This window comes from Sphingobium sp. KCTC 72723 (assembly GCF_014280435.1).
Lineage (GTDB): Bacteria > Pseudomonadota > Alphaproteobacteria > Sphingomonadales > Sphingomonadaceae > Sphingobium.
On the sequence record NZ_CP060388.1, the window covers coordinates 1134007 to 1190135 of the forward strand.

The following is a 56129-nucleotide window of genomic DNA, read 5'->3' on the forward strand; positions in this document are numbered from 1 at the left end:
TCTCCGGTTGTACATAGGCTCCAAGACTGACCTTCATTGCGGTCACGCGACCCGAGATCGGACTGGCGAGGACAACGCCGCGACCATCGGACGTGATGTTGGCGGCACCCGCTGCAACCGCCGCTCGCCGCGCTTCCGCAGCGGCCGAGGCCGCTTCTGCCTGTGCGGTCTCCAGATCGACCCGGGCGGATACCTTCTGGTCATAGAGATAGCGTTCGCGGGCCAGCGCCTTCTGAGCCAGCGTTGCCTTGGCGCCCGCGGCCGTGCGGTCCGCCGCAATCTGTGCCGCATCGCGGCTTTCTACCACCGCCAGCGCCTCACCGGCACGAACCGGATCGCCCAGCCTCTTCAGGACACGCGTTACGGCGCCACCCGCCCTTGCGGTCACGATCGCCTCACCGGTCGGCGACGGCGTGACGACGGCCTGGGAGATAATCTCTGCCCCAAGCCCGCCTGCGGCGATCGTCTCGGTGACAACGCCGGCATCCTTGATCGCGGCCGCAGTCATCGTGATCGTATCGGCGGGTGCATCGGCCTGAGCCTCGTCGCTCTTTGCCGCAGTTTCGGTCGTGGCCGCGGGGGTGTCGCTCGTGCAGCGCGCGACGGTAAAACCGCCGACGGCAGCGAACAACACGGCACCCGCCACGCCGCCCAGAAGGCGCTTGTCTTGGATCATACGATATCTCCGGAATGGGGCTGGCCTGGGCACGATAGCCCGGCGATCGACGGCGCATGTGCCGTCATGATGGGAAAGTGCGCGGCGAACCGCAGCTTGAAGGAGGATAGCTGCATCGCTCAGCGCTCCCGCAATTCAGGCGCGGGCGCGGTCAGTCGCTCAAGGCGAGCCTCGGCATCGTGATAGGCTGCCAGGGCATCGGTGAAGGCAGCGCGTGTCTCGGCAAGCGTTCTTTCCGCCTCCAGCAGGTCGAGCTGACTGAACTTGCCCTGGGCATAACCGACACGGGCAATCCGCGCGGCCTCCAATGCCGCGGCAAGGCCAGGGCCGCCCATGGATCTGGCCGATGCCGCCGCATTGGCGAGTTGGGCCTGCGCGCCTGCAATGGCCTGCTCGGCCTCGATGATCGCCAGCCTGCGATTGGCGTCGGCGCGATCCTGCTCCGCCCGGGCCTGGCTGACAGCTGCGGAACCGTTGTTGAAGACGGGAAAGGGAATGGCGATCCCCACCACGGCCGCCATGTCGTTGGTCTGCGCGAGACGACGTGCGCCAGCGCTGATCGTGATGTCGGGAATGCGCTGGGATCGTGCGAGCCGAACCTGGGCGCTGGCCGTATTCACGTCCGCTTGGGCGGCGGCAAGCGCCAGCGTTCCGTCGGGCGCGATCGTCATCACCGGCCCGTAGCCGCCGATACGGTCGAACCAGGCCAGATCAAGCGCACCATCGATGGGCTGACCGATCAGGCGCGCGAGATTGCCGCGTGCCACTTGGGCCTCGCGGGTCGCCCGTTCCAACCCAAGCTCGGCGTTGACACGCAGCACGTCGGCACGCTGCTGGTCGATCGGTGCCCCCGCGCCGGCAGTCACGCGAACGCGCGCCGCCCTGAAGGCATTGCCTGCGATCTCTGCTTGCTGGCGTGCGACGTCCACCCGCCGTTCGGCGGCGGCCGCCTCGATATAGGTTTGCGATATTCGCAGATTGAGGTCTGCAAGCGCGATAGCTGCGTCGATGCGAACGCGATTGCTGCGGGAATCGGCGACCGCGATGCGGGCCGAACGCTTGCCGCCCAGCTCGATCGGCAAGGCAAGACTCGCGGTCGTTTCGGCGCTTCGGACGCCGCGATAATCACCCGACCCCGCGACATTCTCCGTCTGCACCTGAATCTCAGGATTGGGCCGAAGGCCAGCGATGGTGCGGGCAGCGCCAGCCGCACGCAGGTCGGCGCTCGCAGCATCGATACTGGGGGAGCTGCCCCCCGCGATGGTACGGGCACGGTCCAGCGTGAAGACAGGTTGATTGGCAGACGGCGGCGATGTGGCCGTCTGCGCCTGCGCGATCGACGCGCAGGACGTTACGGCCAGTAAGGCCGCGATGACACGATGCATGGATAAAGAACTCCTGACGAACCTTGAGAGCCCACCGGTCGATGCCGGAGGGAGCTAGGGAATCGTCAGGCTTGTGGAGGTCGTAGCGCCGCGTCAGCGGCCGCGGTTGCCATGGCTATCGCCTGGCCGGGCCGCATGATGGATCCAGCTGAATCCTGTCCAAAGGGTTCGGCCTTCGCCAATGGTGCTGCGACATGATGGCCATGGCAACTGCCATGATGGTGCGGATAGCCCTTGTCGCTATCGGCGGGTACCTGGTCGCCATCGCCATCGGCATGACCAATCTCGGCGGCGCTATTGGCATCGATACAGACGATCGGCTCCATTGCATGCGTGACCGACCCCATCCCCAGGGACAGGAACACGGCCAGGCAAGCAAAAAGGATCGTCAATCGATGCATCTACGCTCCTTCTAGCAACTATCGGCTCGTAGAGGCCAGAGAATGTTGTGCCGAACCTTCACTTGCCGGATTCGGGCGCAGTTCTGCGCGAGCCTGGCTGATGATTTGCAGACCGCCCCAGATACCCAGGGCCGCCATGATCAGGGCGACAGCGAGATCCGGCCAGGCCGTGCCCGTCCCGACGACACCGGCTGCCGCTAGCAGGACCGCAAGATTGCCGATCGCGTCGTTGCGCGAGCAGATCCAGACCGAGCGCATATTGGCGTCGCCACTCCGGTAGCGATAGAGCATGAGCGCAACGCTGCCGTTGGCGATCAGGGCGATGACCCCGACGATCCCCATCGTCTCGGCCTGCGGCACGCCACGGCCCAACGCCGCAAGGACCGTGGTGACGAGCACATAAAGGCCGAAGGCGAGGATCGTGCCGCCCTTGAGCAGCGCGGCGCGCGACCTCCAGCCCAGCGCCATGCCGGCGACCCCGAGACTGATTGCATAATTGGCGGAATCGCCCAGGAAATCGAGTGCGTCCGCCTGCAGGGATCGCGATCCCGAAGCGATACCCGCGACGATCTCGCCCAGAAACATTGCCAGATTGATCGCGAGCGCGATCCACAACATGCGGCGCCAGCGCGGATCGGGCGCTTGCGGCGCGTCCGACTGGCAGCTGCTACAGACCATGGATCGGGACTCGGACAGACATCATGAACATCTCTATGCACCCTCTAGTTGCTAGAGGGTCAAGGCAAATAATGTTCGCTCGCGCCGCCCGCATCAGCCGGTTGCCGCAGCGGCGCGGCGCCGGTTGAGAATGAAGCCGCCGAGCACCGCGATGAGCATCAGGAGTTGGGCGGCCATCGATTGCATGGTCGGGAAGATGCCGAGCATGGAAATGCGGATTCCGCCGCCAAGCGGGGCGATGTCGATGATGCCGGCTTCCTGCAGCGCCGACACGCCCTTGCCGGCGAGCACGATGGTGAGGATTGCCATCAACCACGCGCTATAGGCGAAGAATTTCGCGATCGGCAGGTCGCGGCTATAACGCAGCATGGCCCAGGCAATGAGCCCGAGCAGCAGGACCGCCGAGCCGGCGCCGACCAGCATCATGCTGCCATTGCCCTGGGTCCAGAGCGCGGCATAGAACAGGATCGTCTCGAAGACCTCGCGATAAACGACGATGAAGGCCAGGCCGAACAGGAACCAGGCCGACTGCTTCGACAGCGCGCGCGACATCTTCTCCCTGATGTAGCGTTGCCATTGGTCCGCCTGTGCCTTTCCGTGCATCCAGATCCCCACGGAGAGCAGGACGACGGCCGCGAACAGCGATCCGAACCCTTCGGTAAGCTCCCGGCTCGCGCCGCTGATGCCGATCGCATAGGTCGCGATTCCCCAGGTCAGGGCGCCCGCCGCCAGCGCCCCGATCCAGCCGCCATGGACGTAGGGCAGCACTTCAGGCCGCTCCGCCTTGCGCAGGAAAGCGACCATCGCAACGACGATCAGCAGGGCTTCGAGCCCCTCGCGCAGCAAGATGGTAAAGGCGCCCAGGAAGGTCGATGCGCTGCTCGCTGCGTCGGGGGACAATGCCGCATCGGCGTCGTCGAACAGACCGTCGAGCACCTGGACGCGGGTGGCGATCTCGTCCGCGGGGCGCCCCTGCTGGAGCCCCGCCCGGAATTCGCCCATGGTGCTTTCGATATGCCCCATGAGCGTTGCATCGCGCGCGGTCAGCATCGGCTCGAGTGGCTCGAAGCCATCGAGATAGGCGGAGAGCGCGAGTTCCTGGGCGGCGTGGCGGTCGCCACCACGATAGGCGGCAAGGCTCTGTGCCAGCTTTTCGCGCGCGATGGTCAGCGAACCGGGGGCCTGCCGGATCACCGCGTCCGGGTGGCGGCGCAGATAGGCGATCACCGCGTCCGCCTTGGCAGGTCCGAGCGTTTTCGCAAGCGACTCGGGTGTCAGCCCCGCCAGCGTCGTCAGGTCAGGGATCATGTGCCGCAGGTCGGGATCGGATTTCCACAGCCGCTCGCCCTGACTGGCAAGAGCATCGGGAAATGCGAAGCGACCGGCATAGAAGGCCAGCGCCCAGCGATCTTCGCTCGGCAAGGTCGCAAAGCTTTGCATCGCGGTGCCGTCAATGCCCTGACCGATCACTTGGTAGAGCGCGAAGGGACTGCGCTGCCGCGCGCGCTTCACCTCGCTAAAGGCGATCGGCGGCGTCGTGAGCTTTGCAGCATCGGGGCCATGCCCATCTCCGGTCATGCCATGGCAGCTCGCGCAATTCTGCGCGAACAAGGAGGCGCCCCGGGCCAGGTCGGGCGCCTTGCTCGGCGCGAGGGGCACCGGATAGGCCTTGAGTAGATCGGCGGCGAGGCCGTGGGCGATGCGGGCGACTTCCTCGGGCGTGCCTTTCGCGGCAATCAAACCCTGGAGACGGGTTGCGCCGGCGATCAGCGGTCCGCGCGCCGGTGTGGGCGGCAGAGCCGCGAGGCGGCTTGATACCGACGCCGCGAATTCGGTCATCTCGGCATATTCGGAAGGACTCTTCACCCGCCCGCCGCTGACAGCACCGCCATAATCGACCGCCATATAGTCGAGCAGCCGCCATGCCGTCTGCACGTCAGCAGTATCGGCGTGGGCAATGGTGCTGACACCGGCCATACAGAGAAATGCTGCCAGGACGGCCAGGGCGCGCCGAAACAACGGCTTTGGTCCCGGTGTGACGGGAGGACTCGGGCGGCGAGATTCGGCAGGGTGGAAGCGAGGCATCCCGGCCTCATAAACCCTCTAGCAGCTAGAGGGTCAAGCAGTTCTGCAACTTAGTTGCAATAGCGGGTCATCCCGAGCGCTCGATATCCGGCGCCAAAGTCTCGATGATCCGACATTGCGAGATAGTCCCCTGCCCGCATTGGACGATGAGATTGCCCAGCTCCGAACGCAAGGTCGCCAGATCCTTCAACTTGCGATCGATCTCGGCGAGATGTTCTCGCGCGATGAGATCCACCGCCGAGCAGGAAATGTCCTTCTGGTCCGCCAGGCCGAGCAGCGCCTGGACTTGGTCGAGGGAAAAACCGAGAGCCCGCGCGCGACGGATGAAGCTGAGCCGCGCAAGGTGCTGGGGCAAGTAGGCACGATAATTGTTCTTCGTGCGTTCAGGCGCCTCCAGCAAGCCGGCGCTTTCATAATAGCGGATCGTCTCCACCTTCGTTCCCGTGGCGGCGGCGAGCTTGCCGATGCTGAGCGACCCTGACGCCATCGACCATGACCCTATAGTGACTTTAGGCTTCTATAGAGACCGTTGGCACAAAGAGTCGAGCAGGCTGTGGCGCCGGAGAAGGCCGGCGCCATCGAACCTGGTCAGGGCTGCTTGTGGATCGCGGTCACCTCGCCCGCGCTGCCGGTCAACGTAAGGTCAAAATCGACCTTGTCGCCGACCTTGGCAGCATCGGTGATCGCCGGTGCAGCCTTGAACGCCATCGTCATCGCCGGCCATTTGGCTTCGGGGATCGGGCCATGATCGAGCGTGATCGTGCCCGCGGTCTTGTCGATGGCGGTGACCGTACCATGACCCTTGGCCATGATCGGCGCAGTGGCCGCCGGTGCCATCGCCATGTTGCCCATGTCGCTGTTCATGGTTGCGGCAGCAGGCGCCGCCTGGTTGGTCTCGGCCGCAACGGGAGTCTCCGCTTTCTTGCCGCACGCGGCAGTCATGGCGGCGAGGCCGAGGGCAATCGTCAGTCGTACATAGGTCATGGTCTTCTCCTTGCAGGTTAAACAGGTTGGCGGATGGACTTTGCCCGTCGCCGCCGGAGCAAAAGATAGGCGGCGGGAAGGACGAACATCGACAGCAGTGGCGCGGTGAGCATGCCGCCGATCATCGGGGCGGCGATCCGGCTCATCACTTCGGAGCCTGCGCCCGATCCGAGCAGGATCGGCAGCAGACCGGCGAGGATGACCGCGACCGTCATCGCCTTGGGCCGGACGCGAAGCAACGCGCCCTCGCGCACCGCCGCCTCGACCTGACCGGCATCAAGGTCGTCACCGCGCTCCTCCAGCGCATTTTTCAGGTAGATCAGCATCACCACGCCGAACTCGGCCGAGACGCCGGCGAGTGCGATGAACCCGACCCCGGTTGCGACCGACTGGTTGAATCCGAGCAGATAGAGGATCCAGATCCCGCCGGTGAGCGCGAACGGCAGCGTGCCCATGATCAAGGCCGCTTCGTCGAACCGGCCGAAGATCATGTAGAGCAGCACGAAGATGATCAGCAGCGTCGCAGGCACGACCAGCTTGAGCTTGTCGACCGCGCGCTGGAGATATTCGAACTGGCCTGAGTAAGCGATGCTGACGCCCGGCGAGAGCCTGACCTGCTTCGCCACCGCGCGTTGCAGATCGCCAACCACCGAGGCGAGGTCGCGCCCGCGCACATCGACATAGACCCAGGTCGAGGGCCGCGCATTCTCGGTCTTGAGCATCGGCGGTCCTTCGGCAATCGATACATTGGCCACGGTGCCGAGCGTGATCTGCTGGCCCGACGGGGTGAGGACCGGCAATGTCCGCAGCCCTTCGAGGCTGTCGCGCAGCTCGCGCGGATAGCGCACGCTGATCGGATAGCGGGCCAGCCCCTCGACTGTCTCGCCGATCGTCTCGCCGCCGATCGCGCCCGAGACGATCGCCTGCACATCGGTGATGTTGAGCCCGAACCGTGCGGCGGCGGCCCGGTCGATATCGACATCGACATAGCGCCCGCCGGTCAGCCGTTCGGCGAGGGCGGAGGAAACGCCCGGCACGGTCTTGGCGACCGTCTCGACATCATGCGCGATGCGATCGAGCTGGACGAGATCGGCGCCGGAGACCTTGACCCCGATCGGGCTCTTGATGCCGGTCGCCAGCATGTCGATGCGGTTCCTGATCGGCGGCACCCAGACATTGGCGAGGCCGGGCAGCTTCACCGTCCGGTCGAGTTCGTCGACCAGTTTCTCCGGCGTCATCCCGGGACGCCATTGGTCGCGGGGCTTGAACTGGATCGTCGTCTCGAACATCTCCAGCGGTGCCGGATCAGTCGCGGTCTCGGCGCGACCGGCCTTGCCGAACACGCTCTCGACCTCGGGCACCGTCTTGATCAGCCGGTCGGTCTGCTGGAGCAGTTGCGAGGCCTTGGCCGCAGAGAGGCCCGGCAAGGCCGAGGGCATGTAGAGTAGGTCGCCCTCATCAAGGTTGGGCATGAATTCGCCGCCAAGCCGGGTGAGTGGCCAGGCCGTTGTCGCGAAGACCAGCGCTGCGATCAGCAGCACCGCCTTGGGTTTTCGCATCGTCCAGTCGATCGCAGGCCGGTAAAGATCGGTCAGCCAGCGGTTGACTGGATTGGCCTGCTCGGCGGGGATACGGCCCCGGATCAGCCAGCCCATGAGTATCGGAACGAGGGTCACCGACAGGATCGCCGCCGACGCCATCGCATAAGTCTTGGTGAAGGCGAGTGGCGCGAACAGCCGGCCTTCCTGTGCCTCCAGCGTGAACACCGGAATGAACGACAGCGTGATGATCAGCAGGCTGAAGAACAAGGCCGGCCCGACTTCGGCCGCCGCCTCGGTGACGACGGTCCAGCGCATCTCACCCTCGAGATGCTTGCCAGGATGCTCCTGCTCCCAGCGCTCGATCTTCTTGTGGGCATTCTCGATCATCACCACGGCCGCATCGACCATCGCGCCGATGGCGATGGCGATACCGCCCAGCGACATGATATTGGCATTCACGCCCTGGAATCGCATGACGACGAACGCGGCCAGCACGCCCAATGGCAGGGTCAGGATCGCGACCAGCGCTGAGCGGACATGCCAGAGGAACAGCCCGCAGACGATCGCGACGACGATGAACTCCTCGATCAGCTTGTGGGTGAGATTCTCGACGGCACGGTCGATGAGCTGCGAGCGGTCATAGACCGTCACCACCTCGACGCCGGGCGGCAGGCTTTTCTTGAGATCGACGAGCTTGTCCTTGACCGCCGCGATCGTCTCACGCGCATTCTTGCCCGAGCGAAGGATCACCACGCCGCCGGCGACTTCGCCTTCGCCGTTCAGTTCCGCGATGCCGCGCCGCATCTCGGGGCCGATCTGGATGGTTGCGACGTCGCCGAGACGCACGGGTACGCCACCGGCCGCCGTCTTCAGTGGAATCACCCGGAAGTCGTCGAGCGTCTTCAGATAGCCCGAGGCGCGGACCATATATTCGGCCTCGGCCATTTCGAGCACCGAGCCGCCCGCTTCCTGATTGGCCTGTTGGATCGCCTGGACCGCCTGTTGGTGGGTGATCCCGTAAGCGGCGAGCTTCACCGGATCGAGCAGCACCTGGTATTGCTTGACCATGCCACCGATGCTGGCGACCTCGGCAACACCGGTCACGGTCTTCAATTCGTAGCGCAGGAACCAGTCCTGAAGCCCCCGGAGCTGCGACAGGTCATGCCGGCCGCTCCGGTCGACTAGCGCATATTCATAGACCCAGCCGACCCCGGTGGCGTCAGGGCCGAGCGCGCTGCGAGCGCTCGGCGGCAAGCGCCCCTGCACCTGATTCAAATATTCGAGCACGCGGCTGCGTGCCCAATAGAGATCGGTCCCGTCCTCGAAGATCACATAGACGAAGCTGTCGCCGAAGAAGGAATAGCCGCGCACCGTCTTCGCGCCGGGCACCGACAGCATGGTGGTGGTCAGCGGATAGGTGACCTGGTTCTCGACGATCTGCGGCGCTTGCCCCGGATAGGAGGTGCGGATCACGACCTGCACGTCGGACAGGTCGGGCAGCGCATCGATCGGGGTCGAGCGCACCGCCCACAACCCGGCGCCGACCAATGCCAGCATCGCGATCAGGACGAAGAAGCGGTTCCTGACCGACCAGCGGATGAGATGGGCGATCACTGGCCAGCGACCTTCACCATGCGCCGCACGGTCGGCCCCGCCGGTGGCCGGTCGAACCCGAAGCGGACGCGGTCGCCGGCCTTCAGGCCCCGCACGACCTTCGGATCGGGAAGCTGGAACGTCATCGTCATCGCCGGCCAGCTGATGGCGGGCACCGGCTCATGGCTGAGCGTCACCGAATTGGCGGTGATCTGCTCTATCTTGCCGACGGTCTCGTAGAGCGCGGCCGTAGCTGCTGGTTTGACGGCAGCCGTCGGCGTGCCCCCGATCGGCCGCGCCTCCACGCCCGAGAGGCTCGCCTCGGAATCAATCAGGAACTGGCCCGACGCGACGATCTTCTCGCCTTCGCCGAGGCCCGCCAGGATCTCGGTGTCGCCGCCGGATTCACGGCCGGTCTGCACTTCGGCAGGCCGGTAGCGCCCCTTGTCTAGTGCGAGCATCACCAATGTCCGCTTGCCGGTGCGGATCAACGCTTCGGATGGCACCAGCAGCGCCGGTTGTGCGCTGCCGCCGAACGACACGGTGGCGAACATGCCGGGACGCAGACGCCCGCCGCGGTTGGGAAGCTCGATCCGCACGGTCAGCGTCCGGCTATCCGCCTGTGTCTGGGGCAGGATCGCGGAAACACGGCCCGACAAGGTCTCGCCGGGAAATGCCGCGAGCGTTGCCTGCACGGTTTGCCCGGGCCTGAGCGGACCGGCGATCGCCTCGGGCACGGCGGCGTTGAGCCAGACCGTGCCGAGGCCGTTGACCTCGGCGAGTGTCTGCCCCGCCGTCATCGTCATCCCTGCCCGAACGTCCAATGTCTTGATGACCCCACCGGTCGGCGTGGAGATCGTCACCACGTTATGCGGTCGCCCCGTCCGCTCGACCGACGCGATCGTGCTAGACGGCATTCCAAGCAGCGCGAGCCGCTGGCGCGCCGCCTGGATCAACGCTGCGTTCCCGGAGCGGCGAACCGCAAGAAACTCGGCCTGTGCGCCCGCCCATTCGGGAACGAGCAGATCGGCAAGCGGGGCACCGGCGCCGATGATGTCGCCGGGCGCACGGGCATAGACACGGCTAACGAACCCGCCCGCGCGCGCCTGGACGATCGCGACATCGCGCTGATTGAAGTCGATCGTGCCGGTGGCGGTGAGGCTACTGGCGAGCTCCCCGCGGCGCGCCGCAACTGTGCGGAGCCCCAGCGTTTGCGAGGTCGCCGGATCGATCCGCACGCCGGGTGCGTCGCCCCCGCCTTCGTCGGCATATTTGGCGACAAGCTGCATATCCATGAACGGCGACTTGCCCGGCTTGTCGAAATGCTGCGACGGCACCATCGGATCGTACCAGTAGAGCGCCTTACGGCCGGAATCGGCTGTTTGCATGTGAGCTGTTTCACTCCCACCGAGATGCGCGATGCCATAGCCGCCGACACCGGCGACGAGGGCGAGCGCTGCGGCAGCCAGTCCGAGCCGGGCGCGCGGTGAGATCTCGAGGCTCATTGGTCGGCGCTCCGATAGGTGAGGGTCAGCCGCGCGCCGTCGGCGGCGACCAGGGCTTCGCGGTCGAGGGCAGTGAGGGTCGCGTCGGCGAGCGCGGCATAGGCGTCGGCGACATCGACGAGACTGGCGCGTCCAGCGCCGTAGCTGGCAGTCTCCAATTTGACGCGCTGGTCGGCAAGCGGCTGCAGCGTGTCCCGCGCGCGCATCCACTGCTCATGATGCATGACATGATCGGCGAGATCGGCGTCGAGGTCGGCGGCGAGCGCGCGGCGGGTGGCCTCGCGTTCGGCCAGGACCCGCCCCGCATTCGCCTGGGCCACGGCGATCCCGGCATTCTGGCGATTGCGGGTGAAGAACGGCAGGCTGACGGTTACACCGGCAGAAACATAATCGCCGAACCGGGGATCGCGCCGTTGATAGGCCAGGTTGACACCGAAATCGGAGCGCCGCCCGGCGTCGGCCAGGCGAACATCGGCATCCACTTGCCCCGCCTGGGCATCGATCATTCGGACGGTGGGGTTGCGATCGAGGCCCGCTCGCAGGGTTGCCGCATTGACCGCAAAATCGGGGATCGGTCCGGCGATCTCGGGCGCGGGATCGCCGGTCCAGCGGGTCAGCGTCGCGCGTGCCCGCGCCACATTCGACACCAGTTCGCTGCGGCGATCCTGCATGGCGGCGACAGCCTGCTGCCCGGCGAGGGTCTGCGCCGGCCGCGCATTGCCCGAGGCGACAGCGCCTGGCGTCGTTCCCACCACGCGCTCGAGGCGGGACAGGACATCGTCGAGTGCAGCAAGTCTGCGTTCGGCATAGGCCAGGTTGATCCAGGCGAGCGCGGTGCCGACCTCGACCGTGCGCGCCTCGACGGCGGTATCGGCCTCGGCCGCCTTGATGTCACTATCGGCGCGCGCCTGCTGCGCGTGCCGCTTGGCGAGGTTGGGGATCTCCTGGGACACACCGACCCGCGCCATGGTGAAATCGTCGCGCTGCGGTTCGAACGCGAGCGGTCCCGAGATCGGGAAGCTCTCGACGCTCACGCCAAGCGTCGGATCGGGCAGTGCCCCGGCCGCGCCACGCGCGGACCGCGCGGCATCGGCGCCGAGCGTCTTGGCCTTGATCGACGGCGCTTCCTGCCGAGCGCGCTGGAGCGCGGTCTCGAAGGTGAGCGGATCGGCGAATGCAATGCCGGGAATTGCCGCGAGCAACGGCGCGCAAAGAAACAATCGCATGGGAAACTCCTGATCGGAGGATCAGGCCGACATCGCGCACTATGACAGGCATGTCAGTGGCGGCAGGATGGGGGCATCCCGTCGCCACTGCTGGTCTAGCTGTCTATGCGACCTGAAGCGGCCAGAACCTGCTCCTAGCCAACCGAAGGGGTCGAGGGTGATGCCATGCTGTGCATCTGCTTCATGCAATCAGCAGCACCGGTGCTGCTCATCTTCATCATGTCGCAGTCGCAAGCCGCCACTTGCGTGGCATCAGGCACCCATACACGCCGCTGGGCCGGCCCCGTGGCACGCGGGCCATATTGCGGAACCGACTTCCACTCATAGTGGCCGGACTGTTGACTGTGGTCGGGTTGGCCGGCGAACGCAGCGACGGGTGCGGCAAGGGCGAGCCCCAGCAGGGCATAGAAAACACGGTTTTTCATGACTGTAATCCTTTGGCAAAACATCGTGGTAGCAGCAGGTTGAGCAGGATGTTTGGTGCGCGACAGGCGCAACGACCCTGTCAGCCTGACGGCCGGTTTCGATCAGCCAAGGAGAGTCGGTGGTTCCGGTTCAGGAGTAAGATCACTGCCGCGCAGGACCGTGGTGGTTGTCCAGAAAGCCAGGATTGAACCGGCTTCGCGGCTGCCAAGCACCGGTGCGTCATTGCGCACGGCCATGGGAATAACGCAGCCCATCGCGGCGATGCAGGCCAAGGTCATGCCCTTGCACGGTTTCTGCGCAGGCTGCTGTTGCTGCGCCATCATCTTCATGCAGTCTTCGGACATCCCGGAAGCGGCCATACTCGACATCGCCATCGGCGCGGACGCCGCAGGCGGGCCGGACGCAAAGGCGGCTTCCTGGCCGAGCAGACCGATCAGGGCTCCAAGCAGGAGAAAGAGATGAAGCGCACGTTTCACAGCCGTAACCGAATACACCACTCATGATCCAGGGACAACGCCATACTCATCCGCCGTGGCGGGCGAAGATGGTTTCGCGGCCCGCACCAAAGGCAATGACATTGAAAGATTGGACCGCCTGCCCTGGGACTTCCATGCCCGGTGATCCGACAGGCATGCCCGTTACGGCGAGACCGCTCACACCACGCGGACGCTGCGCGAGAACGCGCTTCATGTCCGCGATGGGGACATGTCCCTCGAAAACCATGCCATCGACGATCGCTGTATGACACGATGATAGCCGAGCCGGTACGCCGTGCGCGCGCTGAAAGGAGGATCGCTGCTGATCGTCGACGATGGATAAGCGCCGGCCGAATTGCTGACGGACCTGGGCAGCCCATTGCTCGCAGCAACCACAGCCGGGATCCCGGTGAACGACGATGTCCGCAGCCGCTATCGCAAGCGAAGGAACGCCGAGGGCGAGGCACGCTGCAAAGAGGGAGGCAGACTTCATGTCGTCATTCCTGTTCGTACGTTCGATAACCACCGCCGGCTGCGGCCAATCACGCACTTGACCCTATTATACAGCTGCGATGCCCTTATCGTTACATACGCAGCGGAAAGATCCATCCCTCAGAAAAACACATTGCACCGGCGACCGACGTCAAAACCAGCTTCTCAAGCCGATCACAAAGCTCGTCGTTCCGACATTCTTGCCGTCGACCCGCGCATAGCGAGCCGTATCGCCAACTTTCCGATCATAGGACACACCGATATAGGGCGCGAACTCCCGCCTGATCTCATAGCGAAGCCGCAGACCCAGTTCGGCGTTCGATAGGCCCGAACCAATCCGGTTCTCGGGTACATCCTGCGCCGCGAAATTCAGCTCGACGCGCGGCTGGAGGATCAGGCGTTGGGTGATCCGCTGATCATAGTAGCCCTCGGCGCGAGCGAGAACATCGCCCTTGTCAGACAGGAACAGCGCGCCTTCGATCTCAAACCAGTTGGGCGCCAGTCCTTCGATACCGATGGTCGCATAAGTACGCGAGGGGTTCGGCTTGAAATCGTACCTGACACCCGCCTGCAGGTTCCAGTAGGGATCCATCGCACGGCTATAGAGCGCCTGCACTTCGGCGCTATCGACGCCGCCGCCCTTGAACGCCCCTTCGCCCTCGCTCTTGACGACCAACCGGTTGATGTCCCCGCCGAGCCATGCCTCTCCGTCCCAGCGAAAGCCGTCGCCACCCTTGCGCGCCTGATACTCGGCCAGATTGAACATGACCTGGTGGAAGCTGCCGCCACCATGCTCCCTGTAGAGATCGGTCCGCACGCGCGCCATTTCCGCAGCCGGAAAGGCGCGATCGGCATAATGGTCGGTCGGCGGCGCAGGCGCCGGGGCGTTGCCGGGCGCCAGGGCGGTGCCGCCCGTTCCATGGTCAGCCGTGCCTGGTCCCATATCCATGCCGGGCATGGTGGCCATGTCGTGCTTTCCCGCGCCCGCCGCCGCCGGAGCGCCGGGCATGGCCATCCCGGGCATCGTCGTCATGTCATGGTCCGCATGCGGATCCGCTCCCCCAGCGACTGCCGGAGCGGGCCTTGCGACGGCCGGACGCGCTGGCGTGGATGCCGACGCGCGCGGAACAGCGGGCCGCGGTCGTTGCGTCGGCGGCTTTCGCACTGTCGGCTTTGCCGCAGGCTTCTTCGGCGCCGGCATCTGCATGCCAGGCATGTTCGAATGATCCATCGCCTGCGCCGCGACCGGGGCGGGGATCGCGAGCGGCGCGAGCGCAAGGAGAAGGATGCGGTTCATGCCGCGTCTCCTCGCGGACGGACCGAGACAACCTGCATCATTCCGGCGTGCATGTGGTAGAGCATGTGGCAGTGGAACGCCCAGTCGCCGACCGCGTCAGTGGTGACATCGAAGGTCGCCTTGCCGCCCGGCAGCACGTTGACCGTGTGCTTGCGCGGCGCATATTCGCCATGGCCCGTCACCAGCTCGAAGAAATGGCCGTGGAGATGGATCGGATGCGACATCATCGTGTCGTTGACGAGCGTCACCCGCACCCGCTCGTCCTTCAGGAACGGGATCGGCGCCTTGACCTCGCTCATCTTCACCCCGTCGAACGACCACATGTACCGCTCCATGTTGGCGGTCAGGTGAATCTCCATGGCGCGATCGGGCGCGCGTATATCGGGATTGCGCGTCAACGCCATCAGGTCGCGATAGACCAGTACCTTGTGACCGACATTTTCGAGGCCCTGGCCCGGGTCGCCGGTCCGGTCCATCGCCATCGGCGCGATCGTCTGCACCCCCGGCCCCATGCGAACCTGCGGCGCATTCTTCGGGTCGCGCATGTTCATCCCGCCCATCGCGGAATGATCCATTCCGGACATTTCGGCGCCGGCTTGCGGCGCCATGCCTGCCATCGCGCCAGCGGCTCCAGCCGCCATGTCGTGGCCCATGGCCGCATGGTCCATGCCGACCATGCCGCCGTCGGGCTTGCTCAGGTCGATCGTGCCGCCGCCCGATCCCGACATATCCATGCCAGACATGTCCATCCCCATGTCCTTCATCGTTGCGACCGGCCTCGACCGGAGCGGCGGCACTTCGGCTGCCATGCCTTCGCGCGGCGCCAGCGTTGCGCGCGCCAGGCCGGAGCGATCCACCGCCTCGCCGACGATCGTGTAGGCCCGTTCGTCGGTCGGCGTGACGATCACGTCGAAGGTCTCGGCGACCGTGATCTGGAATTCGTCGACGGTGACTGGTCTGACATTCTGCCCGTCAGCCTGGACGATGGTCAGCGCGAGACCCGGAATCCGGACATTGAAGATCGTCATCGCCGAGGCGTTGATGAAGCGCAGGCGCACTCGCTCGCCCGGCCGGAAAAGCGCGGTCCAGTTGTCGCGCGGGCCATGGCCGTTGACGAGATAGGTGTAGGTCGAACCCGTCACGTCCGACACATCGGTCGGGTCCATCCGCATCTTGCCCCAGTCCATCCGCTCTTTTAGCGACTGGTCTCGCCCCGCGAGCAGCCCGGCCAACGTCTGCTTCTGGTAGTTGAAGTAGCCAGCCTGCTGCTTGAGCTTCAGGAAGATCGCATGCGGATGCATCGCGCTGTGGTCCGAAAGGACGATCACATGTTCGCGGTCGTAGCGAACAGGATCCTCGCCCTCGGGGTCGATGACGATCGGGCCGTAATGGCCCATCTGCTCCTGCAGGCCCGAATGGCTATGATACCAGTAGGTGCCCGCCTGGATGATCGGGAATTCATAGACGAAGATCGATCGTGGGCGGATACCTGGGAAGCTGATGCCGGGCACACCGTCGAACTGCGCCGGCACGAGCAGTCCATGCCAATGGATCGAGCTGTCCTCGTCGAGATCGTTGGTTACCGAAAGCCGGACTCTCGTCCCCTGTTTCAGCCGGATGAGTGGCGCCGGAATGGTCCCGTTGACTCCGATCGCATGAGTTTCGCGGCCATCGACCGTCATCATCTGGTGGGCAATTTTCAGTGCTATATCGGTACCGCTTACCGATGGTAGCGGGCGGACGATTCCGGCTGACACCGGCTGCGCCCACGCCGGAAACCAGTTCGCGAGGGACAGCCCCGCACCGCCAAGCGCGGCGCCACGCAACAGCGACCGTCTATCGAGGTGGGAGATACGCATGGCAGGAAGGCCCCTGAATGAAAAAGCTATCGATCAGGATACGCATCCAGAGCATCAGTCCCTCAAACTTTCCTGCAATTTGGAACGCGCGCGATAAAGCCGCGTCTCGACCGCCTTTTCGCTGATCCCCAGAACCTCGGCCGTCTCGATCTGCGACAGCCCCTCGATAGTTCGCAGCACGAGGGTATCGCGCAGCGCTACGGGCAAAGCCCCGATCGCAGCCATCGTGCGCTTCAACTCCTGGCGGTCAGAAAGAAGTGCTTCCGGCGTCGCAGCATCGTCCGCGACCTGGCTCGCTTCGTCGATCGGGAGTGCAAACGACAACAGCCTACGAACTGCGCGGCGACGCGCCCAGTCATGGCACTTGTTGATAGCGATGCGCGCGATCCACAGACGAAACGGTCGCGCGCCGTCATAACGGCCAAGCGCGGAAAAGGCGGACAGGAAGCTTTGCTGGGTGACATCGAGCGCCGCATCCGCGTCTCCGATATGCCCACGGATCAGGCGATATACGCCGTCGCGATGGCGGCGCATAAGTTCGCCATAGGCGGTCTGCCGGCCAGCCAGAGCCAGCGCGGCCAGTTCGCCGTCCGTACAGCCGGCAAGGTCGACCGTCACCGATCCTTGGCCGTGAGCGCCTTGACCACCGCGGAATCGAATTTGGCCGCCTGATCGGCGCGCAGCACGCTACGCATGGCGAAGACATGTTCGAGCGTCTCTTTTTGAAGCTGACCCATCGCCTGATGCGAGCGATCGACCGCCGCACTCACCTGCGGACCATAGCCATGCTCCGCCTCGATCGCGTCGGCGAGGCGCGCATTGTCGGCGCGAAGCTCGAGTTCGAGCGCCTGCTTGCGCACCGCGAACCGTCGCTCGATCTCCTCGATCCTGGCATGCTGGCCGGCATCCAATTCCAGTTGGCTGTGAAGGAGCGAGTGCAGCTCGGTTTCGACGGGCATCTGTCGTGCCACATAAGCCCGCCCCACGAATACGCCGACAACCGCCGCGACAAACGCGATCAGCGCGATGAGCAGCAGGCGACGACGGTCGTTCATTCGCTACCGCCCAGAAGGGTCGAGGGAACGAGCGCGGACGGCGCACCAAATGGCGTAATCGAGGCAGCACGGACCGGCGTACCGGGAATGACCGAACCGGCAATCCCGATCGAAAGCGCCGCCAGCGCCGCCAGGCCGAAAACGCTTCCTGAAAGCGGCCGGGAGCCAAGCGCGCGAGACGTTAGCCCTTCCAGCACCGCGCCGTCGATCGCCCCCAATCCAGGATGGACGGGCAGTTCGCGCAGCCGCGCCAGCGCTCTATCAATATCGGTCATGCGTCAATCTCCACGCTCTCTACCGATACTACGCATCGGTGCCGGCGATCCCTCATAGCATATCGTCACAGCGCTATGAGGGGTGAGGCCCTACCCTGCGTATTCAGCAGGGAAACCAAGAGGAGTCCCCCATGAAGTCCGTTCGCGTCATCGGTGCGGCCATTGCCGCCGCCCTCGTCACCATCACCGCTCCGGCCATCGCGCATCCGAAACTGATATCATCGACCCCGGCGGCGCAGGCGACCGTCACCAACGCAACGCAGGTATCGCTGACTTTCAGCGAAACGCTGATGGCGCCCGTGTCCGGGATCGACCTTGCCATGACCGGCATGCCCGGCATGGCGAACCACGCCCCGATGAAGATAGCCGGCTTCAAGACTTCGGTCGCCGCAGACGGCAAGACGTTGGTTGCGGTCTTTCCGCGCCCGCTGCCCGCCGGCACCTATAAGCTCGACTGGCATGCAGTATCGACCGACACGCACAGGATCACCGGAACGCTCGCCTTCACCGTCCGATAGGTCATGCTGGGCTGGCTTCTGATCGCAACGCGGCTCGCGCTCTACCTCGATCTCGGCCTGCTGTTCGGCGCGCCCTTGTTCGGCCTCTATGCGCTGCGTGGCGATGAGCGAATCCATATGATCCGGTTCAGGTCGCTGATCGCAGGATTGGCGGCAGTCGGGATCATCGCGACCCTGTTGGGTTTCGGTCTGATATCTGCCGCCATGAGTGGAACCGATCTCTGGAGCATCGACAGGAACGTCTTGACGATGCTCCTGACCGAAACTGCGGTCGGCCGGGCATTTGGCGTCCGTGAGGTCTCTCTCATCTTGATCCTGGCGTGGGTAATGTTGGTGCAGCGTCCGTCAGCCAGATCCCTGACGGTCGTTTCGGCTCTGGCGGCGATCGCGGTCGGGACGCTTGCCTGGTCGGGTCATGGCGCCGGGACCGAAGGGACCAGCGGTTTGCTCCACCTCACGGGCGATATCGCGCACCTCCTTGCCGCATCTGCGTGGCTTGGTGCGCTCATGATGCTCATCGTGCTGACGCTTCCTACGCGGGTGACCGACGTCTCGTGGATCGAGGCCGCGCACCGCGCACTGAACGGGTTTGCAACAGTCGGGTCGATCATTGTCGGGCTGATCGTCATCACCGGAATCACGAACGGCCTTTACCTGATCGGCACCGACAAGATCGCAAACCTTGCGACCGACCTTTGGGGCCAGCTGCTGCTGGCGAAGATCGCCCTGTTCGTCGCCATGCTGGCGATGGCGGCGGCCAACCGCTTCCGGCTTACGCCCCGTCTTGATGAGGCAATCGCGCACGGGAGTCCTGGCCGGGCGCTTTCGAGCCTGCGGCGGAGCATAGCGCTGGAAGCCGCGATGGCGGTCACGATTCTTGCGTTGGTTGCATGGCTCGGGACGCTGGAGCCCCTCGCCGCTCGATAGATAATTTGTAGCAGCCCTTGACCCTGACACGATGTCAGACCCTAGATAGGGGGCGTCGATAAGGAGAACGGGAATGTCCGAACCAAAATCCGTGGCGCATGGCGGTCAAAATCAAGCGTGTTGCGCTGGTCACGCGAAGAGCGCGCTCGGTCCCGCAGGTTCGGAGCAGGCCCTCGATCCCGTTTGCGGGATGACAGTCGATCCGGGGGTGACACAACATCACGCCGATCATGACGGCAAGACCTGGCATTTCTGCAGTGCCGGCTGCCGCGCCAAGTTCGTTGCCGACCCAGCGCGCTATCTCGCCAAGGCAGATCGTCCGGCGCCGGACGAACCAGCCGGCGCGATCTGGACCTGTCCGATGCATCCCGAAATCCGTCGACCGGGGCCGGGAGCCTGTCCGATCTGCGGCATGGCGCTCGAACCTGAGGTCGCGACCGCCGACGCCGGTCCCAGCCCCGAACTTGTCGATATGACGCGGCGCTTCTGGATCGCTCTGGCGCTGACCGTGCCCGTTTTCCTGCTCGAAATGGGCGGCCATCTGTTCCCGGCGCTCCACCATCTCGTCCCTGAGCGGATATCGGGATGGATTCAATTCGCGCTGGCAACCCCCGTCGTGATCTGGGCGGGCTGGCCCTTCTTCGAGCGCGGTTGGGCATCGCTCCAGACGCGAAACCTCAACATGTTCACGCTCATCGCGATGGGAACCGGTGTCGCTTGGGCCTACAGCGTAGTGGCCACGCTTGCCCCCGGGATATTCCCGGCAGCGTTCCGCATGATGGACGGCACGGTCGCAATCTATTTCGAGGCCGCCGCGGTCATCACCGTCCTCGTGCTCCTTGGGCAGGTTCTCGAACTGCGTGCTCGCGAGCGCACCTCAGGCGCGATCAAGGCCCTTCTCAATCTGGCACCCAAGACTGCCCGTCGGCTCCTGCCGGACGGTAGCGACGAGGAAGTCGCGATCGACCTGATCGCCGTCGGCGACAGGTTGCGGGTCCGTCCCGGCGAGAAGGTGCCTGTGGATGCGATTGTCGAGGATGGCCGCTCTTCGATCGATGAGTCTATGGTGACCGGCGAGTCGATGCCGGTGACGAAGACGGTCGATGCCCATGTGGTAGCGGGCACTATAAACCAAACGGGATCTCTCCTCATACGCGCGGACAAGGTTGGCCGCGATACGATGCTGGCGCGGATCGTCCAGATGGTGGCGGATGCGCAACGCTCGCGCGCGCCGATCCAGCGCATGGCCGACAAGGTTGCCGGGTGGTTCGTCCCTGCGGTGCTTGGCGTCGCGCTGCTCTCCTTTGCGATATGGGCAATATGGGGCCCTGAACCGCGACTGGCGCACGGCCTCGTAGCCGCGGTCGCGGTGCTGATCATCGCTTGTCCCTGCGCGCTGGGCCTGGCGACGCCGATGTCGATCATGGTCGGGATCGGACGGGGTGCGGGCCTTGGCGTCCTGATCAAGAATGCCGAGGCGCTGGAGCGAATGGAGAAGGTCGATACGATCGTCGTCGACAAAACGGGCACGCTCACCGAAGGGCGACCTTCGGTGACGAGCATCGTGGCGATAGACGGCTTTTCGGAGCACGACCTTCTTCGCCTGGCGGCGGGCGTCGAGCGGGCGTCGGAGCATCCGCTGGCGCTCGCGATCGTCGCGGCCGCTAAGGACCGTGACATCGACGTTCCCGAGGTCTCCGACTTTGACTCGCCTACCGGCAAGGGTGCGGTCGGGACCGTGGACGGCAAGCGCATCTTTCTGGGCGGCGCGGCCTATCTCAAGGAGAATGGGATTGATGTGTCAGCCGCAGCTGCACGGGCCGATGAGCTGCGGGCGGACGGGGCGACGGCGATTTTCGCCGCCGTTGACGGCCGGGTCACCGGGATTCTCGCCATTGCCGACCCGATCAAGGCAACGACAGCGGAGGCGCTGGCCGCCTTACGAAAAGAGGGCGTGAGCGTCGTCATGCTGACGGGCGACAACCGGACGACCGCCGAGGCGGTGGCCCGGAAACTTGGCATTGATGCGGTTGAAGCCGAGGTGCTGCCCGATCAGAAGAGCGCTGTCGTCCTGCGGCTGCAACGCGAAGGCCATGTCGTCGCGATGGCAGGCGATGGGGTGAACGATGCGCCCGCTCTCGCGGCAGCGGACGTCGGCATCGCCATGGGTTCGGGCACCGATGTCGCCATCGAAAGCGCTGGAATCACGCTGCTCAAGGGCGATCTCAATGGCATCGTGCGAGCGCGGCGGCTGAGCGAGGCGACGATGGCCAACATCCGCCAGAACCTGTTCTTCGCCTTCATCTACAATGCCGCTGGCGTCCCCATCGCCGCCGGCCTGCTCTACCCGGTGTTCGGCATCCTTCTGTCGCCTGTCATCGCTGCCGCAGCAATGGCCCTGTCATCCGTCAGCGTCGTCACCAACGCGCTGCGTCTCAATCGGGTGACGCTGTGAACATCGGCGCGGCCTCCGACGCGAGCGCTGTGTCGCAGCGGATGATCCGCCATTATGAGAAGATCGGGCTTATCCCGTCGCCGCCGCGACGTGACAGCGGGTATCGTGACTACTCGCAAGCCGACGTGCATCGCCTGCGCTTCATCGCCAACGCCCGCGATCTCGGCTTTCCCATCGAGGAAATTCGCGTGCTGCTCGATCTCTGGTCCGACCGCGATCGCGCCAGCGCGGAGGTCAAGGCACTGGCGGAATCGCGCGCCGCAGATCTCGGCCGGAAGGCGGACGCGCTCAATGCGATGCGCGAAGCATTGCTCGACTTGGCGAAGGGCTGCCACGGCAACGAGCGGCCCGAATGTCCGATACTCACGCGCCTGGCTTCCTGAGCCTATCTGGCGGGGTCGGACAGGGCGCGCTAGCCGCCAGGCTAGCCGATTCACTTATGCAGGCCGCGTCCTGTCAGCTTCGCGAGCCGGCGCGGTAGGTCGGCAGCGATCTTGCGTTGTTGTTGCGGCTGCGCCTTCTTCCATGTCCTGCATTCGGGTTTGGACCTGCCGCACCCTCGGCACCAGCCGGTCGAACCGTCGAACGCGCATAAGTCTATGCACGGAGACTTCATGCGTGCGCTTTCAATGGCACTCGACCGTCAGATGCTTCAGTTCATGGACGGGAACGAGACGGTCACGGATGATAGTCGCATCAATTCCCGCGCCGCCGACAACGCCGACGATCGCGGCATGGGCTTCAGGGCCGACACGCCAGACATGGAGATCGGAAATGCGCGCATCTCCAGGGCCTTCGACGAGATCCTGTATTTCCTCGGCCACATGATTGTCGGTCGTATCGAGAAGGACTGCGGCGGTATCGCGCATCAAGCTCCAGGACCAGCGAGCGATCACCACTGCCCCGACAATTCCCATGATAGGGTCCATCCATACCCAGCCCAGATAGCGGCCTGCCAGAAGAGCCGTGATCGCCAACACAGATGTGAGAGCGTCCGCGAGGACGTGCACATAGGCTGAGCGGAGATTATTGTCGCCGCCATGGGCATCATGATCATGGGCGTGATCGTCATGACCGTGATGATGATGGTTACCCGACAGCAGGAATGCGCTGACGATGTTCACGCCGAGCCCAATGACCGCAATCACCGTTGCTTCGCCGAACGCGACCTTGATGGGTTCGAACAGCCGCAGGATCGATTCGACCCCGATTCCCAAGGCAATAAGGCCTAGAACGAGCGCCGAAGCGAAGCCTGCCAGGTCGCCGACCTTCCCGGTTCCGAAGCTGAACCGCCCATTGGATGCATGCCGCTTGGCATAGGCATAGGCAATTGCTGCAACACTGAGCGCCCCGGCGTGGGTCGCCATATGAAAACCGTCGGCAAGGAGCGCCATCGAGCCTGTGACATAGCCGGCGAAGATCTCGCCGATCATCATCAGAGCCGTCAGCACCACAACCCACAACGTCCGGCGGGCGTTCTCGTCGTGAGAGGCCCCCAGATACACATGGTCGTGCGTAAAGGCGTCAATGTCGCGGGACGTGGTCAATATCTCAGCCTCATTTTGCGTAGCGGCGTATGACCGCGATCAGTTCTTCCGCCCCTGCGGCGCGCTCTTCGGCCGGAAGATCGGGATGCGCCACATGCGCCCGGACATGCTCCTCAATAATCACGTCCATGAGGCCATTGATGGCCCCGCGTGTCGCTGCGACCAGATGCAGCGTCGTCGTGCAGTCCGTCCCTGCCGCCAGCGCTTTCTCAATCGCGGTGACCTGACCGGCGATACGGCGCACCCGCTTCAGGAGTTCATCATTGCCGTCGGTCAAATGTCCCATAGCATACCCCCCTATCCTATATACGGGGGCGCCGCCATAGCGATCAACTGGAAAACGGATACACTGAAAGGGCTGGTGTTCTCATTATATATCCATCATAGCGGATATATGGAATCAAAGACTGCCATCTCGGCGCTAGGCGCGCTTGCCCAAACCACGAGGCTCGACGCCTTTCGTCTTCTGGTTCGGCATGAGCCCGATGGTCTCGCCGCCGGCGAGATTGCGCGGGCGCTCGCCGTGCCACAGAACACCATGTCGGTGCATCTGGCGACCCTTTCTCGTGCCGGTCTAATTCGTTCCGAGCGTCGCAGCCGGATCATCAACTACCGCGCCGACCTCGACCAGTTGAAGGCGCTCACGCTCTTCCTCGTCAAGGATTGCTGCGGCGACACGGCGGAGCTGTGCGAGCCGCTGATCGCCGAACTTTTCCCCTGCTGCTGATGGAGTCCATCATGTCCGATCGCGTCTTCAACATCCTCTTCCTGTGTACAGGTAACTCGGCCCGCTCGATCCTCGCGGAGAGCGCGCTCACCAAGCTGGGTAGCGGACGCTTTCGTGCCTTCTCCGCCGGGAGCTATCCCAAGGGTGCGGTCAATCCCGACGCGATCGCCTTGCTCGAGCGGATCGAATTTCCAACCGATGGCCTGCGGTCGAAGAGCTGGGACGAGTTCTCCGGGCCTGACGCACCGGTGATGGATTTCGTGTTCACGGTCTGCGACGACGCGGCCGGCGAGACCTGCCCGATCTGGCCCGGCCATCCCGTCACCGCCCATTGGGGGATCGAAGACCCAAGCCACGTCCAGGGCACGGCTGTCGAGCGTGAGCGCGCCTTCGTCACGGCGCTTCGCTATCTCGAGAACCGCATCAAGCTTTTCATCGCGCTCCCCTTCGAGAAACTCGAGGCTCGCGCGCTGCAAGCCCAGGTTCGCGAGATCGGCCATGGCGAAGGTGCGAGCAGCCGTCGCGGGGATGCAGCCTGATGCCAATCGACATGATCATCTACCACAACCCCGAGTGCGGCACCTCGCGTAACACGCTGGCGATGATCCGTAATGCCGGGATCGAGCCGCATGTCGTGGAGTATCTGAAGACCCCGCCGTCGCGGCCAATGCTTGTGTCGCTGATCGACCGCATGGGGATCGCACCCCGCGCACTCCTGCGCGAGAAGGGCACGCCCTTCGCCGAACTCGGGCTTGGCGATGCGTCGCTCGGCGATGACCAATTGATCGATGCGATGATGGCGCATTCGATCCTCATCAACCGTCCGATCGTGGTGTCGCCGCTCGGCGTGAAACTTTGCCGGCCCTCCGAACAGGTGCTCGACCTGCTGCCGAACGCGCAGCTTGGCGCATTCGCCAAGGAAGACGGCGAACAGGTTATCGACGCGGCCGGCAACAGGGTCGGCGCATGACCGCCACGAGCGCGACGCCGGCCAAGCCGGCGATCAGCATGTTCGAGCGCTATCTCAGTGTCTGGGTCGCGCTGTGCATCGTCGTCGGCATCGCCCTTGGCTATGCATTGCCGGGGGTGTTCAGGGCGATCGCATCGGCCGAAGTCGCGCGGGTCAACCTCGTGGTCGCCGTGCTGATCTGGTTGATGATCATCCCCATGCTGCTCAAGATCGATCTCGGCGCGCTCGGATCGGTCAGGCAGCACTGGAAGGGCGTCGGCGTGACGCTGTTCATCAACTGGGCGGTGAAGCCATTCTCGATGGCGCTGCTCGGCACGGTCTTCCTTGGCTGGCTGTTTCGGCCGCTCCTGCCGGCCGCCGACATCAGTTCCTATATCGCCGGCCTGATCCTGCTGGCGGCAGCACCCTGCACTGCGATGGTGTTCGTCTGGTCAAACCTATGCGATGGCGACCCGACCTATACGCTGAGCCAGGTCGCGCTGAACGACGTCATCATGGTGTTTGCCTTCGCACCGCTGGTCGCCCTACTGCTCGGCGTCGCATCGATCACCGTCCCGTGGGACACGCTGCTGATCTCGGTGGCGCTCTACATCGTGGTGCCGGTGATCGTTGCACAACTTGTCCGTCGCGCCCTGCTATCGTCGGGCGGTCAGCCAACACTGGATCGGACGCTGGCCCGGCTGGGTCCGGTATCGCTCGTGGCACTCCTGACGACGCTCGTCCTCCTGTTCGGTTTTCAGGGCGAGGCGATCATCGCCCATCCATTGGTGATCGCCCTGATCGCGGTGCCGATCCTTATCCAGGTCTATTTCAACGCTGGCCTCGCCTACTGGCTCAGCCGCCGGTTCGGTGTCGCCTGGTGCGTGGCCGCGCCCGCCGCGCTGATCGGCGCCTCCAACTTCTTCGAGCTGGCGGTGGCGGCCGCGATCAGCCTGTTCGGGCTCAACTCGGGCGCGGCGCTGGCGACCGTGGTCGGCGTGCTGGTCGAGGTTCCGGTCATGTTGTCGGTGGTGAAGATCGTGAAGGCGACCCGGCCCTGGTACGAGGAGCGCGTGCCGGCATGATCGTGACCGCGCTCGAGTCCGCCGCCCTGTCCGAGTTAGCGACCGAACTTGCAGACGCCGGCCTTCCAACCAGCGATCTTGGCGGACCGGATCGTCGTTTCTTCCGGTTCGAGGACAACGTCGGCATCGCCGGATATGGTGGCATGGAGGGTGATGGACCTGACCGGCTGCTGCGATCCCTGGTCGTGACGGCGGGTCGGCGTAGCAGCGGCCTGGGCACTGCCATACTCGGGGCGATTGAAAAGGCGGCGACCGAGGATGGCGTTGCTTCCCTCTATCTGCTGACCACCACGGCCGAACCCTTCTTCCGGCGGCATGGCTATGTCCCGACCAACCGTGCCGATGCGCCCGATGCCATAACCGGATCGGCCGAGTTTCGGTCGCTCTGCCCGGCGAGCGCGGCCCTTCTCTCCAAGCGGATTGTCTGATGTCACGTCTTCGTATTCTTGCCGACCCTGATTTCCTACCGGCGCTCGATCGCGACGTGATTCGCCCTGATTTCGCGACGGGGCTCGGCTCGCTCGAGAGCCCACCCCGGATCCTGCTTCTATATGGTTCGCTCCGCGAGCGGTCGTTCAGCCGACTTGCCGTCGAGGAAGCGGCGCGGTTGCTGATCCTGTTCGGAGCCGAAGTCCGGATATTCGATCCAAGCGATTTGCCATTGCCCGATCAGGTGAAGGCCGATGACCACCCCGCCGTCCACGAGTTGCGCGAGCATGCCTTGTGGTCGGAAGGCCAGGTGTGGTGCAGCCCCGAGCGGCATGGCCAGATCACCGGCATCATGAAGGCCCAGATCGACCATCTTCCATTGGAGTTCGGCGGCATGCGGCCAACGCAGGGCCGAACGCTTGCTGTCATGCAGGTGTCGGGCGGATCGCAGTCGTTCAACGCGGTCAACACGCTTCGACTGCTCGGTCGCTGGATGCGGATGTTCACGATCCCCAACCAGTCGAGTGTCGCCATGGCCTTCAAGGAGTTCGACGAGGCCGGGCGCATGAGACCATCGAGCTATTATGATCGCATCGTCGATGTGATGGAAGAACTGGTGCGGTTCACCGTGCTGACGCGTGGGCACGCAGAGCAACTCGTCGATCGCTATTCCGAGCGCAAGTCGGCGGCCTCCAAACGGGATGCCGCAAAGGATCTTGCTACGCAGTCGGTCGCTTGAACGCATAGCCCATTGCAGGATCACCTAGACGACGACTTGGCCGCCCGTTTCGGCAGCAAGGCAACAAGCAGCACGATGGCGACAGCCAGTGCGACGGACGCCAGCGGCCTGCTCAGGGCGAGGCCACCGTGATCGATCGGTTTATCGAGAAAATCGCCCACCGCAGCACCAAGAGGGCGGGTCAGAATGAAGGCGGCCCAGAACAAGGTAATCCGGCTGATGTTCGTGGCAAAATAAGCAGCTGCTAGAAGCGCGAGCATAAGACCAAACACCGCAGCAGCACCGATGTAGCCAAGGCCGCCGGTGTCAGCGAGCCAGTCCCCGAGCGCGGTGCCGAGTGTCTGGGATATGGTGATCGTGATCCAGTAGAACAGCTCCGCACGCGGCTCATGGACCGTTTCGACGGAGATGGATCCCAGCGCTCGATACCAAGTGAACAGCGACACCAAAACCAGCGTCAATAATAGTGCAGAACCTCCCGGGTAGCCGATGCCGAGGGAGCGCGTGGCAAAGTCGGCCATCGTCGTGCCCGCTGTAGTCGACGCGATGATCGTCGCCCAATAGAGCGCTGGTCGATAGCGGGTCGCCGCGATCTGCCAAGCGACCAGTGCAATGAGCAATCCCAGGAAGATCGCGCTGCCGATGAGATAGCCAAGGTTCAGCGTCATGCTGATGGTGTCACCGGCCGTTTCACCGAGCGTGGTCGCCAGGATCTTGATGATCCAGAAGCCGAGTGTAACGGCGGGCACCTTGACAAGTGCAGTGCGGGTCGAGTCCGTCATCGGCATTGCTTATCCTTCAACCGTCCCCGCAATCATCTATACTCATTCACCCGCATCGAAAGCGGCGCGCCTCGACATTGGGATTTTGTATAGCGCCGCCAAGTTCGCCCCAATCTTGCTATCTTAAAGATGCGCGATGACGCGACCAGTCCACCCCGCTTTGTTGTTGCCAATCGTCTTGCTCCACGGTTGCGGCAGTGCCCCCTCGGCAAAGCCTGCGGCCCCGGCCAAGGCTGAAGCGGTGGCACATGAAGCCGACCTGCTGAAACTCACACTGACCAATCAGGCCCAGCAGCGGCTTGGAATCCGCCTCGTGCGGATCGGCGATGGCAGCGCGGCTCGGATGCGCGAGACGAGCGGCGAAGTCGTCGTCCCGCCGTCTGGTGCGGGTGGCGTGCCAACGGGGTCGACGAGCAACATTGCCCAGATCGGCGCCAGCCAGGCTATTGCCGATGGCGAAGTCGCGCGCACGCAGGCGCTGGTACGCCTGGCTCGGATTGCGCTCGGCAGAGCCGATGCGCTGGTTCGCGAGGAAGCAGGCAGCGTGCGGGCGCGCGACGAGGCCGCTGCAGGACTTGCGACGGCGCGCGCAGCGGCGGATGCCGCGCAGGCACAGCGACGATTGCTGGGGCCATCCGTGGGCGCGATGAGCAATCAGGCAACACTGTGGGTCCGTGTGCCCGTGTTCGGCACCGACATTGGCGGAGTCGATCGCGACCGCGCAGCGACAGTCCGGCCTCTGGGCGACCCAGTTGCTTCGCCGCGCAGCGCACGCGCCGTTCAGGCACCGCCATCGGCGAATGCAGCAGCGGGCACTGTCGATCTGTACTTCGCGCTCGACAATCGCGACCGAGCCTATCGTGTCGGGCAGCGGGTGGCGGTCGCGCTGCCGGTTGGTGGTGCGCAAGCGGGGCTGTCCGTGCCCACGGCCGCTATCGTCCGCGATATTTATGGTGGCGAATGGGTCTATCGACGCACTGCGCCCAACACTTATGTCCGCCAACGTATTGAGGTTGCCAGCGTCGCGGGCGATCACGCCTTGCTGTCACGCGGGCTTGAGCGCGGAGCCGAGGTCGTGACCGATGGGGCGGCCGAATTGTTCGGCACCGAGTTCGGGACGCCGCACTGATGCTTGGTCATCTGATCCGCGCCGCGCTGACCCAGCGGGTGCTCGTTATCGCCATGGCCGCGCTGCTCGTCGTCCTTGGCCTGCGCGCCACCAGCGACGTGCCCCTCGACGTGTTCCCCGAGTTCGCGCCGCCGATGGTCGAGGTCCAGACCGAAGCGCCGGGCATGTCGACCGAGGAAGTCGAAAGCCTGGTCACAGTGCCGATCGAGGTGGCGGTGAGCGGCGTTCCCGATCTGGCAACGCTGCGCTCGAAATCGGTGCTCGGGCTTTCGTCGGTCCAGATTCTGTTCAAGCGCGGCACGGATGTGATCCGGGCACGGCAACTGGTGCAGGAGCGCGTGACGCAGGCACAGGCCCGGCTGCCTACCGCAGCGCGCCCGCCTGTCATGCTGCCGCCGCTCTCATCAACCAGTCGCGCCATGAAGATCGGCATCACCTCGACCAAGCTGGACCAGATGCAGATTTCCGAGCTGGCGCGCTGGACGATCCGGCCACGGCTGATGGCCGTGCCGGGCGTCGCCAATGTGGCGATCTGGGGTCTGCGCGACAGGCAATTGCAAATTCTTGTGGATCCCGACCGGCTGCGAGCGGCGGGCGTCACGCTCGACGAATTACGGGTGGCGGCTGGCGATGCCGTGCTGGTCGGTGGCGGCGGCTTTGTCGATACACCCACCCAGCGCCTTGCCGTGCAGCAGACGAGCGCGATTCAGAGCGCTGACGATCTCGCACAGGCGATCGTCAAGCAGAGCGGCGATGCGCCGGTGCGGATCGGCGACGTTGCGCGCGTCGTCGATGGGTTCGCCGCCCCGATCGGCAACGCGATTATCGACGACGTGCCCGGTCTGATGCTGATCGTCGAAAAGCAGCCGACCGGCAACACACTGCAACTGACGCGCGATGTGGAAGCCGCATTGGCCGAACTCGCGCCCGGGCTGCGTGACGTGAAGGTCGATACGACCATCTTTCGCCCCGCGACCTTCATCGAGCGCTCGATCGACAACCTCACCCGTGCGCTGCTGATCGGCTGCGTCCTGGTGGCCATCGTGCTGTTCCTGTTCACCCGCGACTGGCGGCAGGCAACGATCAGCCTGGTGGCGATCCCGCTGTCGTTGCTCGGTGCGGGGCTGGTGCTGCTGTGGAGCGGTGCGACGATCAACACGATGGTCATCGCGGGATTGGTCATCGCGCTTGGCGAAGTGGTCGATGATGCGATCATCGATGTCGAGAACATCGCCCGGCGGCTGCGCCTTAATCGCGAGGCGGGCAATCCGCGCTCGGCGTTCGACGTGGTGCTGTCGGCTTCGCTGGAAGTGCGGTCGGCAGTCGTCTTCGCGTCGCTGATCGTGATGCTGGTCTTCCTGCCGATCTTCTTCCTCGGCGGCGTGGCCGGCACCTTCTTCCAGCCGCTCGCCATCGCTTATGTGCTGGCGATTGCCGCCTCGCTGCTGGTCGCGCTGGTCGTCACGCCCGCGATGTGCCTGTTCCTGTTGCCGAATGCGCCGTTGAAGGCCGAGCGCGACACCCGGCTCGTGGCTTTGCTCAAGCGGCGCTACGCGGGTGCGCTTCCCCGGCTGGTCGCGCGCCCGACACTCGCCATGGGGGGTGTCGCGGGCGGACTGCTGCTCGCGGGGCTGGGCTATGCCGGGTTCAAGGACCAGTTCCTGCCCGATTTCCGCGAAACCGATTTTCTGATGCACTTTGTCGAGAAGCCGGGGACGTCGATCGAGGCAATGGACCGCATCACCATCCGCGCGTCGAAGGAGCTGCGCGCAATCCCCGGCGTGCGCAATTTCGGCGCGCATATCGGCCGCGCAGAGGCTGCCGACGAGGTGGTCGGGCCGAATTTTACCGAACTGTGGATCAGCCTCGACGAAAATGCGCCCTATGACGAGAGCGTCGCGCGCATCAAGGCGGCGATCGACGGCTATCCCGGCCTTTATCGCGACGTGCTGACCTATCTGCGCGAGCGCATCAAGGAAGTGCTGACCGGGGCGGGTGCGACCGTCGTCGTCCGCATCTTCGGACCGGAGCAGGAGGAATTGCGCGCAGCGGCCGAGCGGGTGCGCGCCAAGGTGGCGGGCATCCCCGGCGTCACGGATCTGAAGGTCGAGCAACAGGTGCTGGTGCCGCAGATTCAGGTGATTCCGCGCCCGGTTGACCTCGCGACCTTCGGGCTGACCGCTGGCGAAGTGCGCCGACAGGCGCAAACGCTCGTCGCGGGGCAGAAACTGGGCGAAATCTACCGCGATCAGAAAGCGTTCGACGTTGCGCTGTGGGGCGAACCAGCGGTGCGCGGCGATCTGCACGCGCTGGCCGATCTGATGATCCTGTCACCATCAGGCGCGCCGGTGCGATTGCGCGATGTCGCCGATGTGCAGATCATGCCGGCACCGAACGAAGTGAAGCGCGAAAATGGCCAGCGCCGGATCGACGTGACGCTCAACGTCGCGGGCGCGGATCTGGGCGGCGTCGCCCGTGCGGTAGAAGCGGCAGTGGCGCAGGTGCCGTTCGCCACCGGCTACAGCCCGCGCGTGCTCGGCGAATATGCTGCGCTCCAGGAATCGCGCCAACGTCTTTGGACCACGGGGCTGCTGTGCCTGATCGGCGTCCTGCTGCTTGTCTGGCTCGAATTCCGTTCGGGACGGATTACCGCACTTGTCGCCTTGAGCCTGCCCTTCGCGCTCGTCGGCGGGGTGGCCGGGGTGGCGTTGACCGGTGGCGTGCTGTCGCTCGGTTCGTTGGTCGGTTTCGTCACTGTGATCGGCATTTCAGCGCGAAACGGCATCATGCTGCTGTCGCACTATGATCATCTCCGCAGGGTGGAAGGAGAGGCGTTTGGCCCCGAGCTGATCCTGCGCGGCGCTGAAGAGCGGCTGGTGCCAATCCTGATGACTGCCCTGTGCGCGGGTCTTGCGCTCCTGCCGCTGGTGGTCGCGGGCGACAAGCCCGGGCACGAGATCGAACATCCGATGGCGATCGTCATCCTTGGCGGGCTGGTGTCGTCGACCCTGCTCAACCTGTTCCTGATGCCCGCGCTTTATGCGCGCTTTGGTGAGGAGGAGCACAGGCCCCAAGCCGTGCGTGCGGGGCAGCCGGCATGAAGCGCCTCGCCCCTCTCGCTGCGCTGATCCTCACAGCTTGCATGGCCGCGCCTGCGCCGCCCCTGACGATAGCGTCGCCTGCCGCCATGGGGCCGTTCGCGGACCTGCCCATCGCATCCATCGCTCCCGTCCCTGAGAATTGGTGGCACCTCTATAACGATCCCGTGCTCGACCGCCTGGTTCAGGCGAGCCTCGCCGCCAACGCCGACTTGCGCGTCGCCTACGCCAATCTTGACGGCGCGCGCGCGGCGCTGCGACAGGCGCGTGCGGCGCGGTTGCCGCAGACCACGATCGAAAGTGCAGCCACGGTCGATGGCAGCGCCAGCCAGCCCAGCGCTTCGTCAAACGTGCCCACTACCGACTATGACCTTGCCCTGACCGCAAGCTGGGACGCCGATCTGTTCGGCCGCCTGCGCTCGGGCGCGCTGGCCGCCGCTGCGGATGCAGAGGCGCAGGCCGCCGCGCTCGATGGGCTTCGCGTCGCCGTCGCGGCCGACACGGTGCTGGCCTATATCGAGCTATGTGGCGCGACGCAGGCGCTGGGCGTCGCAAGCGCACAGGTGCGGGTGCAGGAACGATCGGTCGCCGCGGTGACCAGTCAGCTCCGCGAGGGCGAGGTTTCGCCGCTTGAGGTGTCGCAGGCAGCAAATCTGCTCGAAACCACCCGCGCGACGGTTGCGCCCTATGAAGCATTGCAGGCGAACGCCCGCTATCGGCTCACCACATTACAAGGCCGCCCACCGGCTGATGCGCGGACCGATCCGCTCATGTGTAGCGCCCCGCCGACGCTTATCGCTGCCGTCCCGGTGGGCGACGGGCAGGAGCTGCTCCTGCGCCGCCCCGACATCCGCGAAGCCGAACGCCGTCTTGCCGCCGCCGCTGCCCGTATCGGAGTGGCGCGAGCCGACCTTTATCCGCGTGTCAATCTGGGTGGCGCAATGGGGTTGCTCACCGGTAATTTCGTCGCGACTGCCTCGCCACTGATCAGTTGGGCTTTCCCCAACCAGGCCCCCGCGCGGGCACGGATCGAGCAGGCGCGGGCGACTGAGCGGGCAGCGTTGGCGAGCTGGGATGTCGCGGTCTTGCGAGCGCTACGCGAAGTCGAGACCGCTCTGGCAACCTATGATACCGAAGTGCGGCGAAACCGCACGCTGGGCGCGGCGTTGGCGCAGGCGGACCTCACCGCCCGTCGCGCCGCCGCGCGCGTCCGGCTCGGTGACGCCGCCTTCCTGCTCCAGCTCGACGCGGAACGCACCCGTGCTCAAGCTGCGCTGGCACAGGCGCAGTCCGATCTTGCTGTCGCACAAGCCCAGGTCGCATTGTTTCGGGCGCTTGGTGGTGGGTGGCAGAGCGAGGCAACGGCGCTACAGTGACGCCATGCGCATTCTGATCATCGAGGACGACGCCGACACCAGTCGATTCATCGCCCGTGGCCTGAGCGAACTGGGGCACCATGTCGTGACCAGCGCGGACGGTCGCGATGGGCTGTTCGTGGCGACCGAGGGTGGCTTCGATGCGCTGGTGATCGATCGGATGCTCCCTGGGCTTGACGGCCTGTCCCTCGTCAAGGCGTTGCGCGCGGCCGGCAACACCGCGCCGGTGTTGATGCTGACCGCGATCGGCGGCATTGCCGACCGGGTCGAAGGTCTGGAGGGCGGCGCCGACGATTATCTGATCAAGCCTTTCGCCTTTTCCGAGCTTGCGGCGCGGCTCCAGGCGCTCGGCCGCCGCCCGGTCGCGGCGGTCGAACCGGCGCGGCTGGCGGCAGGGGATATCATCCTCGACCTCCATCGCCGCACAGTCACGCGCTCAGGCCAGCGCGTGACGCTCCAGCCACGCGAATTCACGCTGCTGGCCGAGTTGATGCGTCATCCCGGCCGTGTGATGACGCGGACGATGCTGCTCGAACGCGTTTGGGATTTCGATTTCGATCCCAAGACCAACATCGTCGAAACCCACCTCAGTCGACTGCGTTCCAAACTCAATGCCGGCTTCGACACCGATGCGATCGAGACGGTACGCGGCGCGGGCTATATGATCCGCGAGACGTGATGCTCGGCTCGCAGACAAAAAGCTGGTGGCGGACAACCTTCGGCCTTGTTGCGCTGGTCGCGATCGGGTTCGGGGTCGCCACCTTGGTGGTTGGTGGTATTGCCTTCGAGGTGGTCCATGAAGAACTGGAAAAGCAGCTCGACCACCGAGTTGCCGCGGAGACCGCCGCGCTGATCGACGAGGGTGATGATGGTCCAAACGGCGTCGCCAAGGCAATCGCGCGGCGCGAAGCGGCACGGAGCACAGCCAGTCTCGACTATCGCCTCGTCGATGCAGCTGGCCGCGGCGTCGCCGGAAAGCTCGACGCAACGGTGCCAACAGAACCGGGCTATGTCGAACTGCTGCCCTATACCCGCAACGGGGAGCGACGGATTGCTCAGTCGCTGACCACACGGTTGTCGGGCGGCCACCGTCTGCTCGTCGCCGCCGACCGCGCGGTCATCGACGAGATGGACGCGACGATGATCCGCCTGTTCGCCGGGGCATTTGGCGCAATCATGCTGCTGGGTATCGGAGCTGCATGGATTGTCGGTGCGGTCACTCGATCACGCCTAGCGCGGATCGACCGCACGGCGCTGGCAATCATCGACGGTGATATGACGCAGCGAATGCCGATCACCGGCCAAGGCGACGAGTTCGATCGCGTCGCGGAAACCTTGAACCGGATGCTCGACCGCATCGGCCTGCTCATGGACAATCTGCGTCAGGTGTCGAGCGACGTCGCGCACGATTTGCGCACCCCTCTCACCCGCCTGCATAACCGGCTCGATGAGGCACTCAGCAGTGAGGATCGCGCGGTCCAGTTGTGCGCGATCGAGGCTGCGAGTGCGCAATCGCATGAACTTCTGGATATCTTTGCCGCCTTGCTCCGCATCGCCGAGGTCGAAGGATTGGGTTTAAGGGGGCAGTTCAGCGATGTCGCATTAAGCGACCTCGTCGAGGGAATCGTGGAGACCTATCGCCCCGACATGGAAGCCGGGGGCCATATTCTCATCGCGAACATTAGCCCTGACATCAATCTCAAGGGAGATCGGCGCCTGCTCCAACAGTTGATGACCAACTTGCTGGACAACGCCCTCACCCATACACCACAAGGGACCACGGTAAGCGTGACGCTGAATCGCCGAGGAGCGTCCACCCGATTGCTCGTCGTCGACGACGGACCTGGCGTCGAGGGCGACGTCACCAAACTCTTCGAGAGGTTCACGCGTGACGAGCGGAGCCGTACCACCAACGGTCATGGCCTTGGCCTCGCCTTAGTGTCAGCAATAGCGACCGCCCATCGGGGCAGTACCCAGATCACCTCACCACCTGGATTCGAAGTGTTGGTCGAACTATCGGCATAATGATCGTCCGAGCCGACACGCCTTTTTTTGACTGGCGCCATCAATGCGCCGAAATCAAGATAGTTTGAAGTTGGTACGGTACAAACCTGGGAAGAAAAGGGTAAATTTGTACCCTTTTGTCCTCATTGATGCGCAAGCGGCACTTCAGTGCCCTACCTATTGCGGCGATCAAAATCCTAAGCCATCATCACTTCCAGATCGAACCGAGAGAGAGCCGAGCTACACGCTTTTTGCGGGCGATGAACCGCTGGACCTCGTGCCACGATTTGAATTAAACGCTGCCTTATTGATTCAAAGCGCAAGAGAATAGCCGCACAAAAAATGGAACTGGCATGTTCTCTTGCGCCATTTTGAATATTACAGGACGTATTGTCGGTCGTTAAATAATATATCAAGCCGCGTTCTTGAACGCGGCACGGTAACGCGTGACCAGTTTTCTAGCTTCCATCGTTGGAATCCTAAAAAAGTTCGCAATGTGGATTATAGGGGGAGCCAAATTCTTCTTTCCGGCAGGACCGGAAAAGGAAGAAAAGCACAGATATTTCCTATCTCTGCCGACAGCCCGCAAGGGTCGCTCCCAATCTTCAAACCATCACCCTACAGGATCAATCGCCTTCTTCCGGCGGGCTGAACACAGACCATCCCGTGCGCCGCGCCAATTCCTCCAGCGCCAGCGTGCCAAGGCAGCTATTGCCGCTGGCATTCAGGCCCGGCGACCAGACCGCGATCGACGCCCGCCCCGGCACGATCGCCAGGATGCCCCCACCGACGCCAGACTTGCCGGGAATGCCCACGCGAAAGGCAAAGTCACCCGAAGCATCATAATGGCCGCATGTCAGCATCAGCGCGTTGATACGCCGTGCGCGGCGCGGCGAAATAACCCTGCCCCCGCCAGGATGCCGCCCGTCGAGCATCAGATAGCGTCCGGCCAGCGCCAGTTGCCGACAGTTCATCTCGATCGCGCATTGATGGAAATAGCTGCCCAGCACCAGATCGACCGGATGCCGCACATTGCCGAAGGCGCGCATATAATTGGCCAGTGCCATGTTGCGAAAGCCGGTCGCGGTTTCCGACGCGGCTACCGCTTCGTTTATCGCTATGCTGTCATCACCCGCCAGATAGCGCATGAAGCGCAACATCTCGCCAATCGCGACGCGCGGCTGATGCCCGCCCAGATTGACGTCGGCCACCACGATCGCGCCTGCATTGATGAACGGATTGCGTGGGATGCCATGTTCATGTTCCAGCTGGGTGATGGAGTTGAACGCATTGCCCGACGGCTCGCGCCCCACCCGGTCCCACAACTGATCGCCGACCTTGCCCAGCGCCAGCGTCAGCGCAAACACCTTGGACACCGACTGGACCGAAAAGCCGATGTCGGCATCCCCGCCTGTCAGCAATCCGCCGTCTGCCGTGGCGATGGCAATGCCGAACTGCGCCGGGTCGACCTTGGCCAGTTCGGGGATATAGTCGGCGACCGTGCCACGCTCGTCCTGCGCCGCCATGGCGGCGACGATGTCCGCGACGATGCCGTGCAGGTCGATCATCGCTTCGCCACGGCCATGCCGCCCCTCCGCCCGGTCAGGCCGCCACGCCCGCCAGAGCCGCCTTCACGGCATCGACAGCCGCCTGAGCCTTGTCACCGTCCGGTCCGCCGCCCTGAGCCATGTCGGGGCGACCACCGCCACCCTTGCCGCCTAGCGCTTCGACGCCAACGCGCACCAGGTCGACCGCGCTGATCGTGCCGGTCAGATCGTCGGTCACGCCCACCGCAATAGTCGCGCGGCCATCGACCACGGCTACGATCGCCGACACGCCGCTGCCTAGCGTCGTCTTGTTGCCATCCACGATGCCGCGCAATTCCTTGGGGTCCAGCCCGTCGATCACCTGCGCCAGAAAACTGATCTTGCCGACCTGCTCCGGTCCGGCGGGCGCCGCGCCACCTGCGCCGCCGCCCAGCGCCAGCGCCTTCTTCGCCTCGGCCAGTTCGCGCTCCAGTCTGCGGCTCTGCTCGACCAGCGCAGCGATGCGCGCAGGCACATCTTCGGGCGACGTCTTGAGCGTCGCGGCCGACTGGCGCAGCCGGTCCTCGCGATCGGACAGCCACAGCCGCGCCGCTTCGCCGGTCAGCGCCTCGATGCGCCGCACACCGCTCGACACGGCGCTTTCTGACACGATCTTGAACAGGGCAATGTCGCCGGTCGCGCGGACGTGCGTGCCGCCGCATAGTTCGACCGAATAGCTAAGTTCATCGCCGCGCCCCATCGACAGGACGCGCACCTCATCACCATATTTCTCACCGAACAGCGCCATCGCGCCCGCCGAAATGGCGTCGTCCGGTGTCATCAGCCGCGTGGTGACTTCCTCATTATGGCGGACCTGCGCATTCACATCCGCCTCGATCTGCGCGATCTGGGCCTGGGTCAGCGCTTCGGGGTGGGAATAGTCGAACCGCAGGCGATCGGCCGCCACCATGCTGCCCTTTTGCGTGACATGCGCGCCCAAACGGTGGCGCAGCGCCGCGTGCAGCAAATGGGTGGCGCTGTGATTTGCGCGCACCCGGTCACGCCGGTCAGTGTCGACCGCCAGATGGACCGTATCGCCGACCTTGATGCTTCCCGCCTCGATCGTCGCCCGATGCGCATGGACGCGACCGAGCGGCTTGGCGGTATCCTCGACCTTCGCGGACAGGCCGCCCAGCGAAGTGATCGTGCCAGCGTCGCCCATCTGGCCACCGCTTTCGCCATAAAAAGGCGTCTGGTTGGTGACGATCAGAACGCTGTCACCCGCAGACGCGCTATCGAAGTTCACACCGTCCCTGACGATGGCCAGAACCTCGCCTTCGCCCTGCGTGGCGGTGTAGCCGACAAATTCGGTATTGCCCGCTTTTTCAGCGATATCGAACCAGATTTCGTCCGAAGCCTTCTCGCCCGACCCCTTCCACGCGGCGCGCGCGGCGGCCTTTTGTTCGGCCATGGCGGCGTCGAAACCGGCACGATCCACGCCCAGCCCCTGCGTGCGCAGCGCGTCCTCGGTCAGGTCGTAGGGGAAGCCGAACGTGTCATACAGCTTGAACGCGGTTTCGCCGGGCAGCGTCGCGCCTTCACCCAGACCGGCGGTCGCCTCGTCCAGCAGGCGCAGGCCGTTTTCCAGCGTCTTGCGGAACCGGGTTTCCTCCCGCCGCAACGTTTCCTCGATCAGCGGTTGCGCCCGCACCAGTTCGGGATAGGCGCCGCCCATTTCCGAAACGAGGCTGCCGACCAGGCGATACATCAGCGGATCCTTCGCGCCGATGATATGGGCATGGCGCATCGCCCGGCGCATGATCCGCCGCAGCACATAGCCGCGCCCTTCATTGGCGGGCAGAACCCCGTCGGCGATCAGGAAGCTGGTCGAGCGCAGATGATCGGCGATGACACGATGGCTGGCCTGAAATTCGCCATCCGTCGCGGTGCGGGTGATCGCGCCGCTTTCGGCGATCAGCGCCTTGAACGTGTCGGTATCATAATTATTATGCACGCCCTGCATGACGGCGGCGATCCGCTCCAGCCCCATGCCGGTGTCGATCGAAGGCTTGGGCAATTCGCTCACGATCTCATTGGCTTCCTGTTCATATTGCATGAACACCAGGTTCCAGATCTCGACGAAGCGATCGCCATCTTCCTCCGGCGATCCGGGCGGACCGCCCCAGATATGGTCGCCATGGTCATAAAAGATTTCCGAACAGGGACCGCACGGCCCGCTATCCCCCATCGCCCAGAAATTATCCTTGGTCGGGATGCGGATGATGCGATGTTCGGGCAGGCCCGCAATCTTGCGCCACAGGTCGAACGCTTCATCATCGGTGTGATAGACGGTCGCGGTCAGCTTGTCGGGCGACAGACCCCATTCCTTGGTCAACAAAGTCCAGGCATGGGTGATCGCCTGTTCCTTGAAATAATCGCCAAAGCTGAAATTGCCCAGCATTTCAAAGAAGGTATGATGGCGCGCGGTATAACCGACATTGTCCAGATCATTATGCTTGCCGCCCGCGCGCACCGACTTCTGGCTGGATGTCGCGGTCTTGTAGGGGCGGGTTTCCAGCCCGGTAAAGACATTCTTGAACGGCACCATCCCTGCGTTGACGAACATCAACGTCGGGTCGTTGTGCGGCACCAAAGGCGCGGACGGGACGATGGTGTGGCCGTTGGCCCCGAAATAGTCGAGGAAGGAGCGGCGAATGTCGTTGGTCGATGTCATGAGGGCGATTTAGTGGGAAGCGGCCCGCCGCACAAGCCGGGCTTTTCATCGCTTCCCACACAAATATGCCACCCGCATGACCGGCCCGGCTTATTCTACCAGTTAAAGCGCAACGACCCTACAACCGTGCGCGGCGCACCATAATAGCAGCTGTTGTTGAACGGGCAGGCGCTGATATGCGTCTTGTCGAACAGATTGGCCGCATTGATCGCGACATTCCATCCATCCAGGCCCAGCTTAGACAGGTCGTAGCCGATCAGCGCATCGACCAGAATGAAGCCATCGGTATGGAAACGTCGGAACGTCGTGACATTGTTGATGATCGCATAAGTGGTCGTGCCATCGGACCCGCCGACATAGCGCAACCCCGCGCCAACGCTCAGCCCCGACAGCGGGCCGCCTGCCTTGTTCGCCTTGGCAAAATCATAGGACAGGAAAGTCGAAGCCGCCCATTTGGGCGTGCCAAGCTGGCGCGTGCCGGTGGTCGTCGGCGTTCCGCTATTGGTCGCGGTGGGTGCCACGGCAGGCGCGCCCTGCGTGATGATCGCATCGGTGTAGCTGGCCGCCGCGACGATATCGAAACCGGGGGTCAGCTCGCCCCGCGCCTCAAACTCCACGCCGCGCACCCGCACTTCGCCAATCTGGATCTGCGACGTGCTGGGGATGCCGCCGACACCGGCCTGCGGATCGGTCACCGGCACCTTCTGCCGCCACAGATCATAGGCCAACACCGTGAAGATCGCGCTGGTGCCGATCGGCTGATATTTCAGCCCCGCCTCATACTGCCGCCCGGTGACGGGGACAAAGGGGTCGCCCTGCCAGGTGGTGCCAGCCTGCGGCTCAAAGGATTCGGCGTAGCTGAGATAGGGCGACAGGCCGAATTCGGATTCGTACAACGCACCTAACCGCATCGTGAAGGCACTTTGCGCCAGCCGGGTGACGGCGCTGTTCTTCTTGTTCAACGTGGTCTGATCATACCAGTCCTGCCGCCCGCTGGCGATCAGCTTGAGGCGACCAATGCTCATCTGGTCCTGAAAATAGACGCCCAACTGGTCCCGTTTGCTATAACTATTGACGTAAGCGCTGGACAAGGCGGTCAGGTCGAACGTCGGCAACGTCCCGCCATAGGTCGGCGCGAACAGGCTGAGATTGGGGATGCTGGTCAACGGGTTGCTGGTCTGCCCGGTGTTGAACTGCTGGACATTTTCGCCCGTGATCCGCTGATAATCGACACCCACCAGCATATTATGGTCGATGAAGCCGGTCGCGAATTTGGCGTTCAGATGATTGTCCAGCGTCAGCGTATCAAAATCCTCGTCCGCGCCGCCGCCGCCGCGCGTTATGATCGCATAATTGCTGTTGCGGCTGGCCCCCGCCCCCGTCGTTGCAAAGCCTGCGACATAAAGCTGGCGGTAGGACAGCTTGTTATTCTGGAACCGGAAATTCGACCGCACGGTCAGATGTTCGTTAAACGCATGGCGGAAGAAAGCGGCGATCGACTTTGCCTTGTGGTTATAGCGTTCATAACCCGGATCGCCGGTATTGATGTCGCGCGGCAAGCTGCCCAGCCCGCCATTGTCCAACACCGTGCCATAGGCCGGAACGCCCGAATAGCCGCCGCCGCTCGGCGCATGTTGATAGGCGCCCACCAAAGTGAAGCTGGTCGCCGCGTCAGGCGCGAAGCTCAGCATCGGGCTGACATGATAGCGCTCGCTGAATGTGCCGTCGGTCAACCCATCCGATTTCTGCCACCCGCCCAAGACCCGCGCGATCAGCCGGCCATCCTTGTCCAGCGGCTGGTTCATATCACCTGCGACCCGGACCGTATCATAATTGCCCAACTGCCCCTCGAACCGGCCAAATGCAGTGGCTTGCGGCATCTTGCTGGTCAGGTTGACCAGGCCACCGGGGGTCGAATTGCCATAAAGGACGGATGCCGGTCCCTTCACCACGTCGATATGGTCGATCCGGTTGAAATCGATCTGCGGCGTGGAATAGGGTCCGGCGATCAGGCGCATCCCGTCCAGATAGACGCCCGGCGAGAAGCCGCGCAGGATCAGCTGGTCGTAGCGCGTCACCATTGCCCCGCGCTGGTTGGGCGAAACCCCCGCGACATAGCCCAGCGCCTGATTGATCGACAGCACGTTGCGGCGAACCATCTCGTCATTGTCAATGATGGTGATGCTCTGCGCCGTCGCCATCAACGGCGTGTCGGTCTTGGTCCCCGATCCGGTCTGGTTTTCCTTCAGCCCCGTAACGATGATCGTGTCGGCGCTACCAGCGGCCGATTCGTCGGCGCTGGCGATGCCGGGCGCGATGGCCTGCGCAATGGCGGTGGCGCATAACAATGATGCTGCGCGGCGGACGGACGTATAAACCATGGCAAACCCCTTTGCGAATGATATTCAGAATGATTCGCAATTGCGATTAGCTGGTGACGGCGTTACAGGCAAGCCAGCGACCAACCGGGGAAGAAACGTGCCGATCCGCCAACTGCATCACCATTTCACCCGCACCACCCGACGCCGATGGGCAATGACGGGCCGTTGCCTGACTGCATTGCTGGGCGGATATGCGGCGGCGGCGGGGGTGGCATCTCTGATCGCGCGGTTGCTGCCGGTCGCGCGGGCCGAAGCGACGGTGTGGGGAATGATCGTCTCCTTCCTCCTCTATGCCACCATCGCGCTATGGGCGTTCCACGAACCTCGGCTGGTACGGGTTGCGGCATGGATCTGGGGCAGCGCGATACTGTCCATCTCGCTGTCGCTTTTGATGGGACCGCGCCTGTGACCCCCGCAAAGGAAAGTGCCAAAGGATTGCGCCAGTCGATGGCGTGGATTCACACCTGGCTGGGGCTGCTGGCCGGGTGGATATTGTTCGCCATGTTCCTGACCGGGACGGCCAGCTATTTCCGCCCGGAAATCACCCGATGGATGCAGCCAGAACTCCGCCCCGCCGCCGTATCCCCCACCCGCGCGGCGGAAACGGCGATCGCCTATATGCAGGCGCGCTCGCCCGACGATACCCAATGGTATATCTACCTGCCCGACGACCGCACGGCCATCACTCGCATCTTCGCCATCCCCAATGCCAAGGCACCGCCCGGTCCCAAGCGCCGCGAAATCCGGCTGGACCCGGCGACCGGTGCGCCCTTGCAAGCGCGCGAAACGCGCGGCGGCGAACATTTCTACCGCTTCCATTTCCAGCTACAATTGCCCCATCCCTGGGGGCGCTGGCTGGCGGGGGTCTGCGCCATCTTCATGCTGGCGGCGATCCTGTCGGGCGTCATCACCCACAAGCGGATTTTCGTCGATTTCTATACGCTGCGCTGGAACAAGGGGCAGAGAAGCTGGCTGGACGCGCATAATGTGTCGGCGGTGCTGGCCCTGCCCTATCATGCGATGATCACCTATACCGGCCTCATCACGCTGGTGCTGATGTATATGCCCTGGCCGATCGCCGCCAATTACCAGGAACCAAAGGCCTTCGCTGCCGAAGCCTATGGCGCAGAACGCGATGGCGAAGCGTCGGGTCGTTCCGCCATGCTCCGCCCGATCGCGCCCTTGATCGCGGCGGCGGCGCGCGAATGGCAGGGCGGTCGTCCCGGCAGGATCATCATCCGCCATCCCAATGACGCAGCCGCTACCGTCACCCTGCTGCGCGACGGTAGCGAAAGCCTCAACGCACGCGCGGCTTCCATCACCTTTTCCGGCGCGACCGGCGCGCGCCTCTCCGGTTCGCCCGCGCCGGGCGCAGCCGTCACGACCGCCGGGGTGATGCTGGGCCTGCATATCGGCCAGTTTGCCGGGCCGGTCATGCGCTGGACCTATTTCCTGCTGGGGCTGACCGGTGCGGCAATGGTCGGCACCGGGCTGCTGCTGTGGACCGCAAAACGGCGCAAACCCGGCGCGAAGCCCTTTTTCGGCTTCCGCTTGGTCGAACGGCTGAATATCGCTGCCATCGCCTGCCTGCCCACCGGCATGGCCGCCTATCTGCTCGCCAATCGCCTGATCCCGGCGCAACTGCCGGGGCGCGAAGCGATGGAAGTCGCTACGATGTTCTGGACCTGGTTCGGGCTGTCCGGGTTGTCGCTGCTGCGCCCGGTCAAGCGCGCCTGGACGGAATTGCTCGCTTTGTCCGCACTGGCCTTTCTGGCCCTGCCGATCATCAACATGGCGACGACGGATCGCGGATTGATCGCCAGCATCACGCAGGGGGACTGGCTGTTCGTCGCGTTCGATGCTGCGATGCTGGCGATCGCCGCGATGCTGGGCCTTGCCGCATGGCGCGCCGGGCATAAGAAAGTCAGGCCCGCACCGCGCCGCCGTTCCAAACTCCCCATCACACAACGGAAAACAGCCGATGCCCATTGAACCCGGCCTGATCGGCTATGCCGCGCTGGCCAGCCTGACGCTGGGCATGAAGAAGCACCGGCCCACGCCGCCCTTGCCGCTGATGCCATCACCGCAAAGTGCCCGCTTGCTTGGCTGGCTGCTGATCGCCTGCGCCGCCGTCATCGCGATCCTGCGCTTTGGCCCGGCATTGGGCATCGTCGCGTGGATCGGCCAGTTGTGCCTTGGCGGCGCAGCGCTGGTGCTGCTATTGTCCTGGCGTCCGCGCGTCGCTCTTTTGCTGGCCGCGCCCGCGCTTGGCCTTGCCCTCGTCTCCGCCATGGCCTGACACCGCCCCTTGCCCCGCCCCGTCGCGCCCGCTATCGGCGCGCGCATGACAGCGCATAAATCCGGCGATCCCACCACGCTCAACCGCCTCTATGGCCGCCAGTCCGGCCATAAGCTGCGCGTTGCCCAGCAGGAACTGGTCGAAACGCTCCTCCCCGCCATTTCCGTGCCGGACGAAGGCGACGTCACTGCCACCAGCCTGTTCGGCACGGATCGCACGCTACATTTCGAAATCGGCTTTGGCGGGGGCGAACATCTCGCCGGACGCGCGGACATGCTGCCCGACCATGGCTTCATCGGCTGCGAACCGTTCCTGAACGGGGTCGTGACCGCACTGGCGCATGTGCGGGACAAGGCGCTGGGCAATGTCCGCCTGCATATGGGCGACGCGCTCGAAGTTCTGGCCCGCATCCCCGATGGATCGCTCAGCTTCGTCTACCTGCTCCATCCCGATCCATGGCCCAAGGCGCGCCATGCCAAGCGGCGAATGATGAACCCCGGCCCGGTCGCGATGATCGCGCGCAAGCTGAAACCGGGCGGCGAATTCCGTTTCGGCACCGACCATCCGGTCTATCTGCGTTGGGCGCTGATGGTAATGAACGGCCATCCCGATTTCGACTGGCTGGCCAGCGATCCTAAGGATTTCCTCAATCGTCCTGGCGGATGGACCGAAACCCGTTATGAAGCCAAGGCACGCAGCCTGGGCCATGAGGTCTGGTATTTCCGGTATCGGCGTCGCTGATCAATCCTGGGGCTTATGCCGCGAAAACAAATAGCGCCACACGCCGACCGCGTTGATGACCAACAGCGCGACATTCTGCCACCCGATCCCCTCGCTGTCCTGCGCCAAAAACCCCCACAGGATGAGCGCGGCAGAACTGGTCACGAACAGGACGAACGCCCATCCGGTAATCCGGCGGCCAAGATTGAGCGACACGACCAGCGCCGCCAGCGTCGCCGCGCCAGCGCCATAATATTGCAGGGCCGTCAGGACCGTTTCGTTCATCGCCCCATAACGCAGCGACGATGGCCAAGGTTGCAGCGACACGCTGCCCCCTCTAGGCAAATGCCATGATCGCCAGCATCGCCCCCTTCCACGCCATCGCCATCAGCCGCGAAGCCCACGCCCTTGCCGCGCAGGGCCGTTCCATCCTGCACATGGAATTCGGCCAGCCATCGACCGGCGCGCCAGCGGCCGCCATTGCCATGGCGCATCATGTGCTGGACACCGACCCGATGGGCTATTGGGAAAGTCCTGCGCTCAAGGAACGGATCGCGCAGCATTATCAGGACCGTCATGGCGTCAGCGTCGATCCCGAACGCATCCTGCTGACCTGCGGCGCGTCGCCGGGGCTGGTGCTGGCGTTGACCAGCCTGTTTGCGCCGGGCGCGCGGGTGGCGACGGCACGGCCGGGCTATGTCGCCTATCGCAATACATTGAAGGCGCTTTATCTGGAGCCGATCGAAATCGCCTGTGGCTCCACGGAACGCTATCAGATCAGCGCCGACGCGCTGGCCGCGATCGACCCCGCGCCTGATGGCTTGATTCTGGCCAGTCCCGCCAACCCGACCGGCACAATTATCCCGGCGGCGGAACTGGAGCGTATCGCGCAGGTTTGCGGTGCGCGCGGCATCCGCATCATATCTGACGAAATCTATCACGGCCTGTCGTTCGGCGACCCTGCCCGGTCCATGCTGGAGTTTGCGCCGGACGCCGTGATCGTGAACAGTTTTTCCAAATATTTCAGTATGGCGGGATGGCGGCTGGGCTGGATCGTCGTGCCGGACGCGCTGATCGACGCGGCGCGGGCGCGGATGGGCAATCTGTTTCTGACCCCGCCGGTGCTGGCGCAGCAGGCGGGGCTGAAAGCGTTCGATTGCACGGATGAACTGGACGGGCATGTCGATACCTATCGGCGCAACCGGCAATTGCTGCTCGACGCCCTGCCCGCGCTGGGCCTGGCCACCATCGCGCCGCCCGATGGGGCATTTTATATCTATGCCGACATTGGCCATTTGACCGACGACAGCCTGGGCTTCTGCCAGAAATTGCTGCGCGAAACCGGGGTCGCGACTGCGCCGGGAATCGATTTCGATCCGGTCGATGGCCATCGCTTCATGCGGTTCAGCTTTGCGGTATCCACCGACCGGGTGGAGGACGCGATAGCGCGGTTGATCCCATGGTTTCAGGCGCAGGCGAAACGCTAGGCTGCAACGGACCCGAAGGGTCCGCAAGGCCGAACGGCCGTCCGAGCTTATGCGAGGGAAGCCAAGGCGGCGGATGCCGCCGCCCGGCGTCTGAGGCCCAAACAAAGATGGTGCGGGCGGTCGGAATCGAACCGACACTCCTTGCGGAACCGGATTTTGAGTCCGGCGCGTCTACCAGTTTCACCACGCCCGCACGGCTTGGGAGCCGCCAGATGACAAAAAGCGGGCGCGGCGTCCAGCCGAAAATCAGCGAAGTTCGCAAACTTCGTCCATAACGCCATTGACTAAGCCTGTCGGCGGCACCAGATGCGGCGTTCAGATGTAACTATATATCATTATATTGGACTGACATGATCGCCTGTGATGACAAGGATTCGGCCCCCCGCATGAAGCGCCGGGGATCATGGCTGGATGGATTCGCGCTGTGCGCGTCCTCGCTCTGCACGCTCCATTGCCTGGGCCTGCCGCTGCTGTTCGCTCTGCTGCCTGCTTTGGCCAGCCGGGTCGATCCGGGCGAATCCTTTCATATCGTCATGCTGGCCCTTGCCGTTCCGACCAGCCTGTTCGCGCTGATCAAGGGACGCCAGCGCAGCGGCAAAAGTCCGGTCTTAATGGGCATTTCGGGCCTGACGCTGATGGCGGCCGGTGCTTTCCTGACGCGCGAATCACTGTCGGAAGCGGCCCTGACCGTGGCAGGAAGCGCGCTGCTCGCCGCTGCCCATATTCTCAACTGGCGGCGCGGCACGCGGACGGTTGCGGTTGCGCGACCGGCCCGATAGCCTCTCTTGCGCTATGATCCGCGCACGGTATAAGGACGCCATCGTGCAGACATAGATAACTTCAACGGAGAAGGACCATCCTTTGACCGATCCGTCTGCTACGTTCCTGCTTTTCGGCGCCACCGGCGACCTTGCGCGCCGCATGATCTTTCCTTCGCTCTACAATCTCCTGTCCGACGGGCTGTTGCCCGACGACTTCCTGATCCTGGCATCGGGTCGGTCGGACATGTCGGACGAAGATTTTCGCGCCGATGTCGACGCGGCGCTGCAACAATTCCTCGCCGCCGACCGCTATGATACCACGATCGCCGCCAGTTTCGGGGCGATGATCCAGTATCAGCCAGTCGAGGCGGGCAATGCCGATCAGTTCACGGCGCTGGCCGAACGCATCGACGGGCGGCTCGATCGCGGCCTGTCGGTCTATCTGTCCACGCCGCCATCGCTGTTCGCCCCGACCGCGCAGGGGCTGGCGCAAGCGGGCCTGATCACGCCCAAGACCCGAATCGCAATGGAAAAGCCGATCGGCAAGGATCTGGCCTCCTCCAGGCAAGTGAATGACGGCATTGGCGGCCTGTTCGTCGAAGAACAGATTTTCCGCGTCGATCATTATCTGGGCAAGGAAACGGTCCAGAACCTGCTGGCGCTGCGCTTTGGCAATCTGATGTTCGAACCGCTGTGGAATGCGACCGGCATCGACCATGTCCAGATCACGGTCGGGGAAACGGTCGGGCTGGAAGGCCGCGTTTCCTATTATGACGGGGTCGGCGCGCTGCGCGACATGGTGCAGAACCATATGCTGCAAATCCTGTCGATCATCGCGATGGAACCGCCCGCGCGGATGGACCCGACCGCCGTGCGCGATGAAAAGGTCAAGGCGCTGCGGTCGCTGCGCCCGATGACCGCCGAAACGGTCAAGACCCACAGCGTGCGCGGCCAATATACGCCAGGGGCCGTCGGCGGCAAAATCGTCACTGGCTATGCCGACGAATTGGGCAAGCCGTCCGACACCGAAACCTTTGTCGCGCTCAAGGCCTTTGTCGACAACTGGCGCTGGCAGGGCGTCCCCTTCTACCTGCGCACCGGCAAGCGGATGCCCGCGCGCCAGTCCGAAATCATGATCCAGTTCAAGCCGGTGCGGCACAGCATCTTTGGCCGCGATGGTCATGGATCGGGGCTGGAGCCGAACACGCTGATCATCCGCTTGCAGCCCGAAGAATATATTCGCCTGCTCATCATGAGCAAGCGTCCGGGGCTGGAACGGCAGGTGCTGCTGGACGAAGTGACGCTGGACGTGTCGCTGACCGCCGCCTTTGCCGGGCAGCGCCGCCGGATCGCCTATGAACGGTTGATCCTCGACCTGCTGGCCGGCGACCAGACCCTGTTCGTGCGCCGCGACGAAGTGGAGGCGCAGTGGACATGGATCGATTCGATCATCGACGGGTGGAAAGAGGCGAACATGAAGCCTTCCGCTTATTCTTCCGGCAATTGGGGTCCATCATCGGCCATTGCCCTTATCGAACGTGACGGAGCCAGCTGGCATGACTGAAATGCACCCGGTAATCGCCAAGGTGACGGAGCGTATCGTCCAGCGCAGCGCGGTGCGTCGCCGTGCCTATCTCGACCTCATCGAACGGGGTCGGGACGCTGGCACGAACCGCGATCAACTGTCCTGCGGCAATCTGGCCCACGCCTTTGCCGCCAGTGGCGAGGACAAGCCAGCCATCCGCACCGGGCGGGCCATGAACATCGGCGTCGTCACATCCTATAACGACATGCTGTCGGCGCATCAGCCCTATGGCCGCTATCCCGAACAGATCAAGATCGCCGCGCGCGAAGTCGGTGCGACCGCGCAGGTCGCAGGCGGCGTCCCCGCCATGTGCGATGGCGTGACGCAGGGGCAGTCGGGCATGGAACTGTCACTGTTCAGCCGCGACACCATTGCGCTGTCGACCGCCGTATCGCTGAGCCATGCGATGTTCGAGGGTGTGGCGCTGCTGGGCATTTGCGACAAGATCGTGCCGGGGCTGTTGATGGGCGCGCTGCGCTTTGGTCATTTGCCGACGATATTGATCCCCGCCGGGCCGATGCCATCGGGGCTGGCCAACAAGGAAAAGGTCCGCATTCGCCAGCTTTATGCCGAAGGCAAAGTGGGCAAGGACGAATTGCTGGAATCCGAAAGCGCCAGTTACCATGGCGCTGGCACCTGCACATTTTACGGCACGGCCAACAGCAACCAGATGATGATGGAAGTCATGGGGCTGCACATGCCCTGCGCCTCCTTCGTCAATCCCGGCACCAAGCTGCGCAGCGAGTTGACGCGGGCAGCGACGCATCGGCTGGCGAGCATTGGGTGGGACGGCGACGACTATCGTCCGCTGGGCCATTGCGTCGATGAAAAGGCGATCGTGAACGCCATCATCGGCCTGATGGCGACCGGTGGATCGACCAATCACGCCATCCATCTGCCCGCCATTGCGCGCGCGGCTGGGATCAGTATCGACTGGACCGACTTTGCCGAGATTTCCGACGTGGTGCCGCTGCTGGCGCGCGTCTATCCCAACGGATCGGGCGATGTGAACCATTTCCACGCGGCAGGCGGCATGAGTTACATCATCCGCGAATTGCTGGACAGCGGACTGCTCCACCGCGACATCATGACCGTCGCGCGCGGCGACATGACCGATTATGGCAAGGAGCCGGTGCTGGAGGACGAAGCGCTGCAATGGCGCGATGTGCCGGTGTCGCGTGATGAAAATATCCTGCGCCCGGTGTCCAACCCGTTCAGCGCCGATGGCGGCATGAAGCTGCTGGCGGGTAACCTTGGCCGTTGCGTCATGAAAGTCAGTGCGGTCGATCCGGCGCTCTGGACGATCGAGGCACCTGCCGCGATCTTCCACGATCAGGACGATGTGCTGCGCGCGTTCAAGGCGGGCGAACTGGAACGCGATGTCGTGGTCGTCGTGCGGTTTCAGGGACCAAAGGCCAATGGGATGCCCGAACTGCACAAGCTGACCCCGGCGCTGGGCGTGTTGCAGGATCGCGGCTTCAAGGTCGCACTCGTCACCGACGGGCGCATGTCCGGCGCGTCGGGCAAGGTGCCTGCCGCCATCCACCTTTCGCCCGAAGCGCTGGGCGGAGGCGCGATCGGCAAGTTGCGTGATGGCGACATGGTTCGGGTGTGCGCAGAGCATGGCGTGATCGAGGCGATGGTCGATGCGGGCGAATGGGCCGCGCGGGACATCCCCCCTGCCCCGCCCCCGCCCTATGATACGGGCCGCGAACTGTTCGCGCTGTTCCGCCATCATAGCGACCTGGCCGAACAGGGCGCGTCGCCGCTGCTGGCCGCGATGGAAACCGAGATCTAACTGGTTCGTGCTCCTGCGAAGGCAGGAGCCCAGTTCGGAGCGCGGGACTGGGTTCCTGCCTTCGCAGGAACACAAGACTGGAATATGCAATGACGAACATCATCGCCGCCGACATTGGCGGCACCAATGCGCGCTTTGCCCGCGCAACCCTGGACGATCGCGGCGTGCCGACGCTTGGCACCGTGCGCAAGTATAAGGTGGCGGATTATCCCAGTCTGCAATCCTGCTGGCAGGCGTTCGTCGGCGATGAAGGACAAGCGGACGACACGCCCCTGCCCGACGCGGCCTCCATCGCGTTCGCAACCGCAATCGGGCGCGAAGTCATCAAGCTTACCAACAGCAATTGGGTGATCCGCGCCGACACGCTGGCCGCCGACTTAGGTATGCGCAGCGTGCGATTGGTCAATGATTTCGAGGCGGTCGCTCATGCGGTATCGCGCCTGCCGGACGAAAATCTGCCGCTGTTGTTTGGCGAGGATCGCCCATTCCCGCGCGATGGGGGGGTGACGATCCTTGGTCCTGGCACGGGCCTTGGCGTCGCGATGATCGCTTATGATGACGATCATCCCCATGTCATCGCGACTGAAGGCGGGCATCTGGACTTCGCCCCGCTCGACCATATGGAGGAGAAAATCCTCTCCTACCTGCGCGACAAATTCCTGCGGGTGTCGACCGAACGGATCGTGTCGGGACCGGGCCTCAACTATATCTACAAGGCGATGGCGACCATCGGCCATGATCGCGTGATGCTGATGGAAGACCCCGAATTGTGGCAGGCGGCGCTGGACGACAGCGACCCGTTCGCCCGCGCGGCGCTGGAACGCTTCTGCCTGTGCTACGGGTCGGTGGCGGGTGATCTGGCGCTGGCCCATGGTCCCCACGCCGTGGTGCTGGCCGGTGGCCTGACCCAGCGGATGCGCGATTTCCTGCCGCACAGCGGTTTCCATACCCGTTTCAAGGCCAAGGGCCGGTTCGAAAGCCTGATGGCCAGCGTACCGATCCGCCTGGCCGTCCATGACGAAATCGGCCTCTTCGGAGCAGCCGCAGCATTTAGGGAGAAGTGATGATGAGCAAGCTGACGGTAGAGCAGGTGATGGAACTGGCCCCGGTCATTCCGGTGCTGGTGGTGGACAAGGTTGAGGACGCGCTGACGATCGCGCGGGCGCTGGTTGCGGGCGGCCTGCCTGCGCTGGAAGTGACGCTGCGCACCCCCGCCGCGCTGGATGTGATCCGCGAAATGAGCAAGGTCGAAGGCGCGGTCGTGGGCGCAGGCACCGTGCTGAACCCCGATCAGCTTGACGCCGCGATGGAGGCGGGCGCGCGCTTCATCGTCAGCCCTGGCCTGACCAAGCCATTGGGCAAGGCCGCGATTGCCGCGAAAATCCCCTTCCTGCCCGGCACCGCGACGGCCGCCGACATCATGCGCGGCATGGACATGGGCCTGACCCATTTCAAATTCTTTCCCGCGGAAACATCGGGCGGCCTGCCAGCCTTGAAAGCGCTCGCCGCGCCGCTGCACACTGCGCGCTTCTGCCCCACCGGCGGCATCACGCTGGAAAGCGCGCCGGAATGGCTGGCCCAGCCCTTCATCAAATGCGTCGGCGGCAGCTGGGTCGTGCCAAAGGGGCCGGTCGATGGCGCGAAGATCGAGGCATTGGCGCGCGCTGCCGCTGCCCTACCGCGCTGACATAGCTGCGCTGACATAAGCGGGCGGGTGCCATTGCGCCCGCCCCCGCACCATCCTAAATGCAGATCATGAACCCGCGCCGTTTCCTTGCCGCTTTTGCCCTGATGCTGTCCGGCTGTGCCGGCGCGCCGCAAACCTATCCTTCGCTGGCCAAGCGGCCGATCGAAAGCGCGCCGGTGGCGCAGGCGGTGCCGCCGCCCGCCCCGGTCGCTGCCGATCCCGTGCTGGCGACAGAAGTGGCGCGCTATGTGGCGCAGGCGGATAAGGGCCGCGCAGCGTTCGACGCTGCCTTCGCACGCGCGGACAAAGCGGTGCGCGCGGCGTCCGGCGCGGCCGTGTCGAGCGACGCCTGGGTCAGCGCGCAGGTGGCGGTAAGCACGCTGGAATCGGCGCGCAACGACAGCGTGTCCGCGCTCGCCAGCCTGGACACGCTCTATGTCCAGCGCAGCAACGCCATTGCCGACGGCACGCAGAGCGGCGGGCTGTCCGAAGTGGATGCGGCCCGCGCCGCGACACTGGCCAGCGTGGACGACCAGAATGACCGGATAGACGCGCTCAAAGGCCGCCTGGCCCAGCCGTAAACATCCTCCCCCGCAAGGCAGGGGAATCGCATATGGAACGCACCTTATTCTACTTCGTCATGCTGAACTCGTTTCAGCATCCATCATGCCCCCAAAGCCGCTGTTTGGGACGACAAATGGACCCTGAAACAAGTTCAGGGTGACGATGAAGGAGGGGGTGGGTTCATATGCGATAGCCCTGCCCTGCAAGGGGAGTTTGCAACGCGAAGCGTCGACGGAGGGGTGTCACCCTCTCGATAGCGCGACACCCCTCCGTCTGGCCTTCGGCCCGAGACCTCCCCTGCAAGGGGAGGATCAGAGCCGTTTGATATAAACCTAAACCGGGTCCACCGCCGCCTTGTGCGCCCTTGCATAATCGACATAGCGCGCCGCGCCAGACCCCAGCTTCGCCACCATGGCGTCGGACAGTTCGCGCATGAACTTGGCCGGCCGCCCCGCCCAAAGCTGCCGCCCCGGCAGCCGCTTGCCCGGCGAAAGCAATGCGCCTGCCGCCAGCATCGCATCGCTTTCCACCACGCACCCGTCCATGACGATCGCGCCCAGCCCGACGAACGCCCGGTCGTGCAGGGTGCAACCATGGATCATCGCCATATGGCCGATCAGCACATCTTCGCCGATGATCGTCGGCCAACCTTCCAGCGGCCGGTCGATGCCGTCACCGGGACTGTCGCAATGGATGACGCTGCCGTCCTGCACATTGCTGCGCGCGCCGATACGCACCCGGTTCACGTCCGCGCGGATCACGCAATTATACCAGATGCTGGCGTCCGGGCCGATCTCCACGTCGCCGATGATGCGGCATCCCGGCGCGATGAAGGCGCTGGGGTGGATGCGGGGCATCTTGCCCTTGTGAGGAATGATGCTGACATCGGGATAATCGGTCATGTCCTCACGCCCCCAAAAGCCGCGCCGCGTGCAGCGCATGATAGGTCAGCACGCCGGAACATCCCGCCCGCTTGAACGCCATCAATGTTTCGAGGATCAGTGCGTCCCGGTCCCCCGCGCCCGCGGCAGCGGCATGTTCGATCATCGCATATTCGCCCGACACCTGATAAGCGAACACCGGCACGGCAAAGCGGTCCCGCACGCGCGCGACGATGTCCAGATAAGGCAGGCCGGGTTTCACCATCACGCTGTCGGCCCCCTCGGCCAGGTCGAGCGCGACTTCGCGCAGCGCTTCCTCCCCATTGGCCGGGTCCATCTGGTAATTTTTCTTGTCGCCTTTCAGCAACCCGCGTGATCCCACCGCGTCACGAAACGGCCCGTAGAACGCGCTCGCATATTTGGCGGCATAGGCCATGATCTGCACATTGGCATGGCCCGCACTTTCCAGCGCACCCCGGATCGCGCCGACCCGCCCATCCATCATGTCGCTCGGCGCAATGATGTCCGCCCCTGCCGTTGCCTGATTGAGCGACTGGCCGATCAGCACGTCGATCGTCGCGTCGTTCAGCACATAGCCGGTCTGGTCGAGCAGGCCGTCCTGCCCATGAGCGGTATAGGGGTCCAGCGCCACGTCGGTCAGTATGCCGATGTCCGGCACGGCATCCCTGATCGCGCGGATCGCCCGGCACATGAGGTTGTCGGGGTTCAGCGCCTCGGCGCCATCGTCGCTGCGCCGATCACCTTGGGTATTGGGGAAGAGCGCAAGGCACGGGATGCCCGCATCGCGCGCGTCTTTCGCCCGTGCGACCATCAGGTCCACTGACCAGCGCGACACGCCGGGCAGCGCGCCGATCGGTTCCTCGACGCCTTCCCCTTCGGTCACGAACAGGGGCCAGATGAAATCGCTGGGCGAAAGCCGGTTTTCGGCGTGCATCGCCCGGCTCCAGGCAGAGGCGCGGGTGCGGCGCAGGCGCAGCGCCGGATAGGGTGCATAGGTCATGTGCGCGGGTTTAGGCGCGGGGGGAGACGGGATCAAGGTCCGACCCACGGGCAAGGCTATTCCCGTTTCATCCCAACCCGCTTATGAACGCCCCATGCGCGCCATTCATCATATCGCCCTGATCTGCTCCGACTATGCGCGGTCGCGCGCTTTCTACAGCGAGATATTGGGCCTGCCGATCCTGCACGAAGTCTATCGCGCCGAACGGGATTCGTGGAAGTGCGATCTGGATGCGGGCAATGGCCAGATCGAGCTGTTTTCCTTCCCGAACCCGCCTGCCCGCCCCAGCCGCCCAGAAGCCTGTGGCTTGCGCCACCTGGCCTTTCTGGTCGATGACATCGACACAGAAGTCGCGCGCCTGACCGGGGCTGGCGTGGCGTGCGAGGATATACGGATCGATCCCTATACAGGTCAGCGCTTCACCTTCTTCGCCGACCCGGACGGGTTGCCGCTCGAACTGTACGAACGCGCGGCCTGACCCGCCGTTACTTCGCAAAGCGCTTGAAGAAGCTGTCGTCATTCCATTTGGGCCGCGCGGGCGCATTGGCGACGCGCAACGTCACGGCGGTCACATAGTCATTCAGCTTCGCGCTCTGCTCCGGCATCACCGGCTGTTTCAGGTCGTCGAAGGGCGAATGATAGATGTTGGCCCGCCACGCCTTTTCGGTTTCGGCTTCGGGCGTGCCGGCCTTGAACCCATATTTGAAGAATAGCGCGGGGATGCCTTCGCGGATGAAGGCATATTGGTCCGACCGGATGAACACGTTGCGGTCGGGGAAAGGATCCGGCGTGATCGGCAGGCCCATCTGCGCACTGACCGCCTGCGCATCGCCGCCCAGCGAGCTTTGGTCGTATCCGATCGGCGTCACGCTGGTCAGCGGGAAGATCGGCAGGGCCATGTCGAAATTGAGGTCGGCGACGATCGCCTTTTGCGGCACGCTGGGTTTGCGGGCGAAGTAGCGCGCG

The 56129-nt window shown here is 64.2% G+C and carries 56 protein-coding genes and 1 tRNA gene (2 of these 57 only partly in view); 27 read left to right on the forward strand and 30 right to left on the reverse strand.

Annotated features, from left to right (window positions below; translation table 11 throughout):
- From SPBM01_RS05595 to SPBM01_RS05680, 18 genes are all read right to left on the reverse strand, one after another.
- Window positions 1–676, reverse strand: the 5' portion of a protein-coding gene (locus SPBM01_RS05595) for an efflux RND transporter periplasmic adaptor subunit (RefSeq protein WP_188064375.1). 491 nt of this gene lie to the left of the window's left edge; 676 of the gene's 1167 nt are visible here — the first part of the coding sequence; it begins with the start codon at window positions 674–676; the stop codon falls past the left edge of the window.
- 119 nt (window positions 677–795) lie between these two features.
- Window positions 796–2061, reverse strand: coding sequence for a TolC family protein (locus SPBM01_RS05600; RefSeq protein ID WP_188064376.1), 1266 nt, complete (start codon window positions 2059–2061; stop codon window positions 796–798).
- Window positions 2062–2126: 65 nt separating this feature from the next.
- On the reverse strand, window positions 2127–2462 hold the full coding sequence (locus SPBM01_RS05605) for a hypothetical protein (protein ID WP_188064377.1): 336 nt from the start codon (window positions 2460–2462) through the stop codon (window positions 2127–2129).
- Between the two features lie 18 nt (window positions 2463–2480).
- Window positions 2481–3140: a cation transporter gene (locus tag SPBM01_RS05610; RefSeq protein WP_188064378.1), complete on the reverse strand. Its 660-nt coding sequence runs from the start codon at window positions 3138–3140 to the stop codon at window positions 2481–2483.
- 93 nt (window positions 3141–3233) lie between these two features.
- Window positions 3234–5117 carry a cytochrome c/FTR1 family iron permease gene (locus SPBM01_RS05615; RefSeq protein WP_188064379.1) on the reverse strand — a complete coding sequence of 628 codons (1884 nt, stop codon included), beginning with the start codon at window positions 5115–5117 and terminating at the stop codon, window positions 3234–3236.
- A 175-nt stretch (window positions 5118–5292) separates the two neighbouring features.
- A complete protein-coding gene (locus tag SPBM01_RS05620; protein ID WP_188064380.1) occupies window positions 5293–5712 on the reverse strand; it encodes a MerR family transcriptional regulator in 420 nt (139 codons plus the stop codon).
- A 101-nt stretch (window positions 5713–5813) separates the two neighbouring features.
- Window positions 5814–6209: a copper-binding protein gene (locus SPBM01_RS05625; RefSeq protein WP_188064381.1), complete on the reverse strand. Its 396-nt coding sequence runs from the start codon at window positions 6207–6209 to the stop codon at window positions 5814–5816.
- Between the two features lie 17 nt (window positions 6210–6226).
- Window positions 6227–9364: an efflux RND transporter permease subunit gene (locus SPBM01_RS05630; protein ID WP_188064382.1), complete on the reverse strand. Its 3138-nt coding sequence runs from the start codon at window positions 9362–9364 to the stop codon at window positions 6227–6229.
- Entirely contained in the window at window positions 9361–10848 is a 1488-nt protein-coding gene (locus SPBM01_RS05635; protein WP_188064383.1) for an efflux RND transporter periplasmic adaptor subunit, read from the reverse strand. The genes SPBM01_RS05630 and SPBM01_RS05635 overlap by 4 nt, the downstream gene beginning before the upstream one ends.
- Window positions 10845–12074, reverse strand: a complete 1230-nt coding sequence (locus SPBM01_RS05640; protein WP_188064384.1) for a TolC family protein — start codon at window positions 12072–12074, stop codon at window positions 10845–10847. Before SPBM01_RS05640 ends, SPBM01_RS05635 begins: the two co-directional genes overlap by 4 nt.
- A gap of 134 nt (window positions 12075–12208) precedes the next feature.
- Window positions 12209–12499 carry a hypothetical protein gene (locus SPBM01_RS05645; RefSeq protein ID WP_188064385.1) on the reverse strand — a complete coding sequence of 97 codons (291 nt, stop codon included), beginning with the start codon at window positions 12497–12499 and terminating at the stop codon, window positions 12209–12211.
- A 102-nt stretch (window positions 12500–12601) separates the two neighbouring features.
- Window positions 12602–12994, reverse strand: coding sequence for a hypothetical protein (locus SPBM01_RS05650; RefSeq protein ID WP_262504339.1), 393 nt, complete (start codon window positions 12992–12994; stop codon window positions 12602–12604).
- A 28-nt stretch (window positions 12995–13022) separates the two neighbouring features.
- Window positions 13023–13469: a DUF411 domain-containing protein gene (locus SPBM01_RS05655; protein WP_188064386.1), complete on the reverse strand. Its 447-nt coding sequence runs from the start codon at window positions 13467–13469 to the stop codon at window positions 13023–13025.
- Between the two features lie 150 nt (window positions 13470–13619).
- Window positions 13620–14765, reverse strand: a complete 1146-nt coding sequence (locus SPBM01_RS05660; RefSeq protein ID WP_188064387.1) for a copper resistance protein B — start codon at window positions 14763–14765, stop codon at window positions 13620–13622.
- Window positions 14762–16624: a copper resistance system multicopper oxidase gene (locus SPBM01_RS05665; RefSeq protein ID WP_188064388.1), complete on the reverse strand. Its 1863-nt coding sequence runs from the start codon at window positions 16622–16624 to the stop codon at window positions 14762–14764. The genes SPBM01_RS05660 and SPBM01_RS05665 overlap by 4 nt, the downstream gene beginning before the upstream one ends.
- A gap of 54 nt (window positions 16625–16678) precedes the next feature.
- Window positions 16679–17242: an RNA polymerase sigma factor gene (locus SPBM01_RS05670; protein WP_262504340.1), complete on the reverse strand. Its 564-nt coding sequence runs from the start codon at window positions 17240–17242 to the stop codon at window positions 16679–16681.
- Window positions 17239–17679 (reverse strand): periplasmic heavy metal sensor, encoded by a 441-nt coding sequence (locus tag SPBM01_RS05675; protein ID WP_188064389.1) that lies wholly within the window; start codon window positions 17677–17679, stop codon window positions 17239–17241. Before SPBM01_RS05675 ends, SPBM01_RS05670 begins: the two co-directional genes overlap by 4 nt.
- The gene (locus SPBM01_RS05680) at window positions 17676–17954 is read right to left on the reverse strand and encodes a hypothetical protein (protein ID WP_188064390.1); all 279 of its coding nucleotides are present in this window, start codon (window positions 17952–17954) and stop codon (window positions 17676–17678) included. Before SPBM01_RS05680 ends, SPBM01_RS05675 begins: the two co-directional genes overlap by 4 nt.
- Before the next feature lie 131 nt (window positions 17955–18085).
- On the opposite strand from SPBM01_RS05680, the gene copC reads away from it, so the two are divergent.
- From copC to cueR, 4 genes are all read left to right on the forward strand, one after another.
- The gene (gene copC, locus SPBM01_RS05685; protein ID WP_188064391.1) at window positions 18086–18472 is read left to right on the forward strand and encodes a copper homeostasis periplasmic binding protein CopC; all 387 of its coding nucleotides are present in this window, start codon (window positions 18086–18088) and stop codon (window positions 18470–18472) included.
- A 3-nt stretch (window positions 18473–18475) separates the two neighbouring features.
- Window positions 18476–19399, forward strand: a complete 924-nt coding sequence (copD, locus tag SPBM01_RS05690) for a copper homeostasis membrane protein CopD (RefSeq protein ID WP_188064392.1) — start codon at window positions 18476–18478, stop codon at window positions 19397–19399.
- 73 nt (window positions 19400–19472) lie between these two features.
- A complete protein-coding gene (locus SPBM01_RS05695; protein ID WP_188064393.1) occupies window positions 19473–21854 on the forward strand; it encodes a heavy metal translocating P-type ATPase in 2382 nt (793 codons plus the stop codon).
- Window positions 21851–22237 carry a Cu(I)-responsive transcriptional regulator gene (cueR, locus tag SPBM01_RS05700; RefSeq protein ID WP_188064394.1) on the forward strand — a complete coding sequence of 129 codons (387 nt, stop codon included), beginning with the start codon at window positions 21851–21853 and terminating at the stop codon, window positions 22235–22237. The genes SPBM01_RS05695 and cueR overlap by 4 nt, the downstream gene beginning before the upstream one ends.
- Window positions 22238–22287: 50 nt before the next feature.
- Here cueR and SPBM01_RS05705 read toward each other — a convergent pair whose 3' ends face one another.
- Genes SPBM01_RS05705 through SPBM01_RS05715 form a run of 3 tightly spaced genes read right to left on the reverse strand, consistent with a single transcriptional unit; the run spans window position 22288 to window position 23687 of the window.
- The gene (locus tag SPBM01_RS05705; protein WP_188064395.1) at window positions 22288–22470 is read right to left on the reverse strand and encodes a DUF1289 domain-containing protein; all 183 of its coding nucleotides are present in this window, start codon (window positions 22468–22470) and stop codon (window positions 22288–22290) included.
- A gap of 10 nt (window positions 22471–22480) precedes the next feature.
- Window positions 22481–23401 carry a CDF family Co(II)/Ni(II) efflux transporter DmeF gene (gene dmeF / locus SPBM01_RS05710; RefSeq protein ID WP_188064396.1) on the reverse strand — a complete coding sequence of 307 codons (921 nt, stop codon included), beginning with the start codon at window positions 23399–23401 and terminating at the stop codon, window positions 22481–22483.
- A gap of 10 nt (window positions 23402–23411) precedes the next feature.
- The gene (locus SPBM01_RS05715; RefSeq protein WP_188064397.1) at window positions 23412–23687 is read right to left on the reverse strand and encodes a metal/formaldehyde-sensitive transcriptional repressor; all 276 of its coding nucleotides are present in this window, start codon (window positions 23685–23687) and stop codon (window positions 23412–23414) included.
- A 108-nt stretch (window positions 23688–23795) separates the two neighbouring features.
- Here SPBM01_RS05715 and SPBM01_RS05720 point away from each other — a divergent pair, with 108 nt between their 5' ends.
- The 6 genes from SPBM01_RS05720 to arsH are packed head-to-tail and all read left to right on the forward strand — an operon-like array spanning window position 23796 to window position 27330.
- The gene (locus tag SPBM01_RS05720; protein WP_188064398.1) at window positions 23796–24128 is read left to right on the forward strand and encodes an ArsR/SmtB family transcription factor; all 333 of its coding nucleotides are present in this window, start codon (window positions 23796–23798) and stop codon (window positions 24126–24128) included.
- An 11-nt stretch (window positions 24129–24139) separates the two neighbouring features.
- Complete coding sequence (locus tag SPBM01_RS05725) at window positions 24140–24667, forward strand: arsenate reductase ArsC (protein ID WP_188064399.1); 528 nt, start codon at window positions 24140–24142, stop codon at window positions 24665–24667.
- Window positions 24667–25098: an arsenate reductase (glutaredoxin) gene (arsC, locus tag SPBM01_RS05730; protein WP_188064400.1), complete on the forward strand. Its 432-nt coding sequence runs from the start codon at window positions 24667–24669 to the stop codon at window positions 25096–25098. The genes SPBM01_RS05725 and arsC overlap by 1 nt, the downstream gene beginning before the upstream one ends.
- Window positions 25095–26162 (forward strand): ACR3 family arsenite efflux transporter, encoded by a 1068-nt coding sequence (gene arsB, locus SPBM01_RS05735; protein WP_188064401.1) that lies wholly within the window; start codon window positions 25095–25097, stop codon window positions 26160–26162. The genes arsC and arsB overlap by 4 nt, the downstream gene beginning before the upstream one ends.
- A complete protein-coding gene (gene arsN2, locus SPBM01_RS05740; RefSeq protein WP_188064402.1) occupies window positions 26159–26590 on the forward strand; it encodes an arsenic resistance N-acetyltransferase ArsN2 in 432 nt (143 codons plus the stop codon). Before arsB ends, arsN2 begins: the two co-directional genes overlap by 4 nt.
- On the forward strand, window positions 26590–27330 hold the full coding sequence (arsH, locus tag SPBM01_RS05745; protein ID WP_188064403.1) for an arsenical resistance protein ArsH: 741 nt from the start codon (window positions 26590–26592) through the stop codon (window positions 27328–27330). Before arsN2 ends, arsH begins: the two co-directional genes overlap by 1 nt.
- A 20-nt stretch (window positions 27331–27350) precedes the next feature.
- Here the strand turns inward: arsH and SPBM01_RS05750 are convergent, their stop codons facing one another.
- On the reverse strand, window positions 27351–28112 hold the full coding sequence (locus tag SPBM01_RS05750; protein ID WP_188064404.1) for a hypothetical protein: 762 nt from the start codon (window positions 28110–28112) through the stop codon (window positions 27351–27353).
- Between the two features lie 136 nt (window positions 28113–28248).
- Here SPBM01_RS05750 and SPBM01_RS05755 point away from each other — a divergent pair, with 136 nt between their 5' ends.
- From SPBM01_RS05755 to SPBM01_RS05775, 5 genes are read left to right on the forward strand one after another with little or no spacing between them, the layout of a single operon-like run.
- Complete coding sequence (locus SPBM01_RS05755) at window positions 28249–29241, forward strand: efflux RND transporter periplasmic adaptor subunit (protein WP_188064405.1); 993 nt, start codon at window positions 28249–28251, stop codon at window positions 29239–29241.
- The gene (locus SPBM01_RS05760) at window positions 29241–32342 is read left to right on the forward strand and encodes an efflux RND transporter permease subunit (protein ID WP_188064406.1); all 3102 of its coding nucleotides are present in this window, start codon (window positions 29241–29243) and stop codon (window positions 32340–32342) included. The genes SPBM01_RS05755 and SPBM01_RS05760 overlap by 1 nt, the downstream gene beginning before the upstream one ends.
- Window positions 32339–33715 (forward strand): efflux transporter outer membrane subunit, encoded by a 1377-nt coding sequence (locus tag SPBM01_RS05765; protein WP_188064407.1) that lies wholly within the window; start codon window positions 32339–32341, stop codon window positions 33713–33715. Before SPBM01_RS05760 ends, SPBM01_RS05765 begins: the two co-directional genes overlap by 4 nt.
- Window positions 33716–33719: 4 nt before the next feature.
- Window positions 33720–34394: a response regulator transcription factor gene (locus SPBM01_RS05770; protein ID WP_188064408.1), complete on the forward strand. Its 675-nt coding sequence runs from the start codon at window positions 33720–33722 to the stop codon at window positions 34392–34394.
- On the forward strand, window positions 34394–35740 hold the full coding sequence (locus SPBM01_RS05775; protein ID WP_188065575.1) for a sensor histidine kinase: 1347 nt from the start codon (window positions 34394–34396) through the stop codon (window positions 35738–35740). The genes SPBM01_RS05770 and SPBM01_RS05775 overlap by 1 nt, the downstream gene beginning before the upstream one ends.
- A 605-nt stretch (window positions 35741–36345) precedes the next feature.
- Here SPBM01_RS05775 and SPBM01_RS05780 read toward each other — a convergent pair.
- From SPBM01_RS05780 to SPBM01_RS05790, 3 genes are all read right to left on the reverse strand, one after another.
- Window positions 36346–37287 carry a glutaminase gene (locus tag SPBM01_RS05780; protein WP_188064409.1) on the reverse strand — a complete coding sequence of 314 codons (942 nt, stop codon included), beginning with the start codon at window positions 37285–37287 and terminating at the stop codon, window positions 36346–36348.
- 34 nt (window positions 37288–37321) lie between these two features.
- Window positions 37322–39979, reverse strand: coding sequence for an alanine--tRNA ligase (gene alaS / locus SPBM01_RS05785; RefSeq protein ID WP_188064410.1), 2658 nt, complete (start codon window positions 39977–39979; stop codon window positions 37322–37324).
- A 95-nt stretch (window positions 39980–40074) separates the two neighbouring features.
- Window positions 40075–42360 carry a TonB-dependent siderophore receptor gene (locus tag SPBM01_RS05790; protein WP_188064411.1) on the reverse strand — a complete coding sequence of 762 codons (2286 nt, stop codon included), beginning with the start codon at window positions 42358–42360 and terminating at the stop codon, window positions 40075–40077.
- On the opposite strand from SPBM01_RS05790, the gene SPBM01_RS05795 reads away from it, so the two are divergent.
- From SPBM01_RS05795 to trmB, 4 genes are read left to right on the forward strand one after another with little or no spacing between them, the layout of a single operon-like run.
- Window positions 42359–42769, forward strand: coding sequence for a hypothetical protein (locus tag SPBM01_RS05795; RefSeq protein WP_188064412.1), 411 nt, complete (start codon window positions 42359–42361; stop codon window positions 42767–42769). The two genes, SPBM01_RS05790 and SPBM01_RS05795, sit on opposite strands and share 2 nt — an antisense overlap.
- Window positions 42766–44352 (forward strand): PepSY-associated TM helix domain-containing protein, encoded by a 1587-nt coding sequence (locus SPBM01_RS05800; protein WP_262504341.1) that lies wholly within the window; start codon window positions 42766–42768, stop codon window positions 44350–44352. Before SPBM01_RS05795 ends, SPBM01_RS05800 begins: the two co-directional genes overlap by 4 nt.
- Window positions 44342–44659, forward strand: a complete 318-nt coding sequence (locus SPBM01_RS05805) for a DUF3325 family protein (RefSeq protein WP_188064414.1) — start codon at window positions 44342–44344, stop codon at window positions 44657–44659. The genes SPBM01_RS05800 and SPBM01_RS05805 overlap by 11 nt, the downstream gene beginning before the upstream one ends.
- Before the next feature lie 45 nt (window positions 44660–44704).
- A complete protein-coding gene (gene trmB, locus SPBM01_RS05810; protein ID WP_188064415.1) occupies window positions 44705–45400 on the forward strand; it encodes a tRNA (guanine(46)-N(7))-methyltransferase TrmB in 696 nt (231 codons plus the stop codon).
- Here the strand turns inward: trmB and SPBM01_RS05815 are convergent, their stop codons facing one another.
- Window positions 45401–45664, reverse strand: a complete 264-nt coding sequence (locus SPBM01_RS05815; protein ID WP_188065576.1) for a hypothetical protein — start codon at window positions 45662–45664, stop codon at window positions 45401–45403.
- A gap of 65 nt (window positions 45665–45729) precedes the next feature.
- Between SPBM01_RS05815 and SPBM01_RS05820 the strand changes: the two genes are divergently transcribed.
- Entirely contained in the window at window positions 45730–46866 is a 1137-nt protein-coding gene (locus tag SPBM01_RS05820) for a pyridoxal phosphate-dependent aminotransferase (RefSeq protein WP_188064416.1), read from the forward strand.
- 108 nt (window positions 46867–46974) lie between these two features.
- Here the strand turns inward: SPBM01_RS05820 and SPBM01_RS05825 are convergent.
- Window positions 46975–47059 (reverse strand) — tRNA-Leu (locus tag SPBM01_RS05825).
- Between the two features lie 157 nt (window positions 47060–47216).
- Between SPBM01_RS05825 and SPBM01_RS05830 the strand changes: the two genes are divergently transcribed.
- The 6 genes from SPBM01_RS05830 to SPBM01_RS05855 all read left to right on the forward strand — a co-directional run bounded on the left by SPBM01_RS05830 (window position 47217) and on the right by SPBM01_RS05855 (window position 53278).
- Window positions 47217–47645, forward strand: a complete 429-nt coding sequence (locus SPBM01_RS05830) for a MerC domain-containing protein (RefSeq protein WP_262504342.1) — start codon at window positions 47217–47219, stop codon at window positions 47643–47645.
- Window positions 47646–47727: 82 nt separating this feature from the next.
- Window positions 47728–49191 (forward strand): glucose-6-phosphate dehydrogenase, encoded by a 1464-nt coding sequence (gene zwf, locus SPBM01_RS05835; RefSeq protein WP_188064417.1) that lies wholly within the window; start codon window positions 47728–47730, stop codon window positions 49189–49191.
- On the forward strand, window positions 49184–51010 hold the full coding sequence (edd, locus tag SPBM01_RS05840) for a phosphogluconate dehydratase (RefSeq protein WP_188064418.1): 1827 nt from the start codon (window positions 49184–49186) through the stop codon (window positions 51008–51010). Before zwf ends, edd begins: the two co-directional genes overlap by 8 nt.
- Window positions 51011–51099: 89 nt before the next feature.
- Window positions 51100–52074 (forward strand): glucokinase, encoded by a 975-nt coding sequence (glk, locus tag SPBM01_RS05845; RefSeq protein WP_188064419.1) that lies wholly within the window; start codon window positions 51100–51102, stop codon window positions 52072–52074.
- A gap of 2 nt (window positions 52075–52076) precedes the next feature.
- Window positions 52077–52697 (forward strand): bifunctional 4-hydroxy-2-oxoglutarate aldolase/2-dehydro-3-deoxy-phosphogluconate aldolase, encoded by a 621-nt coding sequence (gene eda, locus SPBM01_RS05850; RefSeq protein WP_188065578.1) that lies wholly within the window; start codon window positions 52077–52079, stop codon window positions 52695–52697.
- A gap of 68 nt (window positions 52698–52765) precedes the next feature.
- The gene (locus SPBM01_RS05855) at window positions 52766–53278 is read left to right on the forward strand and encodes a hypothetical protein (protein WP_188064420.1); all 513 of its coding nucleotides are present in this window, start codon (window positions 52766–52768) and stop codon (window positions 53276–53278) included.
- Window positions 53279–53593: 315 nt separating this feature from the next.
- On the opposite strand, the gene SPBM01_RS05860 is transcribed toward SPBM01_RS05855, so the two are convergent.
- Together SPBM01_RS05860 and hemB are read right to left on the reverse strand one after the other, a co-directional pair.
- Window positions 53594–54163 carry a gamma carbonic anhydrase family protein gene (locus SPBM01_RS05860; RefSeq protein WP_188064421.1) on the reverse strand — a complete coding sequence of 190 codons (570 nt, stop codon included), beginning with the start codon at window positions 54161–54163 and terminating at the stop codon, window positions 53594–53596.
- Between the two features lie 4 nt (window positions 54164–54167).
- Complete coding sequence (gene hemB, locus SPBM01_RS05865; protein WP_188064422.1) at window positions 54168–55163, reverse strand: porphobilinogen synthase; 996 nt, start codon at window positions 55161–55163, stop codon at window positions 54168–54170.
- Between the two features lie 94 nt (window positions 55164–55257).
- Here hemB and SPBM01_RS05870 point away from each other — a divergent pair, with 94 nt between their 5' ends.
- Window positions 55258–55641, forward strand: a complete 384-nt coding sequence (locus tag SPBM01_RS05870; protein WP_188064423.1) for a VOC family protein — start codon at window positions 55258–55260, stop codon at window positions 55639–55641.
- 7 nt (window positions 55642–55648) lie between these two features.
- On the opposite strand, the gene SPBM01_RS05875 is transcribed toward SPBM01_RS05870, so the two are convergent.
- On the reverse strand, window positions 55649–56129 hold the end of the coding sequence (locus tag SPBM01_RS05875; RefSeq protein ID WP_188064424.1) for a M28 family metallopeptidase. It continues 1121 nt past the right edge of the window; 481 of the gene's 1602 nt are visible here — the last part of the coding sequence; the start codon falls outside the window, past its right edge; its stop codon occupies window positions 55649–55651.

Coding starts and splice junctions, on each gene's coding strand:
- SPBM01_RS05600 (WP_188064376.1), bottom strand. CDS start 2,061: ATGCATCGTGTCATCGCGGCCTTACTGGCCGTAACGTCCTGCGCGTCG.
- SPBM01_RS05605 (WP_188064377.1), bottom strand. CDS start 2,462: ATGCATCGATTGACGATCCTTTTTGCTTGCCTGGCCGTGTTCCTGTCC.
- SPBM01_RS05610 (WP_188064378.1), bottom strand. CDS start 3,140: ATGGTCTGTAGCAGCTGCCAGTCGGACGCGCCGCAAGCGCCCGATCCG.
- SPBM01_RS05615 (WP_188064379.1), bottom strand. CDS start 5,117: ATGGCCGGTGTCAGCACCATTGCCCACGCCGATACTGCTGACGTGCAG.
- SPBM01_RS05620 (WP_188064380.1), bottom strand. CDS start 5,712: ATGGCGTCAGGGTCGCTCAGCATCGGCAAGCTCGCCGCCGCCACGGGA.
- SPBM01_RS05625 (WP_188064381.1), bottom strand. CDS start 6,209: ATGACCTATGTACGACTGACGATTGCCCTCGGCCTCGCCGCCATGACT.
- SPBM01_RS05635 (WP_188064383.1), bottom strand. CDS start 10,848: ATGAGCCTCGAGATCTCACCGCGCGCCCGGCTCGGACTGGCTGCCGCA.
- SPBM01_RS05640 (WP_188064384.1), bottom strand. CDS start 12,074: ATGCGATTGTTTCTTTGCGCGCCGTTGCTCGCGGCAATTCCCGGCATT.
- SPBM01_RS05645 (WP_188064385.1), bottom strand. CDS start 12,499: ATGAAAAACCGTGTTTTCTATGCCCTGCTGGGGCTCGCCCTTGCCGCA.
- SPBM01_RS05655 (WP_188064386.1), bottom strand. CDS start 13,469: ATGAAGTCTGCCTCCCTCTTTGCAGCGTGCCTCGCCCTCGGCGTTCCT.
- SPBM01_RS05660 (WP_188064387.1), bottom strand. CDS start 14,765: ATGAACCGCATCCTTCTCCTTGCGCTCGCGCCGCTCGCGATCCCCGCC.
- SPBM01_RS05665 (WP_188064388.1), bottom strand. CDS start 16,624: ATGCGTATCTCCCACCTCGATAGACGGTCGCTGTTGCGTGGCGCCGCG.
- SPBM01_RS05675 (WP_188064389.1), bottom strand. CDS start 17,679: ATGAACGACCGTCGTCGCCTGCTGCTCATCGCGCTGATCGCGTTTGTC.
- SPBM01_RS05680 (WP_188064390.1), bottom strand. CDS start 17,954: ATGACCGATATTGATAGAGCGCTGGCGCGGCTGCGCGAACTGCCCGTC.
- copC (WP_188064391.1), top strand. CDS start 18,086: ATGAAGTCCGTTCGCGTCATCGGTGCGGCCATTGCCGCCGCCCTCGTC.
- copD (WP_188064392.1), top strand. CDS start 18,476: ATGCTGGGCTGGCTTCTGATCGCAACGCGGCTCGCGCTCTACCTCGAT.
- SPBM01_RS05695 (WP_188064393.1), top strand. CDS start 19,473: ATGTCCGAACCAAAATCCGTGGCGCATGGCGGTCAAAATCAAGCGTGT.
- SPBM01_RS05705 (WP_188064395.1), bottom strand. CDS start 22,470: ATGAAGTCTCCGTGCATAGACTTATGCGCGTTCGACGGTTCGACCGGC.
- SPBM01_RS05715 (WP_188064397.1), bottom strand. CDS start 23,687: ATGGGACATTTGACCGACGGCAATGATGAACTCCTGAAGCGGGTGCGC.
- SPBM01_RS05720 (WP_188064398.1), top strand. CDS start 23,796: ATGGAATCAAAGACTGCCATCTCGGCGCTAGGCGCGCTTGCCCAAACC.
- SPBM01_RS05725 (WP_188064399.1), top strand. CDS start 24,140: ATGTCCGATCGCGTCTTCAACATCCTCTTCCTGTGTACAGGTAACTCG.
- arsC (WP_188064400.1), top strand. CDS start 24,667: ATGCCAATCGACATGATCATCTACCACAACCCCGAGTGCGGCACCTCG.
- arsB (WP_188064401.1), top strand. CDS start 25,095: ATGACCGCCACGAGCGCGACGCCGGCCAAGCCGGCGATCAGCATGTTC.
- arsN2 (WP_188064402.1), top strand. CDS start 26,159: ATGATCGTGACCGCGCTCGAGTCCGCCGCCCTGTCCGAGTTAGCGACC.
- arsH (WP_188064403.1), top strand. CDS start 26,590: ATGTCACGTCTTCGTATTCTTGCCGACCCTGATTTCCTACCGGCGCTC.
- SPBM01_RS05750 (WP_188064404.1), bottom strand. CDS start 28,112: ATGACGGACTCGACCCGCACTGCACTTGTCAAGGTGCCCGCCGTTACA.
- SPBM01_RS05755 (WP_188064405.1), top strand. CDS start 28,249: ATGACGCGACCAGTCCACCCCGCTTTGTTGTTGCCAATCGTCTTGCTC.
- SPBM01_RS05760 (WP_188064406.1), top strand. CDS start 29,241: ATGCTTGGTCATCTGATCCGCGCCGCGCTGACCCAGCGGGTGCTCGTT.
- SPBM01_RS05765 (WP_188064407.1), top strand. CDS start 32,339: ATGAAGCGCCTCGCCCCTCTCGCTGCGCTGATCCTCACAGCTTGCATG.
- SPBM01_RS05770 (WP_188064408.1), top strand. CDS start 33,720: ATGCGCATTCTGATCATCGAGGACGACGCCGACACCAGTCGATTCATC.
- SPBM01_RS05775 (WP_188065575.1), top strand. CDS start 34,394: ATGCTCGGCTCGCAGACAAAAAGCTGGTGGCGGACAACCTTCGGCCTT.
- SPBM01_RS05780 (WP_188064409.1), bottom strand. CDS start 37,287: ATGATCGACCTGCACGGCATCGTCGCGGACATCGTCGCCGCCATGGCG.
- alaS (WP_188064410.1), bottom strand. CDS start 39,979: ATGACATCGACCAACGACATTCGCCGCTCCTTCCTCGACTATTTCGGG.
- SPBM01_RS05795 (WP_188064412.1), top strand. CDS start 42,359: ATGGCAAACCCCTTTGCGAATGATATTCAGAATGATTCGCAATTGCGA.
- SPBM01_RS05790 (WP_188064411.1), bottom strand. CDS start 42,360: ATGGTTTATACGTCCGTCCGCCGCGCAGCATCATTGTTATGCGCCACC.
- SPBM01_RS05805 (WP_188064414.1), top strand. CDS start 44,342: ATGCCCATTGAACCCGGCCTGATCGGCTATGCCGCGCTGGCCAGCCTG.
- trmB (WP_188064415.1), top strand. CDS start 44,705: ATGACAGCGCATAAATCCGGCGATCCCACCACGCTCAACCGCCTCTAT.
- SPBM01_RS05815 (WP_188065576.1), bottom strand. CDS start 45,664: ATGAACGAAACGGTCCTGACGGCCCTGCAATATTATGGCGCTGGCGCG.
- SPBM01_RS05820 (WP_188064416.1), top strand. CDS start 45,730: ATGATCGCCAGCATCGCCCCCTTCCACGCCATCGCCATCAGCCGCGAA.
- SPBM01_RS05830 (WP_262504342.1), top strand. CDS start 47,217: ATGATCGCCTGTGATGACAAGGATTCGGCCCCCCGCATGAAGCGCCGG.
- edd (WP_188064418.1), top strand. CDS start 49,184: ATGACTGAAATGCACCCGGTAATCGCCAAGGTGACGGAGCGTATCGTC.
- glk (WP_188064419.1), top strand. CDS start 51,100: ATGACGAACATCATCGCCGCCGACATTGGCGGCACCAATGCGCGCTTT.
- eda (WP_188065578.1), top strand. CDS start 52,077: ATGAGCAAGCTGACGGTAGAGCAGGTGATGGAACTGGCCCCGGTCATT.
- SPBM01_RS05855 (WP_188064420.1), top strand. CDS start 52,766: ATGAACCCGCGCCGTTTCCTTGCCGCTTTTGCCCTGATGCTGTCCGGC.
- SPBM01_RS05860 (WP_188064421.1), bottom strand. CDS start 54,163: ATGACCGATTATCCCGATGTCAGCATCATTCCTCACAAGGGCAAGATG.
- hemB (WP_188064422.1), bottom strand. CDS start 55,163: ATGACCTATGCACCCTATCCGGCGCTGCGCCTGCGCCGCACCCGCGCC.
- SPBM01_RS05870 (WP_188064423.1), top strand. CDS start 55,258: ATGCGCGCCATTCATCATATCGCCCTGATCTGCTCCGACTATGCGCGG.